51 protein-coding genes and 2 pseudogenes (1 of these 53 only partly in view) are annotated in these 51,840 nt (G+C 71.8%); 30 read left to right on the top strand and 23 right to left on the bottom strand.

Features of this window, described 5'->3' with window-relative positions:
- Positions 1 to 163 precede the first annotated feature (163 nt).
- Both I8N68_RS16710 and I8N68_RS16705 read left to right on the top strand, forming a co-directional pair.
- Positions 164 to 589, top strand: a complete 426-nt coding sequence (locus tag I8N68_RS16710) for a DUF6924 domain-containing protein (protein WP_200210910.1) — start codon at positions 164 to 166, stop codon at positions 587 to 589.
- A gap of 1,325 nt (positions 590 to 1,914) precedes the next feature.
- The gene (locus tag I8N68_RS16705; protein ID WP_200210909.1) at positions 1,915 to 2,472 is read left to right on the top strand and encodes a DUF2321 domain-containing protein; all 558 of its coding nucleotides are present in this window, start codon (positions 1,915 to 1,917) and stop codon (positions 2,470 to 2,472) included.
- A gap of 240 nt (positions 2,473 to 2,712) precedes the next feature.
- Here I8N68_RS16705 and I8N68_RS16700 read toward each other — a convergent pair whose 3' ends face one another.
- The gene (locus tag I8N68_RS16700; protein WP_307812847.1) at positions 2,713 to 3,252 is read right to left on the bottom strand and encodes a DinB family protein; all 540 of its coding nucleotides are present in this window, start codon (positions 3,250 to 3,252) and stop codon (positions 2,713 to 2,715) included.
- 416 nt (positions 3,253 to 3,668) lie between these two features.
- Here I8N68_RS16700 and I8N68_RS16695 point away from each other — a divergent pair, with 416 nt between their 5' ends.
- Positions 3,669 to 4,064 carry a hypothetical protein gene (locus tag I8N68_RS16695; protein ID WP_200210908.1) on the top strand — a complete coding sequence of 132 codons (396 nt, stop codon included), beginning with the start codon at positions 3,669 to 3,671 and terminating at the stop codon, positions 4,062 to 4,064.
- A 757-nt stretch (positions 4,065 to 4,821) separates the two neighbouring features.
- Here I8N68_RS16695 and I8N68_RS16690 read toward each other — a convergent pair.
- Positions 4,822 to 5,655, bottom strand: coding sequence for an SMI1/KNR4 family protein (locus tag I8N68_RS16690; protein WP_200210907.1), 834 nt, complete (start codon positions 5,653 to 5,655; stop codon positions 4,822 to 4,824).
- 287 nt (positions 5,656 to 5,942) lie between these two features.
- Between I8N68_RS16690 and I8N68_RS16685 the strand changes: the two genes are divergently transcribed.
- The 3 genes and pseudogenes from I8N68_RS16685 to I8N68_RS34550 all read left to right on the top strand — a co-directional run.
- Positions 5,943 to 6,692: a DUF4839 domain-containing protein gene (locus I8N68_RS16685; RefSeq protein ID WP_200210906.1), complete on the top strand. Its 750-nt coding sequence runs from the start codon at positions 5,943 to 5,945 to the stop codon at positions 6,690 to 6,692.
- Between the two features lie 95 nt (positions 6,693 to 6,787).
- Complete coding sequence (locus tag I8N68_RS16680; protein ID WP_200210905.1) at positions 6,788 to 7,090, top strand: hypothetical protein; 303 nt, start codon at positions 6,788 to 6,790, stop codon at positions 7,088 to 7,090.
- A gap of 91 nt (positions 7,091 to 7,181) precedes the next feature.
- Positions 7,182 to 7,401: pseudogene (locus I8N68_RS34550) on the top strand (site-specific integrase); the annotation flags it as partial.
- Between the two features lie 209 nt (positions 7,402 to 7,610).
- Here I8N68_RS34550 and I8N68_RS16675 read toward each other — a convergent pair.
- The gene (locus I8N68_RS16675) at positions 7,611 to 7,808 is read right to left on the bottom strand and encodes a hypothetical protein (RefSeq protein WP_200210904.1); all 198 of its coding nucleotides are present in this window, start codon (positions 7,806 to 7,808) and stop codon (positions 7,611 to 7,613) included.
- A 180-nt stretch (positions 7,809 to 7,988) separates the two neighbouring features.
- Between I8N68_RS16675 and I8N68_RS16670 the strand changes: the two genes are divergently transcribed.
- From I8N68_RS16670 to I8N68_RS16650, 5 genes are read left to right on the top strand one after another with little or no spacing between them, the layout of a single operon-like run.
- Positions 7,989 to 8,417 (top strand): DUF6907 domain-containing protein, encoded by a 429-nt coding sequence (locus I8N68_RS16670; RefSeq protein WP_200210903.1) that lies wholly within the window; start codon positions 7,989 to 7,991, stop codon positions 8,415 to 8,417.
- On the top strand, positions 8,414 to 8,581 hold the full coding sequence (locus tag I8N68_RS16665) for a hypothetical protein (RefSeq protein WP_200210902.1): 168 nt from the start codon (positions 8,414 to 8,416) through the stop codon (positions 8,579 to 8,581). Before I8N68_RS16670 ends, I8N68_RS16665 begins: the two co-directional genes overlap by 4 nt.
- The gene (locus tag I8N68_RS16660) at positions 8,578 to 9,246 is read left to right on the top strand and encodes a DUF2637 domain-containing protein (protein ID WP_200210901.1); all 669 of its coding nucleotides are present in this window, start codon (positions 8,578 to 8,580) and stop codon (positions 9,244 to 9,246) included. The genes I8N68_RS16665 and I8N68_RS16660 overlap by 4 nt, the downstream gene beginning before the upstream one ends.
- A complete protein-coding gene (locus I8N68_RS16655) occupies positions 9,243 to 9,392 on the top strand; it encodes a hypothetical protein (RefSeq protein WP_200210900.1) in 150 nt (49 codons plus the stop codon). Before I8N68_RS16660 ends, I8N68_RS16655 begins: the two co-directional genes overlap by 4 nt.
- Positions 9,389 to 11,140, top strand: a complete 1,752-nt coding sequence (locus I8N68_RS16650) for a helicase HerA domain-containing protein (RefSeq protein WP_200210899.1) — start codon at positions 9,389 to 9,391, stop codon at positions 11,138 to 11,140. The genes I8N68_RS16655 and I8N68_RS16650 overlap by 4 nt, the downstream gene beginning before the upstream one ends.
- 103 nt (positions 11,141 to 11,243) lie before the next feature.
- On the opposite strand, the gene I8N68_RS16645 is transcribed toward I8N68_RS16650, so the two are convergent.
- From I8N68_RS16645 to I8N68_RS16610, 8 genes are all read right to left on the bottom strand, one after another.
- A complete protein-coding gene (locus I8N68_RS16645; protein ID WP_200210898.1) occupies positions 11,244 to 11,582 on the bottom strand; it encodes an HNH endonuclease in 339 nt (112 codons plus the stop codon).
- Between the two features lie 98 nt (positions 11,583 to 11,680).
- The gene (locus I8N68_RS16640) at positions 11,681 to 12,454 is read right to left on the bottom strand and encodes a hypothetical protein (protein WP_200210897.1); all 774 of its coding nucleotides are present in this window, start codon (positions 12,452 to 12,454) and stop codon (positions 11,681 to 11,683) included.
- On the bottom strand, positions 12,451 to 12,717 hold the full coding sequence (locus I8N68_RS16635; protein ID WP_200210896.1) for a hypothetical protein: 267 nt from the start codon (positions 12,715 to 12,717) through the stop codon (positions 12,451 to 12,453). Before I8N68_RS16635 ends, I8N68_RS16640 begins: the two co-directional genes overlap by 4 nt.
- Positions 12,714 to 12,917: a hypothetical protein gene (locus I8N68_RS16630; RefSeq protein WP_200210895.1), complete on the bottom strand. Its 204-nt coding sequence runs from the start codon at positions 12,915 to 12,917 to the stop codon at positions 12,714 to 12,716. Before I8N68_RS16630 ends, I8N68_RS16635 begins: the two co-directional genes overlap by 4 nt.
- A 137-nt stretch (positions 12,918 to 13,054) precedes the next feature.
- A complete protein-coding gene (locus I8N68_RS16625; protein WP_200210894.1) occupies positions 13,055 to 15,064 on the bottom strand; it encodes an AAA family ATPase in 2,010 nt (669 codons plus the stop codon).
- Positions 15,061 to 15,372, bottom strand: coding sequence for a hypothetical protein (locus tag I8N68_RS16620; protein ID WP_200210893.1), 312 nt, complete (start codon positions 15,370 to 15,372; stop codon positions 15,061 to 15,063). The genes I8N68_RS16625 and I8N68_RS16620 overlap by 4 nt, the downstream gene beginning before the upstream one ends.
- A 1-nt stretch (position 15,373) precedes the next feature.
- Positions 15,374 to 15,808: an HNH endonuclease signature motif containing protein gene (locus tag I8N68_RS16615; protein WP_234039914.1), complete on the bottom strand. Its 435-nt coding sequence runs from the start codon at positions 15,806 to 15,808 to the stop codon at positions 15,374 to 15,376.
- Positions 15,808 to 15,999 carry a helix-turn-helix transcriptional regulator gene (locus I8N68_RS16610; protein ID WP_200210891.1) on the bottom strand — a complete coding sequence of 64 codons (192 nt, stop codon included), beginning with the start codon at positions 15,997 to 15,999 and terminating at the stop codon, positions 15,808 to 15,810. Before I8N68_RS16610 ends, I8N68_RS16615 begins: the two co-directional genes overlap by 1 nt.
- An 87-nt stretch (positions 16,000 to 16,086) precedes the next feature.
- Here I8N68_RS16610 and I8N68_RS16605 point away from each other — a divergent pair, with 87 nt between their 5' ends.
- Both I8N68_RS16605 and I8N68_RS16600 read left to right on the top strand, forming a co-directional pair.
- Positions 16,087 to 16,524 carry a helix-turn-helix domain-containing protein gene (locus tag I8N68_RS16605; RefSeq protein WP_200210890.1) on the top strand — a complete coding sequence of 146 codons (438 nt, stop codon included), beginning with the start codon at positions 16,087 to 16,089 and terminating at the stop codon, positions 16,522 to 16,524.
- On the top strand, positions 16,511 to 17,605 hold the full coding sequence (locus tag I8N68_RS16600) for a tyrosine-type recombinase/integrase (protein WP_200210889.1): 1,095 nt from the start codon (positions 16,511 to 16,513) through the stop codon (positions 17,603 to 17,605). Before I8N68_RS16605 ends, I8N68_RS16600 begins: the two co-directional genes overlap by 14 nt.
- A 43-nt stretch (positions 17,606 to 17,648) precedes the next feature.
- On the opposite strand, the gene I8N68_RS16595 is transcribed toward I8N68_RS16600, so the two are convergent.
- From I8N68_RS16595 to I8N68_RS16585, 3 genes are all read right to left on the bottom strand, one after another.
- Positions 17,649 to 17,903, bottom strand: a complete 255-nt coding sequence (locus I8N68_RS16595) for a Smr/MutS family protein (protein WP_200210888.1) — start codon at positions 17,901 to 17,903, stop codon at positions 17,649 to 17,651.
- Between the two features lie 93 nt (positions 17,904 to 17,996).
- On the bottom strand, positions 17,997 to 18,365 hold the full coding sequence (locus I8N68_RS16590) for a tetratricopeptide repeat protein (protein ID WP_200210887.1): 369 nt from the start codon (positions 18,363 to 18,365) through the stop codon (positions 17,997 to 17,999).
- Positions 18,366 to 18,454: 89 nt separating this feature from the next.
- Positions 18,455 to 19,225 (bottom strand): ROK family protein, encoded by a 771-nt coding sequence (locus I8N68_RS16585; RefSeq protein ID WP_200210886.1) that lies wholly within the window; start codon positions 19,223 to 19,225, stop codon positions 18,455 to 18,457.
- 161 nt (positions 19,226 to 19,386) lie between these two features.
- Between I8N68_RS16585 and I8N68_RS16580 the strand changes: the two genes are divergently transcribed.
- From I8N68_RS16580 to I8N68_RS16570, 3 genes and pseudogenes are all read left to right on the top strand, one after another.
- Complete coding sequence (locus I8N68_RS16580; RefSeq protein WP_200210885.1) at positions 19,387 to 21,024, top strand: ABC-F family ATP-binding cassette domain-containing protein; 1,638 nt, start codon at positions 19,387 to 19,389, stop codon at positions 21,022 to 21,024.
- 38 nt (positions 21,025 to 21,062) lie between these two features.
- Positions 21,063 to 21,314: pseudogene (locus I8N68_RS16575) on the top strand (hypothetical protein); the annotation flags it as partial.
- A gap of 320 nt (positions 21,315 to 21,634) precedes the next feature.
- Positions 21,635 to 22,360 (top strand): methyltransferase domain-containing protein, encoded by a 726-nt coding sequence (locus tag I8N68_RS16570; protein ID WP_200210883.1) that lies wholly within the window; start codon positions 21,635 to 21,637, stop codon positions 22,358 to 22,360.
- 61 nt (positions 22,361 to 22,421) lie between these two features.
- Here the strand turns inward: I8N68_RS16570 and I8N68_RS16565 are convergent, their stop codons facing one another.
- Entirely contained in the window at positions 22,422 to 23,432 is a 1,011-nt protein-coding gene (locus I8N68_RS16565) for a LacI family DNA-binding transcriptional regulator (protein ID WP_200210882.1), read from the bottom strand.
- A gap of 150 nt (positions 23,433 to 23,582) precedes the next feature.
- Here I8N68_RS16565 and arfA point away from each other — a divergent pair, with 150 nt between their 5' ends.
- From arfA to I8N68_RS16530, 7 genes are all read left to right on the top strand, one after another.
- Complete coding sequence (gene arfA, locus I8N68_RS16560; RefSeq protein WP_200210881.1) at positions 23,583 to 25,094, top strand: arabinosylfuranosidase ArfA; 1,512 nt, start codon at positions 23,583 to 23,585, stop codon at positions 25,092 to 25,094.
- Positions 25,095 to 25,133: 39 nt separating this feature from the next.
- On the top strand, positions 25,134 to 26,465 hold the full coding sequence (locus I8N68_RS16555) for an ABC transporter substrate-binding protein (RefSeq protein ID WP_200210880.1): 1,332 nt from the start codon (positions 25,134 to 25,136) through the stop codon (positions 26,463 to 26,465).
- A gap of 6 nt (positions 26,466 to 26,471) precedes the next feature.
- Positions 26,472 to 27,437 carry a carbohydrate ABC transporter permease gene (locus I8N68_RS33910; RefSeq protein ID WP_200210879.1) on the top strand — a complete coding sequence of 322 codons (966 nt, stop codon included), beginning with the start codon at positions 26,472 to 26,474 and terminating at the stop codon, positions 27,435 to 27,437.
- 10 nt (positions 27,438 to 27,447) lie between these two features.
- Positions 27,448 to 28,272 carry a carbohydrate ABC transporter permease gene (locus tag I8N68_RS16545; RefSeq protein WP_200210878.1) on the top strand — a complete coding sequence of 275 codons (825 nt, stop codon included), beginning with the start codon at positions 27,448 to 27,450 and terminating at the stop codon, positions 28,270 to 28,272.
- Positions 28,269 to 29,282, top strand: coding sequence for a glycoside hydrolase family 43 protein (locus I8N68_RS16540; protein WP_200210877.1), 1,014 nt, complete (start codon positions 28,269 to 28,271; stop codon positions 29,280 to 29,282). The genes I8N68_RS16545 and I8N68_RS16540 overlap by 4 nt, the downstream gene beginning before the upstream one ends.
- Before the next feature lie 307 nt (positions 29,283 to 29,589).
- Positions 29,590 to 31,248 (top strand): glycoside hydrolase family 10-like protein, encoded by a 1,659-nt coding sequence (locus I8N68_RS16535; RefSeq protein WP_200210876.1) that lies wholly within the window; start codon positions 29,590 to 29,592, stop codon positions 31,246 to 31,248.
- A 295-nt stretch (positions 31,249 to 31,543) separates the two neighbouring features.
- Positions 31,544 to 32,083 carry a phospholipase gene (locus tag I8N68_RS16530; RefSeq protein WP_200210875.1) on the top strand — a complete coding sequence of 180 codons (540 nt, stop codon included), beginning with the start codon at positions 31,544 to 31,546 and terminating at the stop codon, positions 32,081 to 32,083.
- A 105-nt stretch (positions 32,084 to 32,188) separates the two neighbouring features.
- Here the strand turns inward: I8N68_RS16530 and I8N68_RS16525 are convergent, their stop codons facing one another.
- A complete protein-coding gene (locus I8N68_RS16525) occupies positions 32,189 to 35,029 on the bottom strand; it encodes an ATP-binding protein (protein WP_200210874.1) in 2,841 nt (946 codons plus the stop codon).
- A 156-nt stretch (positions 35,030 to 35,185) separates the two neighbouring features.
- Positions 35,186 to 35,407 (bottom strand): FmdB family zinc ribbon protein, encoded by a 222-nt coding sequence (locus I8N68_RS16520; protein ID WP_200210873.1) that lies wholly within the window; start codon positions 35,405 to 35,407, stop codon positions 35,186 to 35,188.
- A gap of 56 nt (positions 35,408 to 35,463) precedes the next feature.
- On the opposite strand from I8N68_RS16520, the gene I8N68_RS16515 reads away from it, so the two are divergent.
- The 5 genes from I8N68_RS16515 to I8N68_RS16495 all read left to right on the top strand — a co-directional run bounded on the left by I8N68_RS16515 (position 35,464) and on the right by I8N68_RS16495 (position 43,047).
- A complete protein-coding gene (locus I8N68_RS16515; RefSeq protein WP_200210924.1) occupies positions 35,464 to 36,723 on the top strand; it encodes a lytic transglycosylase domain-containing protein in 1,260 nt (419 codons plus the stop codon).
- Positions 36,724 to 36,795: 72 nt separating this feature from the next.
- On the top strand, positions 36,796 to 37,812 hold the full coding sequence (locus tag I8N68_RS16510) for a GNAT family N-acetyltransferase (RefSeq protein WP_200210923.1): 1,017 nt from the start codon (positions 36,796 to 36,798) through the stop codon (positions 37,810 to 37,812).
- Positions 37,813 to 37,905: 93 nt separating this feature from the next.
- Complete coding sequence (locus tag I8N68_RS16505; RefSeq protein WP_200210872.1) at positions 37,906 to 41,178, top strand: lamin tail domain-containing protein; 3,273 nt, start codon at positions 37,906 to 37,908, stop codon at positions 41,176 to 41,178.
- 178 nt (positions 41,179 to 41,356) lie between these two features.
- Positions 41,357 to 41,902 (top strand): RNA polymerase sigma factor, encoded by a 546-nt coding sequence (locus I8N68_RS16500; RefSeq protein WP_200210871.1) that lies wholly within the window; start codon positions 41,357 to 41,359, stop codon positions 41,900 to 41,902.
- Between the two features lie 2 nt (positions 41,903 to 41,904).
- Positions 41,905 to 43,047, top strand: a complete 1,143-nt coding sequence (locus tag I8N68_RS16495; RefSeq protein WP_200210870.1) for a hypothetical protein — start codon at positions 41,905 to 41,907, stop codon at positions 43,045 to 43,047.
- Here the strand turns inward: I8N68_RS16495 and hemB are convergent.
- The 5 genes from hemB to I8N68_RS16470 are packed head-to-tail and all read right to left on the bottom strand — an operon-like array spanning position 43,041 to position 48,725.
- On the bottom strand, positions 43,041 to 44,024 hold the full coding sequence (hemB, locus tag I8N68_RS16490; protein WP_200210869.1) for a porphobilinogen synthase: 984 nt from the start codon (positions 44,022 to 44,024) through the stop codon (positions 43,041 to 43,043). The genes I8N68_RS16495 and hemB overlap by 7 nt on opposite strands.
- Before the next feature lie 18 nt (positions 44,025 to 44,042).
- Positions 44,043 to 45,623: a bifunctional uroporphyrinogen-III C-methyltransferase/uroporphyrinogen-III synthase gene (locus tag I8N68_RS16485; protein ID WP_200210868.1), complete on the bottom strand. Its 1,581-nt coding sequence runs from the start codon at positions 45,621 to 45,623 to the stop codon at positions 44,043 to 44,045.
- Positions 45,620 to 46,588, bottom strand: coding sequence for a hydroxymethylbilane synthase (hemC, locus tag I8N68_RS16480; RefSeq protein WP_200210867.1), 969 nt, complete (start codon positions 46,586 to 46,588; stop codon positions 45,620 to 45,622). The genes I8N68_RS16485 and hemC overlap by 4 nt, the downstream gene beginning before the upstream one ends.
- Entirely contained in the window at positions 46,585 to 47,958 is a 1,374-nt protein-coding gene (locus I8N68_RS16475) for a glutamyl-tRNA reductase (protein WP_200210866.1), read from the bottom strand. Before I8N68_RS16475 ends, hemC begins: the two co-directional genes overlap by 4 nt.
- Positions 47,955 to 48,725 carry a redox-sensing transcriptional repressor Rex gene (locus I8N68_RS16470; RefSeq protein ID WP_200210865.1) on the bottom strand — a complete coding sequence of 257 codons (771 nt, stop codon included), beginning with the start codon at positions 48,723 to 48,725 and terminating at the stop codon, positions 47,955 to 47,957. The genes I8N68_RS16475 and I8N68_RS16470 overlap by 4 nt, the downstream gene beginning before the upstream one ends.
- A 412-nt stretch (positions 48,726 to 49,137) precedes the next feature.
- Between I8N68_RS16470 and I8N68_RS16465 the strand changes: the two genes are divergently transcribed.
- Both I8N68_RS16465 and I8N68_RS16460 read left to right on the top strand, forming a co-directional pair.
- A complete protein-coding gene (locus tag I8N68_RS16465; RefSeq protein WP_200210864.1) occupies positions 49,138 to 50,439 on the top strand; it encodes a sensor histidine kinase in 1,302 nt (433 codons plus the stop codon).
- Between the two features lie 94 nt (positions 50,440 to 50,533).
- Positions 50,534 to 51,193, top strand: a complete 660-nt coding sequence (locus I8N68_RS16460) for a response regulator transcription factor (protein ID WP_200210863.1) — start codon at positions 50,534 to 50,536, stop codon at positions 51,191 to 51,193.
- A 93-nt stretch (positions 51,194 to 51,286) separates the two neighbouring features.
- Here the strand turns inward: I8N68_RS16460 and I8N68_RS16455 are convergent, their stop codons facing one another.
- Positions 51,287 to 51,840 carry the 3' portion of an HAD family hydrolase gene (locus tag I8N68_RS16455; RefSeq protein WP_200210862.1) on the bottom strand. It continues 97 nt past the right edge of the window, so the window shows 554 of its 651 coding nt (coding positions 98–651); the start codon falls outside the window, past its right edge — the gene reads right to left on this strand; the stop codon is at positions 51,287 to 51,289.

The following is a 51,840-nucleotide window of genomic DNA, read 5'->3' as shown; positions in this document are numbered from 1 at the left end:
GCGGCTGTCCCGCCACCAGCGGGAACGGCGCGCAGCGCCTGTTCGCACGGCGTCTCAGGCTGCCACCATTCAGGGGTTACTTGACGTCGTTTCACGGTGTCTTGTGCCCCATGTGTGCCCCAGAGCGTGGTCAGCCGGGCGGAGGGCTGAAAGCATCCTCGTCGTGATATCTCTACCTCAGCCCGACGACCTCACGTCGCTGGTTCTCCGTACGGACTTCACCGACGACGCTGCGTGGGAAGCCCTGAAGACGGCCTTGCACACCTGGGAGAGCCACGACAGCGCAACCTTCGTTAGCGATCCGAACTACGCGAGCCTGGGCCTCCAAGAGCTGGTCGACGCGGAAAACGCCGCGAGCCACGAGGATAAGCTGATCTACCTCTTCCTCGCCGATGCGACCACGATGACCGACGTCGGACGCCCGCTGCTCGTCGTCGATCTGGCCCACGAGCCCGGCCGCACCTTCCGGGTGCCGCCCCGCTGGTTCGCGGACGTCTCGGCCAACCTCACCATCGCGAATCTGGACTTTGATGAGTTCGCTGACGCCGCCGACAGCTCCGACACGTACCGGGGCCTCGACGGAGACTAAGGCCCTGGTCTGGGCCTTCGCGTAAAGGTGGTAACCGGAATCGAAACTGCACTGTCAGCTTGGGAATCGGATTGAGGCGCGGCCTTCGAGCCTGGTCTCGGCTGGTCATGCAGCACGGGGCCGGCGTGGCTCAGCTCTGAGACAGACCTCGGCTGGCCGGTGTTGTCCGCTGTGTCGGGCACGGATCGGGCACGGCCTCAGGTCGCCGGCGGCAGCCGCACTCGAATGACCCAGCATCGACGGTAGCGAGGCTGGTCGCAGGCCCTCTCACACCGCTGGCGTTAGCCCAACACGCCGGGGATTGCCCTGCGCGGTAGATCACAATCTTGGTCCACTGCCGACTGCTTGTGACGAGTTATCCACAGCGCCTCAGTGGCCTCGTCCACACAAGGCGGTCGAACATATGTACAGCAAAGTCCCTGATAGGAGACAGAATCTCATACGCTCCGTCACCGCCACGCTGAGTTATCCACCGGTCTACACACAGGACCCTCCACAAGATGGAGGGGGCGAGTCTCGCGCGCACGGCAACATCTAGGGAATCGCATGCTTGAGATAGGACTACCCAGCGTGCACACTGCTGGAAGCACGACAACCCGGCAAGGTGCCGGGTCGGGCACCTAACCGGGTCGACGTTGTACTTGGCGGTAGGCGGGCGACGATACCACTGCGCTTTATCCCGCGCGAGCGGGTCGGGGACAGTGGCTTCTTCCGGGGTACCCCGTGCGGAAACCGAAAGGAACAACATGGCGAACAAGGCCATGCGGCCGGCGAGCCCGGCCAAGCCCCTGCGGCCGACCACTCCGGCGAAGCCGGTCATCCGGCCGGTGCCCCAGCCGGTCACCCGGCCGACCTCCAAGCCGGCGGTCCGGCCGACCGGTAAGCCCGTGATCGTCAACCCCGGTACGCCCGCTCCGAAAAGCGGTCAGTACAAGCCCACGAAGGGCGGCCCGGAGGTGACGGTCCCCAAGGGGCATCGGATCCCACCGACCCCTAACGGTGGGCCGTCCAAGTTGGTCGACCCGACCAAGAACAAGTCCGGCAGGTAGCTCGGCCCGGCTTCGGCCGGTCCTGGCTCTGACTCAAAGAAGGCCCGCCCAGCTCCCTGGGTGGGCCTTCCCCTCGCGACGAAACGACCCGCCACCGGTACTCCCAAGCCGGGGCACCAGTTCACCAACTACAGGTAAGGAAGTACGGGCCGGCCTGGTCATCGGGCCGACCACGCCTTGTCACCTGGGCAGACGTCGTCACCAGTCGTCATCGTTGGTCGCTTCCGATCGACCTCCGACGGCCTGGACCGCTGAGGCCTGGTCGAAAGGGAAGTAATGATCAAGTTTCCTGAAGCGGATCTCACGCAGTACCGCAGCAAGGCAGACCGCTTCCACCACGCCGCAGCCGTATGCCGACGAGGACATGAGCAGACAACCACGCTGTCACCCTCAGACTCGTATCCGGATGACACCAAGTGTCCGAGGTGCGGCGCGCGAGTGCTTCTAGGCTGCACCTCCTGTTCTCTCCGCATTCGAGGACAGTTCCACATCGAGCCGTACATGGCCGAGAAGCACGAACTCGACCCCGATTGGGAACGACCGACGTTCTGCGATGGGTGCGGAGCAGCACACCCCTGGGCGACCCGCGAAGAGCGAATTTTTGAGCTAGAGAACATCCTCGATGAGGAGGAGGACATCGACGAGGCCGACAAAGTCTTCCTCCACGATCGGCTCGCAGAACTTCGCGCACTCGATGACCTGGACGAGCGGCGCGAGCGCCACGTCTGGGCTCAGATTAAACAGCGAGGCGGATCATTCTTGACCTCCGCGCCCGTTATGCAGATTGCCCAGAATCTCATCACCGCCAAGGTCAGGCACGATCTCGGGATCTAGTAACCGTTGACTCCTTGCCCCCCAGGCAACCAACACGGCCCTCCGAACTGGCCTGAAGCATCGGCTGAGCTGCTGAGACGATCCGACTTCGTCCCGACGCGTCCACGGGTGTCCGTCGTGATCGTCACCCAGTTTGTCACTCACTGGCTCCGGGCCGCCCCGGTTCTGCTTCACCGAGGTTCCTCACGGTGTGGTTGCATCCTGGCGGCGGTCCTTATGCTGACCCACCACCCCGGTGGGTCACTGGCCGGTTCGCCCGTCGATGCACTCGCGCAGGAGGTCGGCGTGGCCGGCGTGCCGCGCATACTCCTCGATCACGTGGACAAGCACGTCGCGCGTGGCGTGGCTGCCACCGTCGACCGGCACTTCGCGGCCCAGGTCGGCCTCCTCGAGGGCGTCGAGCCATTCGTCGGCCTTGGCGATCCCGGCCTTCCAGGTTGCGAAGGCGTCCTTCACCACCGCTGGGTCGGGGACCGCGCCCCCGAAGTCCCAATCCGGGTCGTCCTCGTGCTCGTAAAGGCGCGGTGCGTCGGTCCGCCCTTGCAGCACGCGCTGGAACCAGTGGTTCTCCATCTGGGCCAGGTGGCGGACCAGGCCGAGCAAGCTCAGGGTGCTGGGCGGTACCGAGCGTCGGCCGAGCTGCTCGGCGTCCAGTCCGTCGCACTTCATCTCTATGGTCAGACGGTAGTTGCCGAGGTACTCCCGGTAGGTCGCCTTTTCGCCGACGGGCTGGCCGAAGGTCCTGGGGTCGTCCTCGGGGGCGGTCCACAGTTTGCTCACGGCGCCACCCAATCGCGGGCGGACCGCACCAGTCAAGCGAGTTGCGGTGCCCCAACTTCGACGGCCGCCAGGAGGAATTCGATCGCCGCTCGCTCATCGGCTAGAAGCGAATGTTGCCGCATCCGCGTCTTCGGCCAGAGGTTCACATTCGGTAGCCAGCGGATCGGGGACCGCGTAACGCCCGCCGCCGCGCCTCTGGCCTTCGGCCGCCGGCGTATCGCTGGCGGAGCTTGACTCCTTCGTCCCGAACGAATGATCGGCGGGCTGTGAGCTGCCCCTGAGCCCCTGCTGAGCTGCTGCGGCAATCCGCCGTCGTCCGCGTCCGTCCGTCGGCGTGCGTACCGATCGTCACTCAGTTGGTCACCCAAGCTGATCGACTCGGCTTGCTACCAGACGCCATCGCTAGGCTGCACGCCATGACCACACGACCCACGGAGAGGTGGGGCCGCGAGGTGCAGGACCAGAAGGGCCGCATCGCCGCAGGAACCCTCGCTGAGGATGACGCCTACGCCCTGCACCTCTGGCCAGAGGCATTCATCGCCGCTGTCGACACCGCTCTTGACGCCTACGAAGCAGACGTACGCTCGTTCTCGTCACCGTCCGATGACGAGGTCTTCGCATCGGTCGAACAGGTCGTCATGGCTCTCAACGCGATCAATGAGGAACACGGCCGGATCGAGACGAGCGAGCGCGACAAGCTGTGCGAGTACATCGACGACGTCCTGACAGACGCGGGCATTGACGTCGAAGGCCTTACCTCCCGACGCGACATCGAGCGGACCGAACTCACTGACGACTGGCGCGACTGGTGAGACATTGACCCAGCCAGCGGAACCTCGCCATCCCGTCGCCGTCGACCCGCCCTTGTGGGAGCGGGCCGCAGTCGGGGCCGCCACGTCAAGACGGCCTTGACGCACGGACGGACGCTGGCGGTCCCGGCGGCGGTCTGCTCGGCTCGCCCCGGGTCGTCGGCGGTGGGATGGCGCTACCGCAACCACCCGCGGACCGCGACCCGCCGACGGAGCCCGGCCATCCTGGAGCCGGAGCGCCCCCGCCGGAGGCGCAGTGGCCGCAACCCCGCGACCGCCGCCAGCTCGCCGACGCGGCCGGCGTGCGCTCCCCTACGCCGCGCGGGCTCGTGGCCGCGCGGCCCGGCCGGCTGCCGGCCCACCACCTCACCGGTCAACGCTCCTGTCGTTCTGCGGCGGCCCTCCGGGCTTCCCGCTGTCCGCGCCCGCCGCCGGGCGTTCTGGCGTGACGGCCGCAGAGCGATAGCGGCAGCGGCGGCGCGCGCCCAGGCGGCGGCGCGTGCGGCCCGTTGCGGGCCGCCTTGAAGACGTACAGAAACTTTGAACAACGACGCCGTTCCGTCAACCATCATGCGAGACCAGGCATCGCCGGCAGCAGGCTGTCGGGCCCCACTTGATGCGTGACACATCGACTCCACATGACGCGTGACGGCTTCCGGCATGATCGGGCGCCGCTGTTACACGGAGTTACTACTTGACCGGGCGGGACTCGACGTCCCGTCAGAGGCACGCGGTCAGCGGCATGTGCACGTTGAAGTGGTCAGGAGCCAATCCAGGTTGGTGTGCCGTTGTGGGTGGTTGTCGCTAGAACCGTGCAGCCCATCTCGTGAGCGGCGGCTGTGATGACGGCGCGGGCCGTGGCAGCGTCGTCCGGTGGGAACGCGATGCGGATCTGGTGGCCGTACGCGGTTTCGTAGGTCAACAGCCAGTCGCGGTCGATGGCCTTGAAGTGGTCCTGTCGTCCGTGGTCGCTGATGGAGTTGCCGCGGTCCGCCGTGGGGGCGAGGGCAGTGCGGAGGATGTGCAGGCGGTCTTCGTACGGGCGGTCGCTGTCGGACAAACGCACGTAGACGTGGTCACGTTCGCGGGCAACGTCGAACCAGGGAATGGCGTGCGTCTTACCGAGGCCCGGGACGCGGCGACGCCCACTCAGGTGACCGTAGAGCAGGTCGACAGCGCCGGTGTCGTACCGCTCGCAGTGATCGCCGAACTCGAAAACAACGACCGGCCATGTGTCCGGAGTTCCCTCGGTCAGCCAGCACAACATCACGCCGTTCCCGGTAACGGCCCATTGGAGCAGGCCGCCGGGCTCTGGATGCAGCGGGTAGGGAAAATCCTCCGGAAACTCGCTGCGTACATCCCGATACCCGTCGAGGAGTTCGCCGGCCTGCCACAGCAGGTCGGCGTATCGCGACGTTGCTGCGGCGAAGGGCGTGGACAGGGTGATGTCATCGAACTGGCCCAGGCCGTAGGTGACGACCAGCGACCGGTAGTCGGTAGGCAGGGTGACGCCAAGCGTTGCCTCCGCTGCTGCCCAGTCCCCACGCGCGGTGAACCGGCGCTGCCGGCGGCGGGACAAGCGGAGCCAAGTCATCGATGGTTGCCACGGATGAGCAGCCTAGCGTCGAAGCGCTTGCCGCCTGGACTCCCGCCTTACCCCATCCGCCCGTTCACAACGGGTAGCTATCGAGTCAGAGCGTCGTGTCACGCATCAAGTGAAGCCACGACGTAACGCATCATGCGGAGTACGACATCGCCGGCAGCACGCACGCCGGCAGCCGGCCGGTTTAGGCCACCTCGACCCCCGCTAACTTCGCTGAGTCCCTATCCTCGCGAGGAGTCCATGAGCGATGAATCCGATTCGGGGGGTCTGGGAGCCGCATGGCTGACGACGGTGTGCAGTACGAGTTCAAGTCCGTGCAGGCTATCCGCGGCATCGAGGCCAGGTCGATCGCGAAGTGGCAGAAGGCTGGTTGGGAGTTCGTCGACCAGAAGCAGGGGACGTTGCGGACAACGTTGAACTTCCGCCGCCCGAAGCCGAAGGTCCCGTGGGTACTCATCGCCGTGGCGGCCGGTGTCGTCCTGCTCGTGGCCGTCGTCGGCGGAGTCGCCAGCGCGCTCCAAGGCGGAGGCGACAAGGACCCCAAGCCGACCAAGTCGCCGAGCGAGGCGACGGTCGTGGCGAGCGGAAAGCCGTCGGAGACGCCGAAGCCCGAAGAATCGGCTTCAGATGCGTCCGAGGCGGACCGGGTCCTGACGGTCGAGAACAGCAAGGATCTGGCGGCGCTCTTGGCGGTGCGGGACTACTGCGACGAGACGATCGGAACGTTCGCGGCCAAGTACGAGGGCAGGACCATCGAGTTCGATGGTTCCATCGCATCGATGCTAAATCACGGCGATTACAAGACTCGCTACGACATCCTCGTCTCTCCCGGTAAGGGCCCAAAATCTGTGGTTGGGCCCGCATTCAAGTTCGAAGACGTCAACGTCCTTGACCTGCATCTCACGGGCGCGAACATCCCGGATTCCGTAGGTACCGGCGACCTTCTCCACGTTGTTGCTCGGGTTGGCGAGTACAACCCGGACCAGTGCTTGTTCTTCCTTGAGCCGGTCGCTACGAAAATTCGGTAGGCGACGTGAGTCGGATCATCACGGACCGGCGTGCATAGTTCTCGATCTCCCACGTCCCCTGCAGCTCGACCCCCGCCACGGACACGAGGACACCCGTGTTCGTCGTGCTGCCCGCGAAGTCCGAGCGCCGGTTCGCGCCGATGGAGGTACGCGGGCGCTGGTGGAACGGGGCAGTGGGCCGCATGGCCCGGCGCGACATCTGGCTGGTCTTCAACGGCCGGCTGTGGCGGGTCCCTGGTCGCCTCCGTGGTGACGCAGGCGAGGAGGTCTCCTACGACTTCCCGGACGAAGCATCGGCCCGGTCGATGGTCGACCGGATGATGAAGACCTCGGCGGGCACCTGGCGTGACCTCACGGAGGCTGTCCGACAGGAGGCCAACCGCCGGCGGACTCACTAGCGGTGCCGGCCGCTGCTGGTAGCGCTCAACGGCAAGCGTCTACCCGGACGTGCACACCGCACCACGACGGCAGGTCGGCTGCCCACACCCGCGGCACACCTACGCCTCCGGTGCTCTTGGACGCCGGGGAGAGTGTCAAGGCTCTGTCGGCTTACCTCGGCCATGCCGACCCCGGCTTCACCCTCCGGATCTACACCCACCTACTGCCCGCCAGCGAGGACCGCACCCGGCGAGCCATCGATAAGGCATTCGGGGAGGAGCCAGCAGCCGGAGACGGCCGGCAAACGGGCAACGGCCTGGAAACGGCATGATCATGGTTCGGTGGCCCCGGAAAGCCTCTACGGTGCAGGTCAGTGGTCATATAGGCATTACTTCCAGCGGAAGTGATGGGCGATCTTCTCTGACCAGCAGAAAGGGCCGCCGTAGCGGCCCTGACCTGCGGTTTTGCCACTCACGATCCCTCAGTGAATCTCACTGTCTCCCGCTCGCATGTGCCCCGGATGTGCCCCACGGAGCACGCTCACCCTGGGTCGATGCCGGCCGCCCGGCAGATCCGGCGCACCTGCTCACGGGTGTAGCCGGACACCTTCACGATCTCTGTCTGCCGCATGCCGCCGCGGGCCGCTTCCACGATCGCCTCGGCGAGCGCCGGGCGGGCCTTGTCGAGCGCGTCCTTGGCCCGGCGGTACGCCTTTGCGGCCTCTTCGAGTCTGGTCACGCGGCGATGGTCGCACACATGACGTTGCCAATCAACGTGGCCTACACGGTTGACGTACGCCTACGCCGTAGGCCACACTCTGTGGCGTAACACCAACCGTCAAGCAAGGGCCCAACAAGGCGGGCCCGGACGCGGAGTAGCACCTCCGGCCGGGCCCTTGATCGCCCCAGGAGGCGACCCGTGAGCATCATCGCATCCGCACCCGTCCCCGCCGCTAGCCGGCTGGTCGACGCCCCCACGCTCAACCTGACCGCCCTCCGCCCCACCGGCTGCCCCAGCTGGTGCAGCGAGGACCACCGCGGCCAGGTCACCGACGTCGACGGGTGGTCGATCGGCGTCGGCCACGAGCGCATCCTCGCCGAGCTGCCCGCGCAGGACCCGGCGTGGATCGACCGGGCCGCCACCGCCACCGTGCTGGTCGAGTCGACCACCGACAGCGGCCAGGTCGTCACCGAGCCGCGCGTGCTCCTGTCGGTCGCTGAGGGCCCGGAGGGGCACTACCCGGGCAGCGAGGACGTGCAGGGCTGGACCGGCACCCCGGGCCAGGCTCGCGCCCTGGCCGCCGCCCTGCTGGCCGCCGCCGAGCTGGTCGACGGCGGTGCCCGATGAGGTGGCTCCTGCTGATCCTCGCCGGCGGCACCGGTACGCCGCTGGCCGTGTTCCTGGTCGCTCGCCTTCTGGTCGAGCGGCACGCCGACACCACCGCCGCGGCGATCCGCCGCGAGCACGCCCGCGCCCAGCTCGCCGAGCGCCCCAAGGAGTTGACCCGGTGAACCTGACCACCGTCACGTCCCGCGCTGCCGCCGCCCTCGTGGCGGCGGTGGCCGGGTTCGCGTCCTACCGGCACATCTACGACGTGGCCACCGACGCCGGTGAGCACCAGGGTGTCGCGGCCGTGCTGCCGCTGGCGATCGACGGGCTGATCCTGGTCGCCACCCTGGCGATGCTCGACGACAAGCGGCAGCAGCGGCGCCCGCGGCTGTCCGCCCGGGTGGCGCTGGTGTTCGGCATCCTCGCCACCCTCGCCGCCAACGTCGCCTCGGCCAACCCGACCGTCACCGCCCGCCTGGTCGCCGCCGTACCCGCCGTGAGCTTCCTCCTGGCGGTGGAGGTGCTCGCCCGGTCCGGGAAGCCGCTGCCGGTCGCGCCGGTCGCCGAGCTGGTCGACGTGACGCCGGAGCAGGTCGAGCCGGTGACGCCACCGCCGGCCGAGCCTGCCGCCAAGCCGCGCGCCAGCCGGCCCCGTCCGCGCTCGCTCACCAGCGCCGAGAAGGTGGCCCGCGCTGCCGCCAAGCTGCCCGCTGGGACGGTGGCTCAGGTCGCCGCCAAAGCGGGCGTGAGTGAGTCCACCGCCCGCCGCTATCTGCCGTCACCAACCGTGCCGGTAGCTGCGGAAACCCGCGTCAACGGCACGTCACTTGTGGAGGTAACCCAGTGAGCGTCATCGCAGTGATCCTCGCGGCCGTCTCGGTCGCCGCCACCCTGACCGGACACACCGTCGCCGCCATCGTCACCGGGCTCGGTGCGGCGGCGGCGGGTGTCGCCTTCCACGTGATCCGCCGCCGCCGCGAGGTGAACCAGTGAGCGCACAGACCGTCCGCGTCGTCGAGCTGGAGAAGCTGCTCCGCCGCCGCAAGAACCTCGGGTGGCGGTTGACCTACCGCTACCTCACCGGTCGTCCGCTCGACGGGCGGACCGGCTACCCGTACCTGCGGGCCGGTGCCGGCCGGTGGGCGGGGTGGCAGCGGCAGGCGTACCGGCTCGGCGTACCCACCGCGTCGGCGCTCGCCGCTGTCTACCCCGACCAGGCGGCCACCACCGCCGGCGGCGTCGCCCTGGTCGCCGCGGTGAAGGGCCGGCAACGGTTCGTGCGGCGCCGCTTCCACCGCGCCTACGTCGCACCGACCCTCGCCGCCGTCGCGCCGCCGCTGGGCTTGCAGACCGGGGTAGAGCTCCACGTCGACCCGTCGCTCGGCAACCTCACCCCGCGGCTGGCGAAGCCGCTCTCGCCGGCGGAAGAGGCCGTGCGTCTCTGGTACGGGGAGCACCTGGAGCCGGTGCTCCGGTGGCTGCCGGAGCACCTGCAGCGCGGCGCATGGGCGCTCCAGCGGAAGGCGAAGCCGGCCACCGACCGCCTCGAGATGTTCCGCCGGCCGGCGCCGGAGTACGGGCCGCGCATCGAACTGGCCATCAACACCCCGTACGTCACCAAAGAGCAGCGGGCCCTTGTGTCGTCCATCATCAGCAGCAAGATCCCCGTCTCGGGCCTGGTCGAGTCGTGGGACCAGGTCGGGCCGCGGGTGGTGGCCCGGTGGACGGTCCGCCGCCGGCCGCCGGCGCAGGTCGGCCACGAGCGCGTCGTCGAGCAGCTGCCCAAGCTCGCCGAGTGGGAGTTCTACCTCGGCGACGGGGTCGGCGGCCAGGCCGTCACGATCAGCTTCCGCGACGACTCCCCGCACATCGCCGTGTCCGCCGGGACGGGCGCCGGGAAGTCGGTGCTGGCCCAGCTGGTCGCCGTGCAGGTGCTCGCCCGCGGCGGCCGGGTCGTCATCCTGGACCGCAAGGGCTCACACCGGTCGCTGCTCGGCCTGCCCGGCGTCGACTACTGCACCCGGCCCGAGCAGATGCACCATGCCCTCATCCGTACTGAGGGCATCGCCGACGAGCGGAACACGCTCGCCCTGCACGAGGCCGAGGATTGGGACCCGGGGCCGCGCACGCTGGTCATCGCCGAAGAGCTGAACGCCACCATCGGGCAGCTGGCGAACTGGTGGGCGGAGAACCGCGACAAGAGCGACCCGAAGCGCTCGCCGGCGATCTCGGCGCTCGCCGATCTGCTCTTCATGGGACGGTCGGCGAAGGTCAACGTCATCGCCATCGCGCAGATGCTCACCGCCCGCGCCATCGGCGGCCCGGAAGCGCGCGAGAACTTCGGGATCAGGTGCCTCGCCCGGTACACCGCGAACAACTGGAAGATGTTGGTTCCCGAGGCGGCAATGCCCCGGGCGTCGCGCACTCTCGGCCGGTGGCAAATCGTCATCGGAGGACAGTCAACTGAGGTGCAGGTCGCGTACCTCAACAAGGCGCAGGTGCGCGCCATCATCACGCCGCGAGTCCCTGATAGCCCGCTGACCAGCGATGTCCCCGGGGACGGGGACATCATGACCCTCCGGGACGCCGTAGACGCCGGTGTGCTGCCCTGGTCGTACGACGCCGCCAAGAAGCGCCTACAGCGGCGCGTGGGGACCATTCCCGAGCCGCGGGGAAAGCGCGGGAATGCCGACCTGTACGCCCGGCAGGATCTCGCCGAATGGGTCGGCTCGGCAAACTGACCAGACACGACGAACGGCCCGCCAGGATCGCGCCTGGCGGGCCGTTCTGCGTCTCAGCGGCGTACGGGACCCCCGTTTGGGAAAAATGTGGGGAGAGGCGGCTCTAAGCAGGTGTAGTGCGGGACGGGCCCCCCATGCGGGGCAGTGCCCCAGGGGGTGAGGGACGTCGCGCCAGGCTGCCCGAGCGGCGCAAGGTCGACATGTCCTCGGTGCGGTCGCCCTTGGCTCTGTTGCACGCCTTGTGGCTGGCAGCGACGTTGCTGCTGTGGCTGCTGCCGCCCGCGCTGATCGGCACGATGTGGTCCACCTCGAAGCTCATCGGGTCCGTGTGCGGCAGGTCGAAGTCGATCGGCTTCCCGCACAGGTGGCATTCCGGCTTGTGGTGCGCGAGGTTCTGGCGGTGCCTCTTCCGGGCACCCGAGTCACGGCGTGGGGTGGTCATTCCGATCTCCCTGTGGCGTGGGGCGCTTTGTGTGCAAGGCACTAAGCAGGGGAAGTGCAGCTTGGGGGCGGCCCGCGGGGACCGCCCCCAGGGGGTCGTCAGGCGACCGCGCGCCGTCCCGTGAGCGCGGCGTTGCGTGCGGCCTCGAACTTGGCGGCGGCCTCCTGGCGCTGCTCGTCGACGCGCTGGCAGCGGGCGGCGAACTCCTCGGGGCTGGCGAGGGCGAGCCGGTGCCCGGCGGCGATCACGGCCTCAGCCTTGGGCCGGTGGCCCAGCTCGCCGAGCTGCTCGGCGGTGAGGTCGGCGAGGATGAGCGGCTTCTTGTCGTGGGGGATGCTGGCCAGCCTGCCGAACTGGGCGACTATCCCCCAGCACTGGGCGACCAGCTCAACGCGGGCGGCGTGCTCGCGGGCGGCGCCCCATGCCGGCATCTGCGCGGGCCGCAGCTGGGCCACGGCACCGTCGGCCAGGTCGAGCTGGTCGCCGATCTGCTCCCGGGCGGTGGTCAGCGCCTTGTCCGCCTCGGCAATGACCGGGGTGAGGGCGTCGAGGATGGTGGGGGCGTGGGTGGTGAGGATGGCCCGGCGCCGCTGTTCGATCTCGTCTCCGAGGATGTTGGGACGCTCGGCGAGCTGCTGGCGGGCCAGCTCGGTGAGGACGGTCGCGTCGGTGGCCGGGTCTTTGTCGGCGATGAGGGCGTCGAGGACGGCGGCGGCGAGGGCGCTGCGGCGGACGGGCTGCGCGCCGCGGCTGGCTGCCTTATCGAGGTCGGCGAAGTCGCCGGTGAGGGCTGCGGGCAGGGTGAGTCCGAGGTTGCGGAAGTGCTGCCGGGTCATGGTCAGCGCGGCGTTGGTGTTCATGAGTGCGCTCATGGTGTGGGTGCTCCTTCGTTGTTGGGGATCGTGATGGGGGTCGGTGTCCGGGTGTCGAGGGCCACCGGGGACGTCATGCAGGTGCCGTACGTGACGATGAGTGCGGCGGCGACGGTCCGCGTCGCTTCGTCGTGTCCGACCGTCCGGGCGTGGCGCTCGATCACGTCGAGCACGGCGTCTTCGCTGCCGGCGGCCACGCACAGTGCGCGGATCAGGTCGACGGCAGCGGCGCGGCGGTCGGCGTCGAACGGGGCGGCGGTCACCACCCCGGCACTCCGGAGTAGTCGAACAGCTCGCGGACCCATTGGCGGGTCGCTTCGTCGCCGGTCGGGTGGGTGCTTGGGCTGCTGCCCTCGCTGGGCACGTAGTTGCTCCTGGGCGGGTCGGTCGGCTCCTGGTTGGGTTCGTCGTGGCCGAACAGCTTGCGGGCGTACTCGCGTTCCGCGCGGTCGTCGTCGGTCATGGCTTGCCTTTCGTGTCGTCCCCGGCCGCGGCTCGTGCCGCGTCTCGTGCGGGGCTTGGTGCGTCGGTGGGTGGTGCCCGTACCCCTCGGGCGGTCCTGTTCGGCCGTCTCCGTGGCTCTCAGCGGGCTGTTGCTGGTCACGCCGCCCCTCCGGGCCGCATCGCTCGGCAGGCGAGGCAGTCGGGGTGCTCGGGCCGGTTGCTGCCCACCCACCAGGAGTGCGGGGTGCTCGGCTCCGAAGGGAGCGAAGGGAGCGAAGGGAGCGAAGAGCGCAGTTCCCTAGGCGGTGCGCTCTTCGGTGCTCCCTTCGTGGTGTCGGGCTCCGAAGGGAGCACGAAGGGAGCGCCGTCCTTACCGTCTGCTCCCTTGCTCCCTTCGCTCCCTTCGCGCTCTTCGGTGGGCTTGAGTCGCCACATCCACCCGGCGTCCATGCCGCCCTTCTCGGAGATCACGCCCGCCTTCCGCTTGGCTCGCTTGAGCGCGTCCTTGCGGAACCCGTCCTTGTCGCCGGCCTTGAACACGTCCACGGCGGACGCCTCGCCGCCCTGGTCGGCGAGGTAGCTGCGGAGCCACTCGGCGGCGTCCTGGCGGTCCTCCTGGTCCTCGGCGTCCCCGCGGTCGCTGAGGATGTCGGTCACCGACCGGTCGGACTCACCGAGCCACACGAGCCGGCCGACGTGCGCCGGCCCGAGCCGGGTCGGGATCTCGACGCCCTCGATCTGGTAGGACAGCGACGGCAGGTCGAGCCGACCAAGGCTGTTCTTCGTCTGGGTCATCACCCGGTCGCCCTCGGGGTCGGCGGCGAAGCCGAACACCGACCGGGGGACGTTCTTGAACGCGCCCGACCCGGTGATGAGCGACGACGGGTCGGTGCCGCCGCCCTTGTTGAAGTGGGCGATGCCGAGCACCACGCAGCGAGCGCGGTCGGCGAGCCGGGCCAGCGGGTCGAGCGCGACCCGCACGTCACGTTCCCGGTGGGTGTCGATGCCGGCCCCGATGGTCGACATGAGCGGGTCGAGCACCAGCAGCGCGGCACCCACGCGGCGCATCTCCCGTTCGAGGAGCGCGTTGTCGACGGGCAGGGACAGCGTGGTGCCGTCCTGCTCGTCCTCGACGACCTCGACCCGGAAGACCTTGGTGAGGTCGGCGCCGGCGGCGATGAGCCGCGGCACCAGGGTGTATTTCCAGGAGTCCTCAACGGCGGCGTAGATGACCGCGTGCGGCTGGCCGTACAGCGAGCCGGGCAGCGTGCCGCGCGTGATCATCGCGGCCAGCCAGATGCCGAAGCTGCTCTTCCCGGTGCCTTCCCGGCCGGCGGCGACGGACAGCGACCCGAGCGGGATGCGTCCGCTGCCGCCGGTGAAGTCGTCTTCGTGCTGCCACGCCCACACGACCGGCTCGGGCTCGATGTCCGCTGCGGCGGTGAGCACCAGGCGCCGGCCGGTGGGCTTGGCCTCGACGGGCACCAGGGCGTCGAGCGGGTGCCCGGCGGCGATGTGGTCGGCGGCGTCCTTGCCCGCGGCGGCCTCGACCAGGTGGAGCTCGGCGGCGTACCCGTCGAGCCGGGCCCGGACGGCGGCGGCCCACTTCTCGCCGGCGGCGTCCCGGTCGACCACCGCGACGACGCGGGCACCCTTGAGCGGGGACACGTCGACCTTGGCGAAGTTGTCGGCACCCTGCGGCGCGGTCGTGGCGACCTCGCCCAGCGACTCGACGGCGTGCACGTCCTTCTCACCCTCGACCAGGTAGACCGTGCGGCCGAACGTGGCCGCCTCCATCACCCTGGGCAGGCGGTACAGCTGGCACTGCTTCTTGTCGCCGGACTGCTTGAACTGCTTGCCGTCGAGCCGGTGCACGGTCCGCGTCGGCTGGCCGGTCGCGTCGGTGTACTGGTAGCGGGCCAGCTCGTTGCCGCGTGGCTCGTCGTACAGGTCGCGCGGGGTCATGTTGAGCGCGGCGAGCACGTCGACCAGCTGGCACCCGGCGTGGCAGTGCACCAGCACGCTGCCCTCAATGGGCCGGACCGACAGGCTCGGGTTCCGGTCCTCATGCGCCGGGCAGCGGGCCTGCCACTGGCCGCCGGACTGGCGGACCAGGCCGGTAGCGTCGCGCAGCGCGTCGATGACACGGTCGATGGCAGGGGTCACCCTCGGCTCCTAGCTTGCTTGCGGCGCTGCACCGGGCCGAGCCGGTACCACAGGCCGGTGACCGGGCACGCCTTGTCGACGCGGTGGCTGAACAGGCGGGATGTCTCGCCGACGCGGTGGGCGTGGGCGGTGCCGCAGCGCGGGCAGGTGAGCACCACGACGAGCCACAGTCGACGACCGCGGCACGGCGGGCCGGCGTAGGCGCGGGCGTGCGGAAGGTCGGACAGCTCAGTTACGCTGCTGGTGGTCTGCTCGACCTGCTCTGCCGCCGCCCCGTTGCCCGCGGGGCGGCTGTGTGTCTGGGTCATCTCAGGCGACTCTCTTCAGGCTGGTCCGCCGCTCACGCCGCCAGGCCAACCGACACGTCCGGCAGACTCGCTGCCCGCGGGCAGCTGCCGACCGGACTAGGTTGTCTCCGGCGAGTGGGTGGCCATTGCGGCAGTGGGTCTGGCGCGACTGGCGAGCGGTCGGCGCTTCGCCACGCAGGATGTTTTCGCGGTTCGTCACCGGCTCCAGGTGGCCTGGCGCCACGCAGCTGCGCACTCGGCACAGGTGGTCGAGGTGAAGACCGTTGGGGATCGGTCCGACCCACATCTCGTAGCCGAACCTGTGAGCCCTCACCATGCGGCCAGCGACCTTGAAGTGGCCGTAGCCGTCGCCCTGGCGGGCGGCGAGCCAGAGCATGCAGCCTTGCTCGTTCGGCGGTGCGACCTTGGACAGGAATCGCTGCTTGACGGTCGCCATCACGCCGCCACCTTCGCCTGCGCGTCGAGCCACTTCTCCACGTCGGCCCACCGGTAACGCAGGTGGCGGCCGACCTTGGACGCTCGGGGGCCGGACCCCTTCCACCGCCACTGGTGAAGGGTCGTCACGGGCACCCCGAGGAATTCGCTCACCTCTTCGGCCGTAGCCAGCTTGCGGCGTTCCTCGCTCACCTTGGGCTCCTATCGCTCAGTCTGGTCGCTGACGACAGGTCTACGCGAGTTATTGCGTGAAGTCAAGGGCGCACGTAGTGTGCGTCTGTGGCCCAACTAGAACCGTGGAACCCGCATCGTGTAGTCGCCGAGCGGATCAAGGAACTCCGGAAATCACGAGGCTGGTCAGCGCAAACGCTGGCCGAAGCCATGACGCGCGTCGGCATCCCATGGGACCGGTCCGTCGTGGCGAAGTTCGAGAACGGGCGCCGTGCAACGGTCAGCCTTGAAGAGGTCTTCGCCCTGGCGTACGTGCTCGACGTCGCCCCGGTGAACCTGATGACGTCGACCGACCTGGGTGCCCCGCCGCACGGCGTCGTCTCGGGTGTCGTGGCGTCGGCGGACGATGTCCGGGAGTGGATCCGGGGCCGCAAGCCCCTGGGCGACCAGGACGTCGACACGTATTTCAGCAAGGTCGCGGGCAACGATTTCGGCTTCATCTACGACGCGCTCAAGCGCGCGAGGGGCCAGGATGGCGAGCGTTGAGAAGCGGGAGGACCGGCCGCGGCCCTGGCTGGTCCGCTGGCGGGACGAGGCCGGCAAGCAGCGCAAGAGGTCGTTCACGCGGAAGGTAGATGCCGACCGGTTCCGCGCCGAGGTCGAGCACAAGCTGAACACGGGCGAGTACATCGACCCGAAGGCGGGCCGGCAGACGTTCCGGGCGTACGCCGAGGCCTGGCGGCTGGCGCAGCCTCACCGGCACAACACGGCGGTGCGGACGCGCTCGCAGCTCACGAAGCACGCCTACCCGGCGTTGGGCGATCGGCCGCTGGCTGCCATCCGGCCCAGCGAGATGCAAGCGTGGGTGACCGGGCTTCAGCTCGCGCCCAGCTCGGTCCGGCCGGTGTTCTCGACAGTGCGCGCCATCTTCGCCGCCGCAGTGCGCGACCGGCTGATCGTGCGGACGCCGGTCGACCGGATCGCGCTGCCTGAGCTGCCGCAGCGCCAGGTGGTGCCGCTGACCGTCGAGCAGGTCGAGGCCATCCTCGCCGCGCTGCCGCCGGCGTACGCCGCGACCGGGATCGTGGCGGCGGGTGCCGGCCCGCGGCAGGGTGAGGTGTTCGGGCTGCGGCCCGAGGACGTCGACCGGGAGGCCCGGACGATCAAGATTGACCGGCAGGTCCAGCCGGGACCGGACGGCACGGTTGAGGAGTGCGCGCTGAAGAACAAGCCGTCGTACCGGACGGTGCCCGCCGGCCAGGTCGTGCTCGCGGCCCTGGCGCCGCATCTCGATGCCACCAAGGATGGACAGTGGCTGTTCCGCACGAAGGATGATCAGCCACTGCACCGGTCGCGGTTCAACGAGTCGATCTGGCGGCCGGCGGTGAAGGCGGCCGGCGTGGAGGGTGCGACGTTCCACGATCTGCGGCACTTCTACGCCTCGGCGTTGATCCGGGCGAGCCTGTCGGTCAAGGTGGTGTCAGCGCGGCTCGGGCACGGCAACGCCGCCGAGACGCTGAATACGTACAGTCACCTTTGGCCCGATGACGAGGACCGGACGAGGCAGGCGATCGACGACGTACTCACGGGCCATGTGCCCCAGGCGCGCCCCAGCGACGGGAAGTGATCTACGGTGCCGCAGCTCACGGCGGGTTTCACATCCGGTGGCGCTATTTCCAGCGGAAGTGGACGAAGAGGCGGCCGAAGTTCTTCGAGTCCTTCTCCACGCGGTGGTAGAGCTGCTTGACGTCCTTCTGGTCCAGGAAGCGCAGCACCCGCTTCTTGAGCTGGCCGGAACCCTTGCCCGGGATGATCTCCACGAGCGTGGCCTTCTTCGCCACCGCCTCGTCCATGATCCCGCGCAGCGCGCGTTCGATGTCCTGGCCCTTGTTGAAGATGTCGTGGAGATCGAGCTTGAGCTTCACCAGCCCATCGTAGGCCCGGCCGCTGGGCGGGCCCGGAGACGGCGAAGGGCAGCCCCCAGGGCTGCCCTGTCCGTTTTCGTGCTGATGGACCCGTCAGCGGCCGAGGCTGACCCGGCTCTCCACCCGGCGCAGCGCCGTCGTGTAGTCGGTGTTGGTCGAGTACATGGCCGCCGCGATGCGCAGGTGCCGCAGGGCGTCGGCGTAGCGATTCATCCGCTCCAGCGTCCGGCCCAGGACGTGGTGCGCGTAGTGGTCGCTCGGGTCCCGGTCGACCAGCTCGCGCAGGTGCTCCTCGGCCCGGTTGAGCTGGGCCGACTGGAAGTACGCCCGGGCGAGCAGCTGGCGCACCGAGGAATTGCCGGGTTCCGCCTCGACGATCGGCTCGAGCAGCCGGGCCGCCCCTGCCGGGTCACCCGTTTCGAAGAACATGGTCGCCCGCCGGTAGTCCGCCAGAAGATCCATTCGACCCACCTCCTCGTGTCGCGCCGCCCTTGTTCCGACGCTGACACAACACGCGCCGTACCGCGAGTGTTCCGGTCACGGAAGTTGCGTCAGGGGGTTGGGTCGTACCGGTCGCCGACGAGGTCCCAGGCCCGGACACCGCCGACGATCCCGGCCGTGTTCGGGACGACCACGACGTCGTCGCCCATCCGGGCCAGTTGTTCCGGACGGATCAGCCGGGAGTTCCCACCGCCCAGGTAGAGCCGGTCCCAGCGGAACACCGGCCGCAGCCCGTCGACCACCTGCCGGATCCGCCGGGACCAGAACGCGTCGCCGAGCCGGCGCCGCTCCGGCTCCCCCACGTACGTGTCGTAGGTGGTGCCCCAGCGCACCGGGGCGTGCGACAGCTCCAGGTGCGGGGCGAGCACCCCGCCGTCGAAAAGTGCGCTGCCCAGCCCGGTGCCGAGGGTCAGCACCAGCTCGCAGCCGGTTCCGGCGACCACGCCCGCCCCGTGCACCTCGGCGTCGTTGAGCACCAGCGCCGGCACGCCGAAGGCCGCCGCGAGGGCGCCGCGCGCGTCGTACCCGGACCACTCGGCGACCAGGTCCGGATCGACCTTGCTGCGCGGCCCGGACCGGGTCACGTAGTGCGGGGTCGCCACCACCACGCCGTGCCTGATCATCCCGGGCATGCCGACGGTCACCCGGTCCGCCGCCGGCAGCCGGCCCCCCAGGTCCAGCAACGTCTCGACGAACAGCGACGGCGGCAACGGGTACGGCGTGACCACCCGCAGCGGACGGGCCCGCATCGTCCCCGCGACGTCCAGGACGGACGCCTTGATCCCCCCGCCCCCGCAGTCGATCGCCAAAGTGCTCACCACGGCAGTGAGTCTCCCTTAGCTCTGTTACCCCCCACCCCCGGGTCACCGAATCCCCGAGTCCTCCCCGTCGACCCAGCGGAAATCGTCGCGACTTGATCTCCGGCGGCGGCGATTCCCGCTGGACCGACGGGGGTGGGGGCGCGGGTAGGCTCGAGCTCCTGATGAGTGCCACGTTGATCGTCAAGGACCTCGCCGCCGGGCATGGTGAACGGCTGCTCTTTTCCGACCTGGATCTGGTCGTCGCGCCCGGGGACGTGGTGGGGCTGGTGGGGGTGAACGGGGCCGGGAAGTCGACGTTGCTGCGTACCCTCTCCGGGCTGCAGCCGGTGGAGCTGGGTGGGGTGACGTTGAGCCCACCCACGGCGAGTGTGGGATACCTGCCGCAGGAGCCGGAGCGGCGGCCCGGCGAGACGGTCCGGGACTTCCTGGCCCGGCGGACCGGGGTCGCGGCGGCCCAGGCCGCGCTCGACGCCGCCACCGAGGCGCTCACCGCGGGCGCGGACGGCGCCGACGACGCGTACGCCGAGACGCTGGAGCGCTGGCTCGGCCTGGGCGGCGCGGACCTGGAGGAACGCGCCGAGCAGGTCGCCGCCGAGCTGGGGCTGACGGTCGACCTGGACCATCCGATGACCGGCCTCTCCGGTGGTCAGGCGGCCCGGGCCGGGCTGGCCTCGCTGCTGCTCAGCCGGTACGACATCTTCCTGCTCGACGAGCCCACCAATGACCTGGACCTGGCCGGCCTGGACCGGCTGGAGCGGTTCGTCACCGGGCTGCGCGCCGGCACCGTGCTGGTCAGCCACGACCGCGAGTTCCTCACTCGGACGGTGACCCGGGTGCTGGAGCTGGACCTCGTCCAGCAGCAGGTCCGGCACTATGGCGGCGGCTACGCGGCGTACCTGGAGGAGCGGGAGGTGGCCCGCCGGCACGCCCGGGCCGGCTACGAGGAGTACGCCGACACCCGGGCGGCGCTCGAGGCGCGGGCCCGCACCCAGCGGGCGTGGATGGAGAAGGGTGTGAAGAACGCCCGCCGCAAGGCCACCGACAACGACAAGATCGGCCGGAAGTTCCGCAGCGAGGCGACCGAGAAGCAGGCGGCGAAGGCCAAGCAGACCGCGCGCCTGATCGAGCGGCTGGACGTGGTCGAGGAGCCGCGCAAGGAGTGGGAGCTGCGGATGGAGATCGCCGCCGCGCCGCGGGCCGGAGCCGTCGTGGCCGCGCTCCGGGGTGCGGTGCTCCGCCGGGGCGGTTTCGCCCTCGGCCCGGTGGACCTCCAGATCGACTGGGCGGACCGGGTGGCGATCACCGGGGCCAACGGCTCGGGCAAGAGCACGCTGCTCGCCGCGCTGCTCGGCCGGCTGCCACTCGACGAGGGGCACGCCGCGCTCGGCCCTGGCGTGGTGGTCGGCGAGGTTGACCAGGCCCGCGGACTCTTCCTCGGCGACCAGCCCCTGCTGGACGCGTTCGGCGCCGCCGTACCGGAGCTGACGCCGGCGGACGTGCGGACGCTGCTGGCGAAGTTCGGCCTGCGTGCGGCGCACGTGCTCCGCCCTGCGGCGACCCTCTCGCCGGGCGAGCGGACCCGGGCGGCGCTGGCCCTGCTTCAGGGGCGTGGGGTGAACCTGCTGGTGCTGGACGAGCCGACCAACCACCTGGACCTGGCGGCGATCGAGCAGTTGGAGTCGGCGTTGGCGACCTATCCCGGCACGCTGCTGCTGGTCACCCACGACCGGCGGATGCTGGACGCGGTGAGCGTCAACCGGCGGCTGCGGGTGGACGCCGGACGGATCGCCGAGGATTGATCCGTGCCGACCCGGCCGCGGCGGGTGAGAATGACGGCATGCTCAAGTGGGAGTACGCGCTGCTGGTCCGCCGTCGTCAGGCCGCCACGACCGACATCGGGTGGGAGGTCGTCTTCATCTGGTACGGCCCGGACGGCTCGATGGTCGACGTCACCCCGTACGGCGACACCGCGCTGGCCCACCTGAACCGGGCCGGCGACCAGGGCTGGGAGCTGGTGGCGATGAGCGAGGACCCGTCGCTCCCAGGGAACAACGAGCTGCACCGCTACCACCTCAAGCGGCCGAAGACGGTGGCCCCGCAGCCCCGACAGCGGATGCGCGCCGGAGGCCGGACGGCCCGCCGGACAATCTCCGGCTGACCCTGCCGCCGCCGGGCCCCGGCGGCGCGGACGGTCCGGCGTGTCGCGTCCCGGAGGGCACGTGCCCGGTGAGCGATATACCGCAGAGTCATAAATATGCCTGAGCGGCATATCGCTCATCGGAGTCACCGCCTCTACGGGGGCGGATGTCTCGGGCGCGACGAGGCGCGGCGGGTGGACGCCGGGCCGGATCTTCACGATCGAGGCATACCGGGCGGGGATGCGGGTAACGGGCGGCCCGGAGGTGGCTCATGGTCGCGATGGCCCAGTCCGCACCCTCGGCCGAGCGGCTGCGGAAGGTCGACGGATTTCTCGCCGAGGCGTGGGCCGATCTGGCCCGGCACGACGAGCGGCTGCGCCCGCTGGCGGTGGAAGTGCGCTTCGACCGGGGCGTCGCGCACCTGAGCGGCGAAGTGGCCGGGCCGGCCGAGCTGCGCCTGGTCCGCGACCTGGTGGGGCGGCTCACCGGCGTGTTCGGGGTGTGGTGCCGGGTGGGCGTCGGCGGGCGCGAACCGGTGGTGGTGGACCTGGGTTGCGGGGCCACCAAGCAGTGGCCGGGCAACCTGGGGCTGGACATCTACCCGGCGCCCGGGGTGAACGCCGTCGCCGACCTCTCCGGCTCGCTGCCGCTGGCCGACGACTCGGTGGACGTGTTCTTCGCGGTGCACATCCTGGAGCACCTGATCGACTTCCTGCCGCTGCTCGACGAGTGCCACCGGGTGCTGCGGCCGGGCGGCGTGCTGCACGTGATGAGCCCGTGGTGGCGGCACGTGAACGCGGTGGCCGACCCGACCCACGTCCGCCTGCTGGACGTGCAGACGTTCAAGGGCATCTGCGGTCAGCGCCCGCCGGGCACGCCGCGCTGGTATCCCCTGCACGTCGGCTGCGACGGCGCCTCCATTTTCGCGGACCTGACCCCGCTCGCCCCCGACGACCCGGCGCCCGATCCGAACCACCTCGCCCGCTTCTTCGACTGACCGATCGCCGGACCGCCCGCCCCCGACGCACCCGGGCAGGGCCGCCGGATCGGCGTTCCGGTCAGGGGCGGCCGGTGGTGCTCTCGCGGGTGGCCAGTCGGTGGGGAGCGGTCAGTTCGCGGGGCGGGGCGTCACGATCGCCGTCGAGGCGGCCGGCGAGCAGCTCCACCGCGAGCCGGGCGATGCGCTCCTTGTCCGGGGCGACGGTGGTGAGGGTGGGGATGGAGAAGCGCCCGTCCTCGATGTCGTCAAAGCCGGCCACCGCGACGTCCTCGGGGACCCGCAGGTCCGCCTCGTGCAGGGCGCGCAGGGCGCCGAGGGCCAGGGTGTCGTTGAAGCAGAAGACCGCGTCGGGGCGGACGCCGGCGGCGAGCAGGTGACGCATGGCGGCGGCGCCGTCCGCGCGGTGCCAGGCCGGCGCGGGGGCGACCAGCTTCTCGTCGTACCCGATGCCGGCCTCGTCCAGGGCGGCGGTGTAGCCGGCCAGCCGGAGCCGGGCGCTGGCCCCCTCCGGGGTGCGCTGCGAGCCGATGGCGGCGATCCGGCGGCGACCGAGCCCGATCAGGTGGGCGGTGATCTCCTGGGCGGCGGCCACGTTGTCGACCACGACGTGGTCGGCGGGACCGTGGTCGACCCGCTCGCCGAGCAGCACCATCGGCATGCCGTCGAGGCCGGCGAGGTCGTCGGCGGTGAGCGCGAGCGGGCTGAAGATCAGGCCGTCGATCATGTGGTCACCGATCCCGCTGGCGACCTTGCGCTCCTGCTCCGGCCCGCCTCCGGTCTGATCGATCAGCACCGTCCAGCCGTGCGCGGCGGCGGCCGTGACGACGTGCCGGGCCAGCTCGGCGAAGTACGGGATGTCCAGCTCGGGGACGGCCAGCGCGATCACTCCGGTCCGGCCCTTGCGCAGGTTGCGGGCGGAGAGGTTGGGCCGGTAGTTCAGCTCGGCGATGGCCTCCTCGACCCGGGCCCGGGTGTCCGGCCGGACGTGCAGGTAGCCGTTGACCACGTTCGAGACGGTCTTCACCGACACGCCGGCCCGCTCGGCGACGTCCTTGAGCCTGTGCCGCACTGAAGTTCCTCCCCGGGATTGCTGGTCCGCACTTTACCGTGTCACGAGCATGTCACGACCTCTTTACAACGTTGCTTACAACGTTGTAGAAACCAGGGACACCGGTGACCGAGGTCACCGGGGAAGAGCACCGAGGAAAGGCGGCATCCCTTGCCCAGCGCACAGCTCACGATCGACCCGGCGTTCGCGATCGGACCGGCCGACCGCCGGCTCTTCGGTTCCTTCGTCGAGCACATGGGGCGCTGCGTCTACGGGGGCATCTACGAGCCGGGCCACCCCGCCGCCGACGCCCGCGGCCTGCGCGGCGACGTGTTGGAGCTGACCCGCGAGCTGGGCGTGTCGGTGGTCCGCTATCCGGGTGGCAACTTCGTCTCCGGCTACCGCTGGGAGGACGGCGTCGGCCCGGTCGGTGACCGGCCGCGCCGGCTCGACCTGGCCTGGAAGACCGTCGAGACAAACGCCTTCGGGCTGGACGAGTTCATGACCTGGGCCGCCGAGGCCGGGGTCGAGCCGATGATGGCGGTCAACCTCGGCACCCGGGGCGTCCAGGAGGCCTGCGACCTCCTCGAATACTCCAACCACGCGGGTGGGACCCAGCTGTCCGACCTGCGCCGCAAGCACGGCGCCGAGGAGCCGTACGGGGTGCGGCTCTGGTGCCTCGGCAACGAGCTGGACGGCCCGTGGCAGGTCGGCCACAAGACCGCCGACGAGTACGGCCGGCTCGCCGCCGAGACCGCGCGGGCGATGAAGATGATCGACCCGTCGATCAGTCTGATCGCCTGCGGCAGCTCCAACCGGCGGATGCCCACCTTCGCCTCCTGGGAGGCGACCGTGCTGGAGCACACCTACGAGCACGTCGACTACATCTCCGCGCACACCTACTACGACCCCTCGGACGGCGACCGGGCCAGCATCCTCGCCTCCGCGGTCGACATGGACAACTTCATCACCGACGTGGTCGCCACCGCCGACCACGTGGCCGCCAAGCAGCGGCACAAGCGCAAGCTGAAGATCTCCTTCGACGAGTGGAACGTCTGGTACGAGTCCCGCCTCAAGGCCGACCTGGACCGGCGCGGCTGGGTCGAGGCGCCGGCGCTGATCGAGGACGACTTCACCGCGGTCGACGCGGTGGTGGTCGGTGACCTGCTGATCACCCTGCTCCGGCACGCCGACCGGGTGGGCGTCGCCTGCCAGGCGCAGCTCGCCAACGTGATCGCCCCGATCCGGACCCGCACCGGCGGCCCGGCCTGGCGGCAGAGCATCTTCCACCCGTTCGCCCTCACCGCCCGGTACGCCCGGGGCACCGTGCTGCGCACCGAGCCGGTCTCCCCGACGTACGAGACGAAGAAGTACGGCGACGTGCCGGTGCTGGACACCGTCGCGGTGCATGACGAGGAGACCGGCACGCTGGCCGTCTTCGCCGTGAACCGGGGCGAGACGGATCTCCCGCTCGACCTCGACCTGCGGGGCCTGCCCGGCCTCCGCCCCGAGCAGCACCTCACCCTCGCCGCCGGGTCCGACCCGGCGGCCACGAACACCGAGGCCGAGCCCGACCGGGTGACGCCACGGGAGCTCACCACCCCCACCTGGAACGGCGGCCGGGGCACCGTCCGGCTGCCCGCCTGCTCCTGGAACCTGCTGCGCTTCGCGCCTCAGCCCTGACCAGGCGATACTTCATCCCGTCCCCCCAAGGAGAACCGCATGATCCAGAACGAGATGAGCCGGCGCCGCCTGCTCGGGCTCGGCGTCGGGCTCGGCGCCGCGGCGACGCTGACCCTGGCCGGCTGCGGCGGCGGCAGCAGCACCGGCGGCTCCCCCGCCGCCGGGAACGGTGGCAAGGACTACACCGGCCCCAAGGTCGACCTGAAGCTGTGGAACGGGTTCACCGGCGGCGACGGCGACATCTTCAAGAAGCTGGTCGAGCAGTTCAACAGCGAGCACCAGAACATCGCCGTGAGCGTGATCACCTACCAGTGGGACGACTACTACACCAAGCTCCCCGGGGCGGTCTCCAGCGGCAGCGGCCCGGACATCGCGGTCATGCACATGGACCAGCTCGCCACCTTCGCCGCCCGTGGCGTGATCAACGAGCTGGACGACGTCGCCAAGACGCTGGAGCTGAGCGAGGCGGACTTCGCCCCCACAGTGTGGAAGGGCGGCCTCTACCACGACAAGCGGTACGGCATCCCGCTCGACATGCACCCGCTCGGCTTCTACTACAACAAGGCCGTGATGCAGAAGGCCGGCCTGGACCCGAACAAGCCGCCGTCCACGAAGGACGAGTACACCGCCGCGCTGGCCGAGCTGAAGAAGTCCGGCGTACAGGGCTTCTGGGTGAGCCCGTTCCAGTTCACCGGCGGAATGACCTTCTACTCGCTGCTGCACCAGTGGGGCGGCACGCTCTTCGACGGGGAGGTCGCGAAGGCCACCTTCAACTCCGACCCGGCCGTCGAGGCCTGCACCTGGCTGGTCGACATGATCAAGCAGGGGTACTCCCCGGCCAACGTCGGCCAGGATGCCGACTACCTCGCCTTCAAGAGCGGGAAGAACGCGTTCAACTGGAACGGCATCTGGCAGATCAACGACCTGAAGAAGAGCCCCAACGTGCAGTGGGGCGTCGCCCCCCTGCCGCAGATCGGCAGCCAGCAGGCCGCCTGGGCCAACTCGCACAACTTCACCATCATCAAGCAGCGCGGCGCGGACACCAACAAGGTCTCCGGGGCGAAGGTCTTCATCAACTGGCTCAGCCAGCACTCGCTGGACTGGGCCAAGGGTGGCCAGGTGCCGGCCCGCAAGGCGGTCCGGGAGAGCGCCGACTTCAAGGCCCTCACCGAGGTGAACGCGCTCGCCCCCGAGCTGGAGTACGCGGCCTTCCCGCCGGCGACCCCGGGTCTGGGCGAGGTGATGGTCACCTTCTACAACTCCTTCAACGAGGCGGCGCTGGGCAAGAAGTCGCCGAAGCAGGCCCTCGACGACGGCGTGGCGAAGGCCAACAAGCAGCTCGAGGACAACCGCAAGAAGTACGGGAGCTGACCCGTCGTGGCGGACGTGATCGAGGTCGGGGCGGCGCGCGAAGGCGCGCCGCCCCCGGCGGGCGGCCGGCCCCGCCGGGGTGGTGCCACCGAGCGGGGGCATCGGGCCACCCCGTACCTCTTCCTCGCGCCGTACCTGGTCCTGTTCGGCGCCTTCGGGCTGGCGCCGATCCTCTTCGGAGTCTGGATCAGCCTGCACCAGTGGGACCTCCAGCTGCCGAACCGGCCGTTCACCGGGCTGGCCAACTACAAGGACCTGTTCTCCAGCGACTCGGCGATCTACGGCGACTGGTGGTCGAGCATCCGGGCCACCGGGCTGTTCACCGTCCTGTCGGTGCCGCTGCTGGTGGTCGTACCGCTGGGGTTGGCACTGCTGCTGAACCGGTCCTTCCCCGGGCGGACGTTCTTCCGGGCGGCGTTCTTCGCCCCGTACGTGCTGGGCGTCGCGGTGATCGGCCTGCTCTGGCGCTTCCTGCTCGACGCGAACCTGGGCCTGGTCAACGGGCTGCTCGGAGCGGTCGGGCTGCCGGCGGACACCCCGTGGGTGACCGACGTGCCGTGGGCCTGGGTGTCGCTGGTCGGGGTGACGGTCTGGTGGACCTGCGGCTTCAACGCGGTGATCTACCTGGCCGGCCTCCAGGACATCCCGGCCGAGCTGTACGAGGCGGCGCGGATGGACGGCGCGAACGGCTGGGCTCGCTTCCGGCACGTCACGCTCCCCGGGCTGCGCCCGGTGCTGCTCTTCGTGCTGACCACCACGATCCTCGCCTCGGCGAACGTCTTCGGGCAGTCGTTCCTGATCACCCAGGGCGCGCCGGGCGAGCAGACCCGGACGGTCGTCTGGCGGATCGTGGACGAGGGGCTGCGCGACTACGACGCGGGCCGGGCGGCCGCGATGAGCGTGCTCTTCGCGCTGATGCTGGCGGTGGTCAGCATCGTCAACTTCCGGCTGTTCCGGTACCGGGAAGACTGAGGGGGCGACGATGACGAGTCTGCGTCGGGGCGTGCGCTACGCCGTCCTGCTGCTGATCACCGCGGTCTTCGTGACCCCGCTGGTCTGGATGCTGCTCACCTCGCTGAAGACGTACGACAACGCCCAGCAGGACCCGCCGAGCTGGTTGCCGAACCCGTTCTCCACCTACGGGTACGACCAGATCGTCAACAACACGGCGAACCCGGTGCTGCGCTGGTTCGGCAACAGCCTGCTGGCGGCCAGCCTGCACACGCTGCTGGTGCTGGTCACCGCGTCGATGGCCGCGTACGCCCTGGCCCGGCTGCGGTTCCGCGGCCGGAAGCTGAGCTTCGCGCTGATCGTGGGCACGCTCTTCCTGCCGCCCACCTCGCTGATCATTCCGAACTTCGTGATCGCCGAGCGGCTGGGCTGGATCGACACGCTGACCGTGGTGGTGGTGCCGGGGGCGGCGAGCGCGTTCGGGGTGTTCTTCCTGCGGCAGTTCTTCCTCTCCATTCCGCAGGAGCTGGAGGAGGCCGCGGTGCTGGACGGCGCGAACCACTGGCAGATCTTCTTCCAGGTGCTGCTGCCGCTGTCGAAGCCGGCCCTGGCCACCCTGGCGGTGCTGTCGTTCCTGACCAACTGGAACGACTTCCTCTGGCCGGTCTACGTGCTGTTCAGCCCGGAACGGCTGACCCTGCCGGCGGGTCTGGGCCTGCTCCAGGGCGCCTACGTGACCGACTATCCGGTGATCATGGCCGGGGCGGTGCTGGCCAGCGTGCCGGTACTGATCCTCTTCGTGCTGGCGCAGCGCCACATCATCCAGGGCGTGTCGCGCAGCGGCCTGAAGGGATGATCGGCGGGACCCGGCGACGCGGCGCGGCGGCCCTGGCCGCCGCGCTGCTCGTCGCCGGTTGTGGCAGCCCCGACCAGACCCCTTCGACCACGCGGAGCGATCCGAACATGTTCACCAACCCGGTCGTCCGGACCGACGCCCCCGATCCGCAGGCGATCCGGGTGGCCGACACCTGGTACCTGTTCCACACCAACAGCGGCGGCCGGAACGTCCCGGTGCTCACCTCCCCCGACCTGGTCGAGTGGAGCGACGCCGGGGACGCCCTGCCGGAACTGCCGGGCTGGGCGGACGCCGGGAAGACCTGGGCACCGGAGGCGATCCAGCTCGCCCCCGACCGGTTCCTGCTCTACTACACGGTCGCCGACCGGGCCTCCGGCCGGCAGTGCGTCGGCCGGGCGGTCGCGGAAGCGCCGCTGGGTCCGTACCGGGACGACTCGACCGCCGCGCTGATCTGCCAGGCGGAGCTGGGCGGGTCGATCGACGCCAGCCCGTACCGGGACGCCGACGGCAGCCTGTGGCTGCTGTGGAAGAACGACGGCAACGCGATCGGCGTGGACACCTGGCTCTGGGCGCAGCGGCTCAGCGACGACGGGCTGCGCCTGCTCGGCGAGCCGACGAAGCTGCTGAAGCAGACCGAGCCGTGGGAGGGCACCCTGATCGAGGGGCCGTTCTTCCACCGCCACGACGGGAAGCTGTACCTCTTCTTCGCCGCCAACGCCTACGACAAGGACACGTACGCCGAGGGCTACGCGGTCTGCGACAGCCCCACCGGCCCGTGCGTGAAGGCCGTGGAGAACCCGATCCTGAGGACCAACGGGGTCGCCTCCGGCCCCGGCCACGCCTCGATCGTGGCAAAGGACGGCCGCACCTGGCTGCTCTACCACGCCTGGCCGCCCGGTCAGGAGGGCAGCACCGACCCCGGCCGCCAGGTCTGGCTCGACGAGCTCACCTGGCCCGACGGCAAGCCCACCGTCAAGGGCCCGACGAGCACTCCCCAACCCCGCCCCTGACTCCGGCCCCCGCACTTTCCCGGTTCGCCACCGCCTCGAAGCCGGTGTACGCGAAGAACACCACGGCCGAGGCGGTGAGCACCCCCGCCAGCTGTCCAAATGGTCACGGATCGCCCTGTGGGGCGGGTCACCCTCGCACGTTCGGTCCGACCTGGGACGTCGATCCGCCCGGAGGTCTTGCGTCACTCGGAGATTGGTGAAAGTTTCCTACCAGCGACAGATGCTATGCGGCGAATCTTGCCGGATGCGCCCACCGTCCGTCGTCGACCGACACCTGCCCCGGGACCCAACGAAGGGACCGCACCAGATGAAGGCAACTCGGCTCGGAGCCGCCGGGCTGGCCGTGGCGCTGCTCGGCGCGCTCGTCGCCGGCACGCCCGCGAGCGCGGCGGAGAGCGACCCGACCACCACCACCACGACCACCTGCACCACCGACCCGGCCACGCCGAAGCGTCAGTTCCGCGCGATGTGGATCGCGTCGGTGACGAACATCGACTGGCCCAGCAAGGCCTCGCAGACCGCCCCCGACCAGATCGCCAAGCAGAAGGCGGAGTACCTGGGCTGGCTCGACCTGGCCCAGAAGCTCAACCACAACGCCGTCGTGGTGCAGGTGCGCCCGACCGCCGACGCCTTCTGGCCGTCGGCGTACGAGCCCTGGTCGGAGTACCTGACCGGGGTGCGCGGCCAGAACCCGGGCTGGGACCCGCTGGCCTTCCTGGTCGAGGAGTCGCACCGGCGGAACCTGGAGTTCCACGCCTGGTTCAACCCGTACCGCGTCTCCATGCCGGCCCCCGGCGGGGCCGGCGCGGACCTCGCCAAGCTCGCGCCGGACCACCCGGCCCGGCAGCACCCGGACTGGGTCTTCGCGTACCCGCCGGCCGGGGTCGCCGGCAGCCGGCTCTACTACAACCCCGGCATCCCCGAGGTCCGCGAGTTCGTCCAGACCGCGATGATGGACGCGGTCAACCGGTACGACATCGACGGCGTGCACTTCGACGACTACTTCTACCCCTACCCGAGCGGCACCTGGCAGGTGCCGGACGACGGGACGTTCGCGGCCTACAACCGGGGCTTCACCGACAAGGCCGACTGGCGGCGGGACAACATCAACCTGCTGATCCAGGAGATGAACGGCAAGATCAAGACGGCGAAGCCGTGGGTGAAGTTCGGCGTCAGCCCGTTCGGCATCTGGCGGAACAGGTCCGCCGACCCGGCCGGCTCCGACACCACCGGCTCGCAGTCGTACGACATCATCTCCGCCGACACCCGCAAGTGGGTGCGGGAGGAGTGGATCGACTACGTGGTGCCGCAGCTCTACTGGTACATCGGCCAGTACCCGGCCGCCGACTACGCGCGGCTGGTGCCGTGGTGGGCGGAGACCGTGCGCGGTACCCGGGTGCAGCTCTACATCGGCCAGGCCGACTACAAGAGCGGCGAGCCGGCGTACGGGCCGTACTGGCAGAACCCGCGCGAGCTGTCGGACCACCTGACGCTGAACCGGTCGTACCCGGAGGTGCTCGGCAACGTGCACTTCTCCGCCGTGCAGGTGAGGGCGAACCGACTCGGCGCGACCGACATCTACGCCGCCGAGCACTACTCCCGCCCGGCGCTGGTGCCGGCCATGGCGCAGCTGCCGGCGCAGCCGCTGCTCGCCCCGGTGATCACCGGCGCCGAGCGGCAGGCCGACGGGGTCCACCTCACCTGGCGGCAGCCGGCGGACGGCGCCGGCCCGCTCGGCACCGCCACCTCGTACGCGATCTACCGGTTCGACGGGACCGGCATCGCCGACGGCTGCGACTTCGCCGACGCCGCGCACCTCGTCGCCACCGTGCGGGGCGGCGAGGGCGACGTCCAGTCCTGGGTGGACCCGGACGCGACCGCGGGCCAGCGCTTCACGTACTACGTGACCGCGCTGGACCGGGTCTGGAACGAGGGGCCGGCCAGCCCGCCGCGCTTCCTGCACTGATCAAGGGGGCGGCCCCGGCCGCCGCCGGACCGGGACGCCCGGGGCTCGCGACGAGCCCCGGGCGTTTCGCCGTTCTCCTGCCCGCCTCGGCTTGCGCAGCCGCAATCCCCGCCGTCGAGGTCGGCGACCGGGCGCCGTCGACCGGATGGCGGCGAACACGGCATTGGTCTGTTTCGGCGGATGTCACCAACAGTTCCCGCGCCGCATCGCCCGGCGTTCCGTAATTGATCGACACTGATCGACATCCGGTGACCCGCCGGTGACCCGCCGTACCGCACACCCTGCGGAGGTATCCGTGTCCAGACGCCTCGCCACCGCCCTCGCCACCGGCACGCTCGCGCTGCTCACGGCGCTGGGCGTGGCCTCCCCCGCGTCCGCCGCCGTGAGCACCGAGCAGAAGCTCAGCGTGCTCTACAGCTGGACCCAGACCAGCGCCACCAGCTACAACGCCTGGAACGCCGGCCGGCTCAACAAGGCCGCCTGGTCGGAGTACGCCTTCGACTGGTCGACCGACTACTGCTCCTCCAGCCCGGACAACCCGCTCGGCTTCAACTTCAGCCTCTCGTGCTACCGGCACGACTTCGGCTACCGCAACTACAAGGCGATGGGCCAGTTCTCCGCCAACAAGTCCCGCCTGGACAGCGCCTTCTACGCGGACCTGAAGCGGGTCTGCGCGACGTACAACTACGTGGTCCGGCCGGCCTGTTACAGCCTGGCCTGGACGTACTACGAGGCGGTCAACGTCTTCGGCTCGGTCGCCGCCGTCCGCCAGTCCGACATCGACCGCGCCGCCCGGATGAAGGCCGAGGCCGAACACCGCGCCGCCCTCCGCTGACCCACCCCAACCCCACCCCCGCGCCCACCCATGTTGAGCAGGAGGTCTGCGTCCGGATCGGACCCGTTCCAGGACGCAGACCTCTTGCTCAACGCGGTGGGTAGGTCAGGCGGGGTGGGGGCGGGTGGCGGGGGTCTGGTCGGCGGTCTGGTCGGGGCGGCGGGGAGCCGGGGTGCCGGCCACGCCGAATCGGGGGGAGTCCACGGCCAGGTCGGGGTGCTCGACGCCGAGCGCGAGGGCCGCCGCCTCCTCCAGGGCCAGCTCGGCGCCCTCGCCGTACGCGGCGTCGAAGGCGCCGTCGCCGAGCACCCGGCGCAGCTCCGCCTGCCGGTCCAGCCAGTACTGGCCGTAGAGGCCCGGGGTCGCCCGCAGGTCCGCCCGGGTGGCCTGGGCCGCCCCGAAGAGCCGGGCCGCGGTCACCGGATCGCCGCCCAGCGCGCAGCGCACCGCGATCGCGTTCACCGTGTCGCAGGCCCGCCCGAGATAGCCGTGGCTCATCCGGGAGCGGAGCGCCACCAGCAGATGCTCGTGCGCCGCGACCAGGTCCCCCCGGGCCAGCGCCACCATGCCGAGCAGCATGTCCACCGAGCGGCGGCCCCGCTCGGCCGGCCGGGCCGCCTCCACCGGGCGGGCCGCGCCCAGCAGCTCGGCGGCCTCGTCCAGCGCGCCCCGCCGCCACAGCAACTCGGCCAGGTTGTAGATGGCCAGCAACGCGTCGGAGACCACGTCCTGCTCGTGCGCCCACTCGATCACTTCGCGGCAGACCCGCTCGGCCTCCGCGAACTGTCCCATGTCGATCAGCGGGGCGGCCCGGCCGGCCAGCACCCGGGCGAGCAGGCCGAGATCACCTGCCTGCCGGGCGGCAGCCTCCGCCCGCTGCGAGTAGCGCAGTTCCTCGGCGAACTCACCGTCCGCGCCGGCGTGCAGCGAGTGCATGTGGTACGCCGCCGCGAGCTCCGCCTCCGGGATCACCTCGCCGGTCTCGGCGATCCGGCCGTAGAGCCGGAACAGCCAGAGCCGCCCCTCCCGGGCCAGCCCCCGCTCCCGCCACCACTGGTCCAGCCCGCCGGCCAACCAGAGCCCCGAGCGGGGGCTGCCACCGGTGGCACACCAGCGCAGCGCGGCCCGGAGTTCCCCGGCCAGCGGGTCCAGCGCGTAGAGGGAGAGGGTGACCGGCCGGCCGTCCGGGCCCAGGCGCGCCCGTTGCAGGGCGTGCCGCGACCAGGCGACGTGCCGGTCCCGGGCGGTCTGCTCCTCGCCGGCCTCCACCAGCCGGCGGGCCGCGTACGCCCGGATCGGGTCCAGCATCCGGTAGGTGCTGCCCGAGGCGTGCGGCTCGGCCAGCACCATCGACTTGTCCACCAGCACCGAGAGCGGGTCGAGCGGGTCGTCGTCGAGCAGCCACTGGACCGACGGCAGGTCCACCGGGCCGGCGAAGACCGCCAGCCAGCGCAGCAGCCGGGCCGACCGGGCGCCGAGCGTCCGGTACGACCAGGTGACCGTGGCCTGCAGCGTCAGGTGCCGCTCGATCGCCGACCGCTGCACGGCCCGGGTCGCCGGGGTGGGCGGACTGATCCCCGCCGCGGCGGCCACCAGGTCGACGGTGTCCTGCTGGTTGCCGGTCCAGCCGGCCTCGACCGGCGGCGGGTCGGGCACCTTCCGGCCGGCGTCCAGGGTGCCCAACATGTCGTCGAGGCGCTCGGCGAGCTGACCGACCGAGAGCACCCGCAGCCGGGCGGCGGCCAGCTCGATGGCGAGCGGCAACCCGTCCAACCGCCGTACCACCCGACGCAGGTCGGCCTGCTCGGCCGGGTCCGGCGGCCGGCCGCCCCGGGCCGCCACCGTCCGGTCCAGCAGCAGCGCCACCGCGTCGCTCTCCGCGCCGGCCGGCCGCGGGTCCACCGACAGCGGCGGGATCCGCCACACCACCTCGCCGGGCACGCCGAACGACTCCCGGCTGGTGGCGAGCACCCGCACGCCCCGCCCGCCGGCCAGCAGCCGGGAGATCACCTCGGCCGAGGCGGCCGGCTGGGCGTCGCAGGTGTCCAGCACCACCAGCATCCGGCGGGCCGCCGCGTACTCGACCAGGGTGTCCACCATCGGGCGGCCCGGCTCCGGGCGGAGCCCGAGCACGGCGGCGATCTCGAACGCGACCAGGCCGGGGTCGGTCACCGCGGCGATGTCGACGAACCACACGCCGTCCGGGTAGGACTCGACGATGCCGCAGGCCAGCTCGACCGCCAGTCGCGTCTTGCCCGCACCGCCCGCGCCCAGCACGGTCACCAGCCGGTACCGCTCGACCAGCCCGCTCAGCTCGGCCCGCTCCAGCTCCCGGCCGACGAACGAGGTGACCTGGGTGGGCAGGTTGTGCGCCACCGCGTCGGCGGTACGCGGCCGCGGGAACTGCCGTTCCAGCCCCGGCGCCAACAGCTGGAACAGCCGTTCCCGGTCGTCGAAGCCGCGCAGCCGGTGCAGCCCGAGGTCCAGCAGGGACGCCCCGTCCGGCAGCGGGTCGGCGCGCCGGGCGGTGGCCGCCGAGCACAGCACCTGTCCGCCGTGCGCGGCGGCGGCCACCCGGGCGGCCCTATGCACCTCGGGGCTGGCGTACTCGCCGTCGCGGGGCTCCGCGTACCCGGTGTGCAGGCCCATCCGCACCCGGGGCGCGGCCTCCGGGGTGGGCCAGTCATGGGTGGCCAGGGCGCGCTGCGCGGTCAGGCAGGCGGTGAGCGCCGCGGCCGCGTCCGCGAAGGCGAGGAAGAACGAGTCACCTTCGGTCAGCAGTTCCGCCCCGTCGGTGCCGGCCAGCGTGTGGCGCAGCAGCCGGCGGTGTTCCCGCAGCACCGGGCGGTAGCCCGGACCGAGCAGCTGGGCCAGCCGGGTCGACCCCTCGATGTCGGTGAACACGAAGGTCACCCATCCGCTCGGGAGGTGGATCCGTGGCGACATGCGTGGAACCTCCGCCCCTGACGTCGGCTTCATGCTGCCCTATGGTCACGCCGTCACGCATCGTGAGAACGGTTGGCCACATTCCGACCCAAGGTGCCACCGCAGCTCCTCGCCGGCAAGCTCCGGGTGGGCCGTCGGGGCGCGAACGGACCCGGATCAGCAGCCGCAACCGCCGCCGCAGCAACCGCCACCGGTCGGCGCGGACCCGCCACCGGCCGGGCCGGCGCCGCCCCGCCCGGTCACCGCCACGGCCGACAGGAGCCGCACCGTGTCGGCGTGGCCCGCTGGGCAGGACGCCGGCTCGGCGACCTGGGCCATCGGCCGGTTGACCTCGAAGGTGTCGCCGCAGGCGCGGCAGCGGAACTCGTACCTGGGCATGCCACCAGGGTACGACCGGGCCTGACGCCCCGGCGGACATGGGTGATACTCGACGGGTGGTGGACGGCGAGGACAGATCGACGGTTCGGCCCCTGCGACCGGCCGCACCGCCCGGCGACCTCGGAAGAGCGGAGTCCACATCGGTCCCCCGCCCCCGACGCCCCTGGCTGAGGTCCGCCCGGCCCGTCCCGGCGGAGCCACCACCGGCCCAGGTCACCGCGCCGGCCACCACCGGTCCAGAGGCCGAGCCGGGTCCGAAGGCCGACGCCACGTCGAGGGCCGAGCCGGCCCCACACACCGAGCCGGGCCCGGAGGGCGCCGCCACGTCGAGGGCCGAGCCGGCCCCACACACCGAGCCGGGCCCGGAGGGCGCCGCCACGTCGAAGGCCGAGCCGGCCCAGCCGCGCAGGCTGGCCGCCAGCGCCACCCGGGCCACCCGGGCCTGGTCCCGCCGCCCCAGCGGCCGGGTCACCCTGCCCGGGCTGTTCCTGCTGCTGCTGGTCGCGGCCACCGCCGCGGCCGGCGCGCTGCTGGTGCCGAAGGCGGCGCCCGCGCCCGAGCCGGTGGCCGTGGACGCCACGGCGACGACGTCCGTCAACGGCGTACCGGAGGGGGGCGCCCTGCCGGGGGTGACCGGCACGGTCGTACCCCCGGGTCTGCCCAGCACCCCCCTGCCGGCCGGGACGCCGACGCCCGGCGGCACGCAGCCCACCGGGCCGGTCGCCGGTCCCGCGCCGACCGGCCGGCCGGCGGACGCGCTGGCCGCCTGGGCTCAGCAGATGAGCGCGCGCACCGCCATCCCGCCGGTCGCCATGCAGGCGTACGGCTACGCCGAGCTGGTACTGGCCGAGACGCACCGCAGCTGCCAGCTCAGCTGGACGACCCTCGCCGCGATCGGGTACGTCGAGTCCCGGCACGGGTCGGCCAACGGCGCCACCCTCTCCTCGACCGGCCGGGCCGAGCCGGAGATCCTCGGTGATCCGCTGGACGGGCAGGGTGGCCGGTCCCGGATCCTCGACACCGACCGGGGGCAGCTCGACCGGGACACCGTCTACGACCGGGCCCTCGGTCCGATGCAGTTCATCCCCAGCACCTGGCAGGAGATCGGCGCGGACGCGGACAACGACGGCCGCCGGGACCCGCACGACATCGACGACGCCGCCCTCGCCGCGGGCAACTACCTCTGCAAGGGCGGCCGGAACATGACCATCCCGGGGGACTGGTGGGGGGCGGTCCTCTCCTACAACGACGTCCGCCGGTACGCCCAGGACGTCTTCGACCGGGCGAACGAGTACGGACGGCTCAGCCGTACGTAAGGTGATCGTCCGCGTACATTGGAGAACTAGGCCCTTCCCCCGGGCAGCCGTTGACGGCAAGCTAGACGGGTGATGGTGCGCGAGTGGGACCCCAGGAACGCGTCGTCCGTCGAGATCGCGTCGCTGCTGGACACGCTGAACGCGGTCCTGGCGGCCGACCTCCCGCAGGATCCGCCCTGGCAGGAGAGTTCCATGCGCGAATACCTGGCCGAGGTGATGCCCGGCGAGCGGCGGATCTCCTGGGTCGCCCAGGACGGGCCGGCCGCGGACGGGACCCCGGGGCCGATCCTCGGGCACGTCCACGTGCTGCTCCTCGGCGGGATCGGCGTGCTGGAGGTGCTGGTGCACCCGTCGATCCGGCGCACCGGCCTCGGCCGCGACCTGGTCAAGCTGGCCGCCCGCCGGGTCTGGGACGAGGGCTTCCAGTCGATCGGCGTGGAGGTCGTCGGCGACACCCCGGCGGTGGCCTTCTACGAGTCCCTCGGGTTCACCCGGGAGTACGTCGAGACCCGCAGCGTGCTCGACCTGGGCGCGGTGGACTGGCCGGCGCTGACCGAGATGGCCACCGGCGTCAGCGCGGGTTACCACCTGGAGTTCTGCCCGGGCGGCCCGCCGGACGATCTGATCGAGGCGTACGCGCGGACCAAGGCCGAGGTGCGCGATCTCGACGACGGTGAGCTGCGCCCCAGCTCGTACGACCCGCAGCGGCTGCGGGACAGCCTGGACACGCTGCACCGGCGGGGCATGAAGCCGTACATCGTGCTCGCCCTGCACGAGCAGACCGGCGAGGTGGCCGGCCTGACCGAGGTGGTGGTGCCGGCGCAGCACCCGACCCGGGCCGACCAGTACGACACCATCGTCGTGCAGGACCACCGGGGCTACGGCATCGACCGGGCGATCAAGGCCCGGATGCTGCTGGAGCTGCGCTCGGCGGAGCCGGAGCTGGCCGAGGTGCAGACCTGGAACGCGCAGGCCAACGAGGCGATGCTGAAGGTGAACGCCGAGCTGGGCTACCGGCCCGACCGGGACTGGTGCGAGTACGGCGTGGACGTCGGCGAGCTGGTGCACCGTCTCGACGCCCATCGCTGACGGATATTCATCAACCGGCCCTGCGGGGGATGGACGGCGGACAGGAACGCGCCTTAACGTGCGTTAGTCCCGTCCACCCATCGTGGAGGCTTCATGCGCCCGCGCCGCACATTCGCCGCGCTCGCGACCGCCGCCGCCGTCACCGCCACGGCCATCGGCGTCGCACCCCCCGCGGCCAGCGCCGCGTCCAGCGACCTGTTCATCTCCGAGTACGTCGAGGGCTCGTCCAACAACAAGGCGATCGAGCTCTACAACGGCACCGGCGCCCCGGTCGACCTGGCCGCCGCCAGCTACCAGCTCCAGCTCTTCTTCAACGGCGCCACCACCTCGACCAACGTCGCGTTGAGCGGCACCGTCGCCGCCGGTGACGTCTTCGTCTTCGCCGCTTCCTCGGCCGCGCCGGCGATCCTCGCCCAGGCCGACCAGACGTACGGCTCGTCGCTGTACAACGGCGACGACGCGATCGTGCTGCGCAAGGGCGGCACGGTGGTCGACTCGCTCGGCCAGGTCGGTGTCGACCCGGGCACCGAGTGGGGCACCGGGCTCACCAGCACCGCCGACAACACCCTGCGCCGGCTTCCCGCGGTGACCGCCGGCGACACCGACCCGTCGGACGCCTTCGACCCGGCCGCCCAGTGGGCCGGCTTCGCCACCGACACCTTCGACGGCCTGGGCAGCCACTCCGTCGACGGCGGCGGCCCGGTCGACGCGCCGGCCGCGCTGAATTGCGGCGGCACGCTGACCGTCGAGGCCGGCGCCACCGCCACCCGCGAGGTGACCGCCACCGACGCCGACGACACGATCACCGACCTCGCGGTCACCGGCGTCAACCCGGCGCCGGCGAGCGGCTCGGTCAGCCGTACCGCGTTCACCCCGGCCGGCTCGGCCGGCGGCACCGCCACCGCCACGCTCACCGCCTCCGGCCTGCCGGCCGGCTCGTACGCGGTCACCGTGACCTCGACCGACGCCGACGGCACGACCGCGACCTGCACGCTCACCGTGCAGGCCACCACGGTGCTGTCGGTGGGCGAGGTGCAGGGCCGCACCGGCGACGACTCCAGCGGCCGTACCGACCGCTCGCCGCTCGCCCCGGCCAGCGGCAACGGCACCAGCTCCACCCTGTACGACGTGCGCGGCGTGATCACCCAGAAGTCGCTCACCCGCACCTCCGCCGGCGCCGACCAGTACGGCTTCTACCTGCAGAGCCGCACGGGCACCGAGGACGGCGACCCGCTCAGCTCCGACGGCATCTTCGTCTTCACCGGCTCCTTCACCACCCTGATCGGCGGTTACCCGCCGACCGTCGGCGACGAGGTGGTGCTGCGCGGCCGGGTGTCGGAGTTCTTCAACCAGACCCAGCTCTCCAGCGCCTCGCTGGTGCGCAAGCTCGACTCCGGCCTGGACGTGGACACCGTCGTGCGGATCGACGACGCGACGCCGCCGGCCGACGCCACCGGCGCGGACCTGTTCTGGGAGCGGCACGAGGGCGCCCGGATGCGGGTCCGCTCGGGCAGTGGGGTCGCCGCCCCGCGGCACATCTTCGCCTCCACCGCCGACTCCGAGATCTACGTGCTGGACCGCGAGGACCCGATCATGAAGCGGACCGACCCGTACGCCCGCCGGGTGTTCCGGGACGCGCACCCGCTGGACGACATCCCGGGCACGCTCTTCGACAACGGCAACAACCAGCGCGTCCTGCTGGGCGCGGGCGGGGTGAAGGCCACCGCCGGTGACTCCACCGCGCTGCTGCCGGAGGCCCGCACCTACGACACGCTCACCGAGGACGCCTACGGCGCCATCTCGTACGCGTTCAGCAAGTACAGCGTCCAGCCGGAGCAGCTGACCCTCACCGGTGGCGCCGACCCGGCGGCGAACAACCCGCCGCAGCCGGCGGACCGGAACACCGAGGTCGCGGTCGCCACCTACAACCTGGAGAACCTGTACGACTACCGGGACGACCCGTTCGACGGCTGCGACTTCGCCGGCAACCCGGGCTGCACCGGGGTCACCCCGCCGTTCGACTACGTGCCGGCCAGCGAGGCGGCGTACACCGCGCGGCTGGCTGTGCAGGCCCGGCAGATCGTCAACGCCCTGCACAGCCCCGACCTGCTGCTGGTGCAGGAGGCCGAGGACCAGGACATCTGCACGGTCGCCGACGGCAAGCTGGCCTGCGGGGACACCAACGACGCCGACGGCGCCCCGGACACCATCCAGGAGCTGGCGCTGACCATCGCGGCCAACGGCGGCCCGGCCTACGCCGCCGCGTACGACCGGACGGGCGCGGACGCCCGGGGCATCACCTCGGCGTTCCTCTACCGCACCGACCGGCTGACGCTGGCCGAGGCGACCGGCACCGACCCGCTGCTGGGCTCCGCCCCGACTGTGGAGTACCGCTCGGCGGGGTTGCCGGCCAACGCCGACGTGCAGAACCCGAAGGCGCTCAACGCGGTGCTGCCGGCCGACGTGGACCGGTCCACCGGCGTGGACGGCGTGAACGTCTACACCCGGGCCCCGCAGCTCGGGAAGTTCACCGTGGCGGCGGCGCCCGGCTCGACGGAGCACTACACGCTCTGGGCGCTGAGCAACCACTTCTCGTCCGGCCCGGACACTCGGGTCGGACAGCGGCGGGAGCAGGCCGCGTACGGCGCCGCGCTGGTCAAGGCCGTCGAGGCGAGCGACCCGGACGCCCGGGTCATCCACGGCGGCGACCTGAACGTCTTCCCGCGTCCCGACGACCCGATCGCCAGCGCGGCGAACCCGACCCCGTCGGACCAGCTCGGCCCGCTCTACCAGGCCGGCATGCACAACCTCTGGGACGACCTGGTCGCGGACGTGCCGGCGGCGGCGTACTCGTACACCTTCAGCGGGCAGACGCAGACGCTGGACAACCTCTTCGTCAACGACAAGCTCCACGGCGACCTGGTGCAGATCCGCTCGGCCCACATCAACGCCGACTACCCGACGGACGCCGCGGAGCTCGGCGACCGGGGTGCCAGCGACCACGACCCGCAGGTGGCCCGGTTCCGTTCCCGGGCGTCGCTGACGGTGGCGGACGCCGCGGTGGCCGAGGGGAACAAGGGCGACGCCGCCCTGACCTTCACGGTCACGCTGTCCCGGCCGCTCTCCGAGCCGGCCCTGATCTGCGCCACCACCTACGGCACCACCGCCCAGCCCGGTACGGACTACGACCCGTACACCGGCTGCCGGACCCTGGCCGCCGGCCAGACGTCCATCGTCTTCCCGGTGACCGTCCGCGGTGACCGGAAGGTCGAGGCGGACGAGCAGCTGAAGCTCTTCGTCACCGGCGTGCCGGGGCTCCGGGTCGCCGATGCGGTGGCGGTCGGCACCATCACCAACGACGACTGACGGCTCCGCCCCGAAGCGGCCCGTCGTCCAGCTCACCGGCTGGACGACGGGCCGTTTCCATCCGTCCACCGCGGGGGCGGGCACCACCGTCGCGGGCGGGGGTCATCGGTCGCGCGGGCTCCGGAAACCGGGGGGTGAACGGATGGAACACCCGGCCGGGGCCGCGCGTGTACCTGACATGGGAAACCACCCGGCAGCGCCGGCCAGCGCCAAGGAAGAGCTGACGCCGGACCGCGCGGATCCCGCCGGTGCCGCCACGGCGCTGCCGTTCGAGCAGTTCTACCGGGAGCACGTGGACCGGATCCACCGCGCGCTCGCGCTGGCCGTCGGCGATGCCACGGTGGCCCGGGAGGCCGCCGACGAGGCGATGGCCCGGGCGTACGCGCGCTGGGACCGGGTGCGGAAGCTCGACAACCCGGCGGGCTGGGTGTTCCGGGTCGGGCTCAACTGGGCGACCTCCTGGTGGCGGAAGGTACGGCGGGAACGGCCGCCGGCCGACGACTGGCAGGCGTCGGTGGCGGCGCCCGACCCGGCCGGCCTGGCCGCCCGGTCGGCCCTGGACCGACTGCCCGTCGGCCAGCGCACGGTGATCGTCTGCCGGGTCCTGCTGGACCTCTCCACGGCGGAGACCGCCGCCGTGCTGAACCTGACCGAGGGCACGGTCCGCAGCCGGCTCTCCCGTGGCCTGGCCGGCCTGCGGACGGCGCTGGACGAGAAGGAGTGACCGTGGACGTCGTACCGGATGACCTGGCCGACCTGGTGCACCGCGCCGCGCGCACCACCGCACCGCACGCCGGGGACCTCGCGAACGTGCGCCGGCGAGCCCGCGTCCGGCGTCGCCGGCGGGCCGTGGCCACCGCGGGCGGGCTGGCCGTCCTGGTGGCGGTGACCGCGGGTGCCGTTCCGCTGCTGGCCGGGAACCACGGCGCCCGGCCGGCTCCACCGCCCGCGCCGGCGTCGGCCAGCCCGACCACCGCACCGCCGCCGGCCCGGCCGGTGGAACCGGCGCAACGCCTGATGGTCGCGGTGAACCCGAACACCTGGCGGCTCGACGCCGGCAAGGGGCCGACGGTCGGCCTGCGCGGCGGGGTCGCCGACGAGGTGCTGCCGGACGGGTCGGTGCGGCGGCACCGGGTGCCGAAGGACTTCACCCTCGGCGCGGCGCTGCCCGACGGACGGCTGGTCGGGCTGGTGTACACCGACCTGATGCCCGGGGTCCGGCGCACCGACGGCCCGAACGTCGAAGGGCTCTCAATCAAGCTGGTGGTGCTGGGCGCGGACGACGCCGTGCAGGTCGGCCGGGAGATCCGGATCAAGGGCCGGAGCGTCGAGCTGCTCGGCGCCGACCAGCGGTACGCCTACCTCGCTCGCGACGAGGGCATCGTGGCGCACGAGCTGACCACCGGCCGGGAACGGATCGTGCTCCGGTCGTCGACCGCGGGTGTCGACCTGCTGGCCGCCAGCCAGACCGTGGTGGGCACCGACCGCCTCGCCGAGCAGCGGACCGACTTCCGGTGTCGCACCGACGTGCGTCGGCTCACGGACGGCAGGCGGATCGCCTCGCTGACGGTCAACGGCAACTGCCAGAACGACCTGCGGCTCTCCCCGGACGGCCGGTTGATCGCCGTCGCGTACGTCGACCGCGGCCGGGGGCAGCGGGTCGCCGTGTTCGACATCGCCGCCAGGTCGCTCGTGGTCGACCGGTTGATCGGCACGACACGCCCGGCCCCGACCCCCGGTGGCATCCAGGGGTTGGCCTGGGCCGACGACACCACGGTCCGGGTGGCCTGGGCCGAGCCGCCGGCGGGCGCGCGTCGGGTCTACGACGTGGCGGAGGTGGTGACGGTGGTGACGGTCAGCGCTCAGTAGCGCTGGCGGAGCAGCTGGGCGGCCTCGACCGCCCAGTAGGTGAGGATGATCTGCGCGCCGGCCCGGCGGATCGAGGTGAGCGTCTCCAGCATCACCCGCTCCCGGTCGATCCAGCCGTTCGCGGCGGCCGCCTCCACCATCGCATACTCACCGGAGACCTGGTAGGCGGCGACCGGGACGTCCACCGCGGCCCGGACCGCGGCCACCACGTCGAGGTAGGGCAGGGCCGGCTTGACCATCACCAGGTCGGCGCCCTCGGCCACGTCCAGCGCGACCTCGCGCAGGGACTCGCGCAGGTTCGCCGGGTCCTGCTGGTAGGTGCGCCGGTCGCCCTCCAGGGTCGACTCCACCGCGTCCCGGAACGGGCCGTAGAAGGCCGAGGCGTACTTCACCGCGTACGCCAGCACGGCCACGTCCTGGTGGCCCGCGGCGTCCAGGGCCCGGCGGACCACGCCGACCTGGCCGTCCATCATCCCGGACGGCCCGACCACGCCGACCCCGGCGTTCGCCTGGGCCACCGCCATTTTGGCGTACGCCTCCAGCGTGGCGTCGTTGTCGACGCCACCGTCCGGGGTGAGCAGCCCGCAGTGCCCGTGCGAGGTGAACTCGTCCAGGCAGAGGTCGCTCATCACCACCGTGGCGTCGCCGACCTCGGCCACCACGTCGCGGATGGCGACGTTGAGGATGCCGTTCGGGTCGATGCCGCCGGAGCCGACGGCGTCCCGCTCGGCCGGCACCCCGAACAGCATGATCCCGCCCACACCGGCCTGTACCGCCTCGACGGCGGCCTTGCGCAGCGAGTCCCGGGAGTGCTGGAGCACGCCCGGGAGCGACGCGATGGCCCGCGGCTCGGTCAGCCCCTCCTTGACGAACATCGGCACGACCAGCTCGGCCGGGTCGACGCGGGTCTCGGCGACCAGCCGCCGCACGGCCGCGTTACGGCGCAGCCGGCGGGGCCGGATCTCGGGGTACGGCATGGGGGCCTCCCTCGCTGACTAGCGGAACCTCAGGGCGGTCGGCCCCTGCACCTTCGAACCGCGGCGCTGCTTCGCCGGCATCGCGGCGAGCTTCTCGCGCAGCTCGACGGCGTAGGCGGCGAGCGCCTCCACCAGGTCGGGCACCGAGGCGTGCTGAGGCTGCACGTCGACCCGCAGGCCGAACTCCGTGGCGGTCTCCGCCGTCTTGGGCCCGATTACGGCAACAACGGTACGCGCGTGCGGCTTCCCGGCGATGCCGACCAGGTTCCGGACGGTGGACGACGAGGTGAAGAGCACCGCGTCGAACCCGCCCGACTTGATCGCGTCGCGGATCTCGGCGGGCGGCGGGGCGGCCCGGACGGTCCGGTAGGCGGTCACGTCGTCGACCTCCCAGCCGCGCTCGGTGAGCCCGGCGGCGAGCGTCTCGGTGGCGATGTCGGCGCGCGGCAGCAGCACCCGGCCCACCGGGTCGAGGATCTCGTCGTGCGGGGAGAACTCGGCCAGCAGCCCCTCGGAGGACTGCTCCCCGGACGGGACCAGCTCCGGCTGGATGCCGAAGGCGCGGACCGCGTCGGCGGTCGCCTCGCCGATGCAGGCGATCTTGACGCCGCCGAAGTGCCGGGCGTCCAGGCCGTGCTCGGCGAACTTCTCCCAGACCGCGCGGACCGCGTTCACCGAGGTGAAGATCACCCAGGCGTACCGGCCGTCGACCAGGCCCTTGACCGCCCGCTCCATCTGGGCGGGGGTACGCGGCGGCTCGACCGCGATGGTCGGCACCTCGCACGGGATCGCCCCGTACGCGCGCAGCCGGGCGCTCATCGCGCCGGCCTGCTCCTTGGTCCGGGGGACGAGCACCTTCCAGCCGTACAGCGGCCGGTTCTCCCACCAGCTCAGCTTGTCCCGCTGGCCGACGCCCGCGCCGACGGTGAGCACCACCCGGCCGGTGAAGCCGAGCGCCGCCGCGACGAAGGAGTCGACGGTCGACGTGGTGGTGTACTGCGTCTCGCCGGTGCCGTCGCCGGTCACCCCGACGCCGGTCGTCCCGTCCACCCCGGCGGCCAGCAGGCCGTCCCGGATGGCGGCCAGGTCACCCGCGTCCACGGCCAGCGCCAGCGAGCCGCGGCCGACGGCTGCGGCCAGCGCGTCGAAGTCCAGCGTGCTGACGTCCTCGACGTCGGCGGCGGTCCGTACGCCCGGCAGCGGCACGCCGGCGTAGGTGGCCACCCCCTCGGCCTGGCCGACGCCCGGGACCACCTCGAAGTGCGCGGCGGTACGCGCCACCGCCTGCACCTCCTTGACCACCGAGTCGTGGCCGAACGGGTCACCGGCGACCAGGTGCACCGCGTTCAGCCCGGAGCGGGCCGCGGAGATCAGCACCTTCGCCACATCACCCGGCACGCCCTCGGCGGGGCTGAACTGGGCGTCGGACTTGGCCTGCGCGCGGACGACGTCGAGCAGCGACTCGGGGACTCCCCGGTCGTACACCACCTGGTCGGCGTCGACCAGGGCGTCGTGCGCCCGGCGGGTCAGCAGGCCCGGGTCGCCGGGGCCGGCCCCGACGAACGCGATGCGACCTACGGGCTTACGGGTGCGGGTCATTCAGTGCTCCCAAATTGCTGGGTCCCCGGGCCGGCGTGTCCTTCTTGGCCGAGGATCGAGTCGGCGCCGAGTTCGAGGAGCTCGGCGGCGAGTGCCTTGCCGATCTCCGCCGCGTCGGCGGGCGTTCCGGTGCGGGACAGCCGGAGGTCACGGGTACCGTCCGGGCTGATCACCGCCCCGCGCAGGTAGATCTCCTCACCGGCGTCACCCTCGGCGAGTTCGCCGTAGGCGGCGACGGGTGCGCTGCACCCGGCCTCCAGGGTGGCCAGCAGTGCCCGTTCCGCGGTGACCGCGGCACGGGACGGTGCGTGGTCGAGCACCGCGAGCAGCTCGACCAGGTCGGGGTCGTCGATCCGGCACTCCACGGCCAGCGCGCCCTGGGCGGGCGCGGGCAGCATCAGCATCGGGTCGAGCGTCTCGGTGATCACGTCGGTCCGGCCGAGCCGGGCCAGCCCGGCCCGGGCCAGCACGACCGCGTCGAGGTCGGCGTCCGGGCCGAGCACCCGGCGCAGCCGGGTGTCCACGTTGCCCCGGATCGGGGTGACCTCCAGCTGCATGCCGAGCGCGTGCAGCTGGGCGATCCGGCGCAGCGCGCCCGTGCCCACCACCGCGCCGGTCGGCAGCTCGGCGAGCGTCCGGCCGCCCTTGGCGACCAGCGCGTCGCGCGGGTCCTGCCGGGGCGGTACCGCCGCGATGTGCAGCCCGGGGGCCGCCGCCGTCGGCAGGTCCTTGTACGAGTGGACGGCGAAGTCGATGGTGCGGGCGGCAAGCGCGTCCCGCAGGGCGGAGACGAAGACACCGACGCCGAGCCGGTGCACCGGGGCCGAGGAGCGGTCCCCGGCGGTCACCACCTCGACCAGCTCGACCGGGCGGCCGGTGGCCGCGGTCAGGGCCTCGGCAATCTGGCTGGACTGGGCCATCGCCAGGGCGCTGCCCCGGGTGCCGAGGCGCAGGGGGGCGGTCATCGCACACCTCCGGTGGGCGGGACGTCGACGGCGTCGAAGGACGGCCGCCCGGCGGCGTCGCTCTCCACCACGTCGGGAACGTTGTCGACCGGCGACGTCTGCGGCACCTCCAGGTCGAACAGCTCGCGCAGCAGCGCCGCGTACTGGTCGCCGCCCGGCTCGGCGGCGAGCTGGCGGACCCGTACGGTCGGCTGGTGCAGCAGCCGCTGCACCACCCGGTGCACGGTGCGGGCCACCTCGGCGCGCTGGTCGTCGCTGAAGTCGGGGCGGCGCTGGGCGAGCCGGCGCAGCTCGGTGGTCACCACGTCGTCGGCACGTCCGCGCAGCGCGGCCACGGTGGGTGCCACGTCGGCGCCACGCAGCCAGGACAGGAACGCCTCGACCTCGCCGGTGACGATCCGGGTCACCTCGGCCGCGTCGGCGGCGGCCGGCCCGTCGGCGAGGATGGCGGCCATCCGGTCGATGTCGATCACCTCGACGCCGGTCAGCCCTGCCACGCCCTCCTCGACGTCACGCGGAACGGCGAGGTCGAGCAGCACCAGCGGGCCCCGGTCGGCGCCCCGGCGGGCCATGGCCCGGGTCACCACGTCCCGGCTGAGGACCGGTTCGGTGGCCGCCGTGGCGGCCACTACGACGTCCACCGTGGAGAGCGCGTCGACCAGCTCGGCCATCGGGACCGCGTTCGCGCCGTACGACTCGGCCAGCCGGACGGCCCGGTCGGCGCCACGGTTGGTCACGGTCAGCGGCCCGGCGCCCAGCCGGGACAGCGTCGCGACGCCCAGCGAACCCATCGCGCCGGCGCCGACCACCATGGCGGGCCGGCCGACCAGGTCGCCGTCGAGGAGGCCGGCCGCCAGGTCCAGGGCGGCGGTCACCACGCTCTGACCGGCCCGGTCGATGTTGGTCTCGGCGTGCGCGCGCTTGCCCACCCGCAGCGCCTGCTGCATCAGCTCGTGCAGCAGCCGGCCGGCGGAGTCGGCGCCGGCGGCCCAGTGGTACGCGTCGCGGAGCTGGCCGAGGATCTGCGCCTCGCCGACCACCATCGAGTCCAGCCCGGCGGCGACCCGGAAGACGTGGTCGACGGCGGCGGCGTCGTAGTGCACGTAGAGGTGGTTGGCCAGGGCCGCCGGCGGGGAGCCGGCGTGCTCGGCGAGGACCGCGCAGATGTCGCCCAGGCCGCCGTGGAAGCCGGAGACGGCCGCGTAGACCTCCACCCGGTTGCAGGTGGAGACGAGCACGGCCTCGGCGACGTACGGCTGGGCGACCAGGCGGTCCAGGGTGCGGGTGAGGTCAGCGGGGGCGACCGCCAGCTGCTCCAGCGTGGCGACCGGAGCGGTGCGGTAGGACGCGCCGACGACGAGCAGTTTCACGTGCCGATCGCCTCCTGGGTGTCGGTGGCCGCGAGCCCGCCCGGCAGGGCGGTGAGGGCGGACCCGGCCGTGCCGGGGAGCGCGGTCAGCGACGCCTTGCGGTGCTCGTGGAAGGACAGGATCTGCAGCTCGATCGCGAGGTCGACCTTGCGCACGTCGACCCCCTCCGGAACCGAGAGTACGCACGGCGCGAAGTTGAGGATGCTCGTCACGCCGACGGCGACGAGCTGGTCGGCGACCGCCTGGGCGGCCCGCGCCGGGGTGGCGATCACGCCGATCGAGATCAGCTGCTCGGCGGCGACCCGGGACAGCTCGTCGACATGCCGGACGACCAGGCCGTTGATCTCCTCGCCGACCCGGGCCGGGTCCGCGTCGAAGAGCGCGGCGATCCGGAAGCCCCGGGTGGCGAAGCCGTCGTACCCGGCCAGAGCGTGACCGAGATTACCCACGCCGACCAGGGCGACCGAGCGGCACTGGGTGAGCCCGAGCACGGACTCGATCTGCTCGATCAGCAGCGCCACGTCGTACCCGACGCCCCGGGTGCCGTACGAGCCGAGGTGGGAGAGGTCCTTGCGCAGCTTCGCCGAGTTCACCCCGGCGGCGTTGGCCAGGCCCTCGCTGGACACCGTCTCGTGGCCGGAGTCGGCGAGATTGTGCAGCGCGCGGAGGTATTCCGGGAGCCGTGCGACGGTCGCCTCGGGCAGATCCGGGAGCGTTGGTACGGCACCGGCGCGGCCGGGCGCGCCTGGGTGACGATGCTGACTCATGAGACTCCGTGCGGTGCGATCCTCGACCAGCGTCGGTGACCGGTCGTTTCGGGACTCCCGCTGGCGACCGATATTGCCGGCTGTGCTAGCAGGGCGCGTCGGAACTACAGAGTAGGCGCTTGTGAAGACGTGCACAAATCGCGATCTTGCTGGCCCGCGACGCGCCTCCACCTGCCCCTCCATTCCACAAGATCGATCTGACGCACTCCGTCGGCGCCGCTTGGCGATTATTGCTCAATCCCGACTTCTCTGACCAATCGCACGCGCCCAGTCGCGCTGTGTCACCGTCGATCTGGGTCGAGACTCACTCCGCCACCCGGCCCGGTCGGCCCGCCCCGGTAGGGGAAACCCCACCCCGGAGAGGCGGGCGCACGGGATGGGAGCAGCCGGCCGCCGCCCATAGCCTCATGGCATGACCGCCATTCCCGTAACCGCCGCACCAACGCCGGCACCCGCCCGCCGCGTCGCCCGCCAGCTCCTGCGCGACTCCGGGTACGTGCTGCTCGGCCTGCCGCTGGCCATCGCCGGCTTCGTGGTCGTGGTGGCGGGGATCTCACTCAGCGCCGGCCTGCTCGTGACCACCGTCGGCCTGCCGGTCCTCGCCGGCACCCTCTACGCGGCCCGCGGGCTGGCCGACATCGAGCGGCTGCGCCTGCCCGCCGTGCTGCCCCAGCCCCGGGTACGCCCCGAGTACCTGGTCCCCGAGCCGGGCGCGAAGCTCTGGCGGCGGGTCTTCACCCCGATGCGCGACGCGCAGTCCTGGCTCGACCTGGCGCACAGCCTGCTCAAGCTGCTGGTGGCGGTGCCGACCTTCGTACTGCTGCTCGTCTGGTGGGCGCTCGCCGTCGCCGGCACGCTCTACGGCGCGTACGACCGGGCGATCCCGCACGGCCCGGACGACCAGGACCTCAGCCAACTCCTCGGGATGGGCGACGGGGCCGGGGCGCGGATCGCGCTGAATACCGCAATCGGCGTGTTCTGCCTGTTCACCCTGCCGCTGCTGGCCCGGGCGTGCGCCCTGCTCCAGGCCGGCCTGGCCCGCTTCCTGCTGACCGGGGTGGCCGAGATGCGCAACCGGATCAGCACGCTGGAGGAGCAGAAGCGCGCCGCCGCCTCGGCCGAGGCGTCCGCCCTGCGCCGGCTGGAACGCGACATCCACGACGGCCCGCAACAGCGCCTGGTCCGGCTCGCCATGGACCTGAGCCGGGCCCGCCAGCAGCTCGCCGCCGACCCGGAGGCGGCCCGCCGGACCCTGGACGAGGCGGTCACCCAGACCCGGGAGACCCTGGACGAGCTGCGGGCCCTGTCCCGCGGGATCGCACCGCCGATCCTGGTCGACCGGGGCCTGCCCAGCGCCCTGGCCGCGCTCGCCGCCCGCGCCCTGGTCCCGGTCGAGCTGGTGATCGAACCCGACCTGGGCACGCCGGGCGGACGGCTCGACCCGGCGGTGGAGAACACGGCGTACTTCGCGGTAGCGGAGGCGCTGACCAACGTCGCCAAGCACAGCCAGGCCACCTCCTGCCAGGTCGAGGTGACCCGCCGGGTCGGCCGGCTGGAGATCGCCGTCCGCGACGACGGGGTGGGCGGTGCCCACCTGGCCAAGGGGCACGGACTGGCCGGCATCGCCGACCGGGTGCGCGCCATCGGCGGCACGCTCGACGTGGTCAGCCCGGCCGGCGGCCCCACCCGGATCCACGCCGAGCTGCCCCGATGAGCCGGCCGGCGACCGCCCCGGATGGCCGGGCTGATCGGGGCAGCGCGGCGGGGCCGAGCGTCCCGGTGGCGTCGGCGTGGTAGACACCGGAGCCATGCGGGTGGTGATCGCGGACGACGCCGTACTGCTCCGGGAGGGGCTGGTCCGGCTGCTGACCGAGTCGGGGCACGAGGTGCTGGCCGCCGTCGGTGACGGCGACGCGCTGGTCGAGGCGGTGGTCCGGCACCGGCCGGACGTGTCGGTGGTGGACGTGCGGATGCCGCCCTCGCACACCGACGAGGGGCTGCGGGCGGCGGTGGAGGCCCGCCGCCTGGTGCCGCGTACGCCGGTCCTGGTGCTCTCCCAGTATGTCGAGGTGTCGTACGCCGACGACCTGCTGGCGACCACCGGCGGCGTCGGCGGTGGCGGGATCGGCTACCTGCTCAAGGACCGGGTGGCCGCGATCGAGGAGTTCCTGGACGCGCTGAACCGGGTGGCCGCCGGCGGCACGGTGCTGGACCCGGAGGTGGTCGGTCAGCTGCTGGTCCGACGTCGCCGCGACGACCCGCTGCGGGACCTCACCCCCCGCGAGCGCGAGGTTCTCGCGCTGATGGCCGAGGGCCGCTCCAACACCGCGATCGCGAAGGCCCTGGTGGTCAGCGACGGCGCCGTCGAGAAGCACGTCCGCAACATCTTCACGAAACTCGACCTCCCCCCTGACGCCACCCACCACCACCGCCGGGTTCTCGCCGTCCTCGCCCACCTCCGCGCCTGACCCCGCCCAGCCAGGCGTCGATCACGAAGTTGTTGGCACGACACGCCGGCGTCGAGGGCGACAACTTCCTGATCGACCAGGTGTCAGCGGCCCTCAGGGGAGGGTGTGGGCGAGGTTGACCGCGCTGGTGAGGGTGTCGGCGGTGGGGTGGCCGGAGGCGCGGAGGCGGGCCGGGTCGGAGATGCCGCCGGTGTAGAGGACGCAGCGGGCGCCGACGGAGATCGCCGCGTCGGCGTCGTCGAGCGAGTCGCCGATCAGCACCACCTCACCGCCGGCCAGGCCCAGCTCGGCCAGGTGCTTCGCCAGCCACTCCGCCTTGGAGCCACCGCCGACCGCCGACCGCAGCCCGTCCACCCGGGTGAAGTGCGGGGTGAGGCCGTAGGTGTGCACGGTCGGCACCAGTTCGTCGTGGAACCACATGGACAGCAGCGACTGACTGCCCGGCCAGGCCGCGATCGCGGCGGTCGCGTCGGCGGCCAGCGCGCAACTCGTCAGCCCCGCCCGGTACGCTTCGTGGAAGATCCGGTCGAGCCGGCCGTACGCCTCGTCGTCCATCGCCCGGCCCAGCATCTCGGCGTAGTAGTCGGCGACCGGCCGGCGGAACCGCACCCGGTGCTCGTCGGCGGTGATCGCCGGCCCGCCCGCGC

It is taken from the genome of Micromonospora coerulea (genome assembly GCF_016598485.1).
In the GTDB taxonomy this organism is placed as follows: Bacteria; Actinomycetota; Actinomycetes; order Mycobacteriales; family Micromonosporaceae; genus Micromonospora; species Micromonospora coerulea.
Note: the sequence above shows the minus strand (reverse complement) of the source record. Positions and strands in the feature narration are given on the sequence as shown.

Bases quoted from the DNA above. Each gene is read 5' to 3' on its own strand.
- I8N68_RS16470 (WP_200210865.1), bottom strand. From the start codon at position 48,725: ATGAGTCAGCATCGTCACCCAGGCGCGCCCGGCCGCGCCGGTGCCGTA.
- I8N68_RS16695 (WP_200210908.1), top strand. From the start codon at position 3,669: ATGACCACACGACCCACGGAGAGGTGGGGCCGCGAGGTGCAGGACCAG.
- I8N68_RS16665 (WP_200210902.1), top strand. From the start codon at position 8,414: ATGAGGTGGCTCCTGCTGATCCTCGCCGGCGGCACCGGTACGCCGCTG.
- I8N68_RS16545 (WP_200210878.1), top strand. From the start codon at position 27,448: ATGACGAGTCTGCGTCGGGGCGTGCGCTACGCCGTCCTGCTGCTGATC.
- I8N68_RS16510 (WP_200210923.1), top strand. From the start codon at position 36,796: ATGGTGCGCGAGTGGGACCCCAGGAACGCGTCGTCCGTCGAGATCGCG.
- I8N68_RS16580 (WP_200210885.1), top strand. From the start codon at position 19,387: ATGAGTGCCACGTTGATCGTCAAGGACCTCGCCGCCGGGCATGGTGAA.
- I8N68_RS16570 (WP_200210883.1), top strand. From the start codon at position 21,635: ATGGTCGCGATGGCCCAGTCCGCACCCTCGGCCGAGCGGCTGCGGAAG.
- I8N68_RS16460 (WP_200210863.1), top strand. From the start codon at position 50,534: ATGCGGGTGGTGATCGCGGACGACGCCGTACTGCTCCGGGAGGGGCTG.
- I8N68_RS16540 (WP_200210877.1), top strand. From the start codon at position 28,269: ATGATCGGCGGGACCCGGCGACGCGGCGCGGCGGCCCTGGCCGCCGCG.
- I8N68_RS16465 (WP_200210864.1), top strand. From the start codon at position 49,138: ATGACCGCCATTCCCGTAACCGCCGCACCAACGCCGGCACCCGCCCGC.
- hemC (WP_200210867.1), bottom strand. From the start codon at position 46,588: ATGACCGCCCCCCTGCGCCTCGGCACCCGGGGCAGCGCCCTGGCGATG.
- I8N68_RS16705 (WP_200210909.1), top strand. From the start codon at position 1,915: ATGATCAAGTTTCCTGAAGCGGATCTCACGCAGTACCGCAGCAAGGCA.
- I8N68_RS16620 (WP_200210893.1), bottom strand. From the start codon at position 15,372: ATGACCCAGACACACAGCCGCCCCGCGGGCAACGGGGCGGCGGCAGAG.
- I8N68_RS16645 (WP_200210898.1), bottom strand. From the start codon at position 11,582: ATGACCACCCCACGCCGTGACTCGGGTGCCCGGAAGAGGCACCGCCAG.
- I8N68_RS16520 (WP_200210873.1), bottom strand. From the start codon at position 35,407: ATGCCCAGGTACGAGTTCCGCTGCCGCGCCTGCGGCGACACCTTCGAG.
- I8N68_RS16600 (WP_200210889.1), top strand. From the start codon at position 16,511: ATGGCGAGCGTTGAGAAGCGGGAGGACCGGCCGCGGCCCTGGCTGGTC.
- I8N68_RS16500 (WP_200210871.1), top strand. From the start codon at position 41,357: ATGGGAAACCACCCGGCAGCGCCGGCCAGCGCCAAGGAAGAGCTGACG.
- I8N68_RS16505 (WP_200210872.1), top strand. From the start codon at position 37,906: ATGCGCCCGCGCCGCACATTCGCCGCGCTCGCGACCGCCGCCGCCGTC.
- I8N68_RS16535 (WP_200210876.1), top strand. From the start codon at position 29,590: ATGAAGGCAACTCGGCTCGGAGCCGCCGGGCTGGCCGTGGCGCTGCTC.
- I8N68_RS16630 (WP_200210895.1), bottom strand. From the start codon at position 12,917: ATGACCGACGACGACCGCGCGGAACGCGAGTACGCCCGCAAGCTGTTC.
- I8N68_RS16685 (WP_200210906.1), top strand. From the start codon at position 5,943: ATGGCTGACGACGGTGTGCAGTACGAGTTCAAGTCCGTGCAGGCTATC.
- I8N68_RS16590 (WP_200210887.1), bottom strand. From the start codon at position 18,365: ATGGATCTTCTGGCGGACTACCGGCGGGCGACCATGTTCTTCGAAACG.
- I8N68_RS16615 (WP_234039914.1), bottom strand. From the start codon at position 15,808: ATGGCGACCGTCAAGCAGCGATTCCTGTCCAAGGTCGCACCGCCGAAC.
- I8N68_RS16690 (WP_200210907.1), bottom strand. From the start codon at position 5,655: ATGACTTGGCTCCGCTTGTCCCGCCGCCGGCAGCGCCGGTTCACCGCG.
- hemB (WP_200210869.1), bottom strand. From the start codon at position 44,024: ATGCCGTACCCCGAGATCCGGCCCCGCCGGCTGCGCCGTAACGCGGCC.
- I8N68_RS16485 (WP_200210868.1), bottom strand. From the start codon at position 45,623: ATGACCCGCACCCGTAAGCCCGTAGGTCGCATCGCGTTCGTCGGGGCC.
- I8N68_RS16555 (WP_200210880.1), top strand. From the start codon at position 25,134: ATGATCCAGAACGAGATGAGCCGGCGCCGCCTGCTCGGGCTCGGCGTC.
- I8N68_RS16525 (WP_200210874.1), bottom strand. From the start codon at position 35,029: ATGTCGCCACGGATCCACCTCCCGAGCGGATGGGTGACCTTCGTGTTC.
- I8N68_RS16640 (WP_200210897.1), bottom strand. From the start codon at position 12,454: ATGAGCGCACTCATGAACACCAACGCCGCGCTGACCATGACCCGGCAG.